General features: G+C 67.0%; 60 protein-coding genes and 1 pseudogene (2 of these 61 running past the window's edge). 13 read left to right on the top strand and 48 right to left on the bottom strand.

Annotation, left to right across the window (positions count from 1 at the left end; genetic code table 11):
• A protein-coding gene (gene menE / locus WFK36_RS01180; protein WP_336788980.1) for an o-succinylbenzoate--CoA ligase crosses the window boundary here: on the top strand, positions 1-319 show its 3' end. The gene continues 812 nt to the left of window position 1, outside the view; 319 of the gene's 1,131 nt are visible here — the last part of the coding sequence; its start codon lies beyond the left edge, outside the window; its stop codon occupies positions 317-319.
• 13 nt (positions 320-332) lie between these two features.
• Here menE and WFK36_RS01175 read toward each other — a convergent pair whose 3' ends face one another.
• A complete protein-coding gene (locus tag WFK36_RS01175) occupies positions 333-1,637 on the bottom strand; it encodes an alpha/beta hydrolase family protein (RefSeq protein ID WP_336788978.1) in 1,305 nt (434 codons plus the stop codon).
• Between the two features lie 201 nt (positions 1,638-1,838).
• Between WFK36_RS01175 and WFK36_RS01170 the strand changes: the two genes are divergently transcribed.
• Positions 1,839-2,708, top strand: a complete 870-nt coding sequence (locus WFK36_RS01170) for a 1,4-dihydroxy-2-naphthoate polyprenyltransferase (RefSeq protein WP_336790914.1) — start codon at positions 1,839-1,841, stop codon at positions 2,706-2,708.
• A 74-nt stretch (positions 2,709-2,782) separates the two neighbouring features.
• Here WFK36_RS01170 and WFK36_RS01165 read toward each other — a convergent pair whose 3' ends face one another.
• The 6 genes from WFK36_RS01165 to WFK36_RS01140 form a co-directional block, all read right to left on the bottom strand.
• Complete coding sequence (locus tag WFK36_RS01165; protein WP_336788976.1) at positions 2,783-3,541, bottom strand: Clp protease N-terminal domain-containing protein; 759 nt, start codon at positions 3,539-3,541, stop codon at positions 2,783-2,785.
• Entirely contained in the window at positions 3,534-3,800 is a 267-nt protein-coding gene (locus WFK36_RS01160) for a helix-turn-helix domain-containing protein (protein WP_008377501.1), read from the bottom strand. The genes WFK36_RS01165 and WFK36_RS01160 overlap by 8 nt, the downstream gene beginning before the upstream one ends.
• Positions 3,801-3,863: 63 nt before the next feature.
• Positions 3,864-6,386: an FtsX-like permease family protein gene (locus tag WFK36_RS01155; RefSeq protein WP_336788974.1), complete on the bottom strand. Its 2,523-nt coding sequence runs from the start codon at positions 6,384-6,386 to the stop codon at positions 3,864-3,866.
• Positions 6,386-7,069: an ABC transporter ATP-binding protein gene (locus WFK36_RS01150; protein ID WP_336788972.1), complete on the bottom strand. Its 684-nt coding sequence runs from the start codon at positions 7,067-7,069 to the stop codon at positions 6,386-6,388. The genes WFK36_RS01155 and WFK36_RS01150 overlap by 1 nt, the downstream gene beginning before the upstream one ends.
• Before the next feature lie 10 nt (positions 7,070-7,079).
• Positions 7,080-8,189, bottom strand: coding sequence for an L-cysteine desulfhydrase Cds1 (cds1, locus tag WFK36_RS01145; protein ID WP_008377498.1), 1,110 nt, complete (start codon positions 8,187-8,189; stop codon positions 7,080-7,082).
• Complete coding sequence (locus WFK36_RS01140) at positions 8,186-8,545, bottom strand: DUF4229 domain-containing protein (protein WP_008377497.1); 360 nt, start codon at positions 8,543-8,545, stop codon at positions 8,186-8,188. The genes cds1 and WFK36_RS01140 overlap by 4 nt, the downstream gene beginning before the upstream one ends.
• Before the next feature lie 189 nt (positions 8,546-8,734).
• On the opposite strand from WFK36_RS01140, the gene WFK36_RS01135 reads away from it, so the two are divergent.
• On the top strand, positions 8,735-8,959 hold the full coding sequence (locus WFK36_RS01135; RefSeq protein ID WP_008377496.1) for a BldC family transcriptional regulator: 225 nt from the start codon (positions 8,735-8,737) through the stop codon (positions 8,957-8,959).
• A gap of 118 nt (positions 8,960-9,077) precedes the next feature.
• Here WFK36_RS01135 and ccsB read toward each other — a convergent pair whose 3' ends face one another.
• The 15 genes from ccsB to WFK36_RS01060 all read right to left on the bottom strand — a co-directional run bounded on the left by ccsB (position 9,078) and on the right by WFK36_RS01060 (position 23,254).
• Complete coding sequence (gene ccsB / locus WFK36_RS01130) at positions 9,078-10,076, bottom strand: c-type cytochrome biogenesis protein CcsB (protein WP_336788969.1); 999 nt, start codon at positions 10,074-10,076, stop codon at positions 9,078-9,080.
• A gap of 31 nt (positions 10,077-10,107) precedes the next feature.
• Positions 10,108-11,718 (bottom strand): cytochrome c biogenesis protein ResB, encoded by a 1,611-nt coding sequence (resB, locus tag WFK36_RS01125; RefSeq protein ID WP_336788967.1) that lies wholly within the window; start codon positions 11,716-11,718, stop codon positions 10,108-10,110.
• A complete protein-coding gene (locus WFK36_RS01120) occupies positions 11,715-12,524 on the bottom strand; it encodes a cytochrome c biogenesis CcdA family protein (RefSeq protein WP_336788965.1) in 810 nt (269 codons plus the stop codon). Before WFK36_RS01120 ends, resB begins: the two co-directional genes overlap by 4 nt.
• Positions 12,521-13,111: a TlpA family protein disulfide reductase gene (locus WFK36_RS01115; RefSeq protein ID WP_336790911.1), complete on the bottom strand. Its 591-nt coding sequence runs from the start codon at positions 13,109-13,111 to the stop codon at positions 12,521-12,523. Before WFK36_RS01115 ends, WFK36_RS01120 begins: the two co-directional genes overlap by 4 nt.
• A 5-nt stretch (positions 13,112-13,116) precedes the next feature.
• A complete protein-coding gene (locus WFK36_RS01110; protein ID WP_008377491.1) occupies positions 13,117-13,743 on the bottom strand; it encodes a histidine phosphatase family protein in 627 nt (208 codons plus the stop codon).
• Complete coding sequence (hemL, locus tag WFK36_RS01105; protein WP_336788963.1) at positions 13,743-15,086, bottom strand: glutamate-1-semialdehyde 2,1-aminomutase; 1,344 nt, start codon at positions 15,084-15,086, stop codon at positions 13,743-13,745. Before hemL ends, WFK36_RS01110 begins: the two co-directional genes overlap by 1 nt.
• A gap of 70 nt (positions 15,087-15,156) precedes the next feature.
• Complete coding sequence (locus tag WFK36_RS01100; RefSeq protein WP_336788961.1) at positions 15,157-16,059, bottom strand: SGNH/GDSL hydrolase family protein; 903 nt, start codon at positions 16,057-16,059, stop codon at positions 15,157-15,159.
• Positions 16,052-16,672 (bottom strand): hypothetical protein, encoded by a 621-nt coding sequence (locus WFK36_RS01095; protein WP_008377486.1) that lies wholly within the window; start codon positions 16,670-16,672, stop codon positions 16,052-16,054. Before WFK36_RS01095 ends, WFK36_RS01100 begins: the two co-directional genes overlap by 8 nt.
• Positions 16,669-17,139 carry a hypothetical protein gene (locus WFK36_RS01090; RefSeq protein WP_336788958.1) on the bottom strand — a complete coding sequence of 157 codons (471 nt, stop codon included), beginning with the start codon at positions 17,137-17,139 and terminating at the stop codon, positions 16,669-16,671. The genes WFK36_RS01095 and WFK36_RS01090 overlap by 4 nt, the downstream gene beginning before the upstream one ends.
• A complete protein-coding gene (locus WFK36_RS01085; protein WP_336788956.1) occupies positions 17,136-17,684 on the bottom strand; it encodes a hypothetical protein in 549 nt (182 codons plus the stop codon). Before WFK36_RS01085 ends, WFK36_RS01090 begins: the two co-directional genes overlap by 4 nt.
• A gap of 47 nt (positions 17,685-17,731) precedes the next feature.
• The gene (gene hemB / locus WFK36_RS01080) at positions 17,732-18,709 is read right to left on the bottom strand and encodes a porphobilinogen synthase (protein ID WP_336788954.1); all 978 of its coding nucleotides are present in this window, start codon (positions 18,707-18,709) and stop codon (positions 17,732-17,734) included.
• Positions 18,710-18,723: 14 nt separating this feature from the next.
• Positions 18,724-20,346 (bottom strand): bifunctional uroporphyrinogen-III C-methyltransferase/uroporphyrinogen-III synthase, encoded by a 1,623-nt coding sequence (locus WFK36_RS01075; protein WP_008377482.1) that lies wholly within the window; start codon positions 20,344-20,346, stop codon positions 18,724-18,726.
• A 117-nt stretch (positions 20,347-20,463) separates the two neighbouring features.
• The gene (gene hemC, locus WFK36_RS01070) at positions 20,464-21,387 is read right to left on the bottom strand and encodes a hydroxymethylbilane synthase (protein ID WP_336788951.1); all 924 of its coding nucleotides are present in this window, start codon (positions 21,385-21,387) and stop codon (positions 20,464-20,466) included.
• A gap of 98 nt (positions 21,388-21,485) precedes the next feature.
• Positions 21,486-22,844, bottom strand: a complete 1,359-nt coding sequence (locus WFK36_RS01065) for a glutamyl-tRNA reductase (RefSeq protein ID WP_336788949.1) — start codon at positions 22,842-22,844, stop codon at positions 21,486-21,488.
• 149 nt (positions 22,845-22,993) lie between these two features.
• The gene (locus WFK36_RS01060; protein WP_336788947.1) at positions 22,994-23,254 is read right to left on the bottom strand and encodes a glutaredoxin family protein; all 261 of its coding nucleotides are present in this window, start codon (positions 23,252-23,254) and stop codon (positions 22,994-22,996) included.
• A gap of 131 nt (positions 23,255-23,385) precedes the next feature.
• Between WFK36_RS01060 and WFK36_RS01055 the strand changes: the two genes are divergently transcribed.
• Both WFK36_RS01055 and WFK36_RS01050 read left to right on the top strand, forming a co-directional pair.
• The gene (locus tag WFK36_RS01055; RefSeq protein WP_336788945.1) at positions 23,386-24,528 is read left to right on the top strand and encodes an HAD family hydrolase; all 1,143 of its coding nucleotides are present in this window, start codon (positions 23,386-23,388) and stop codon (positions 24,526-24,528) included.
• Between the two features lie 301 nt (positions 24,529-24,829).
• Positions 24,830-25,648 carry a hypothetical protein gene (locus WFK36_RS01050; protein WP_336788943.1) on the top strand — a complete coding sequence of 273 codons (819 nt, stop codon included), beginning with the start codon at positions 24,830-24,832 and terminating at the stop codon, positions 25,646-25,648.
• Positions 25,649-25,696: 48 nt separating this feature from the next.
• Here WFK36_RS01050 and WFK36_RS01045 read toward each other — a convergent pair whose 3' ends face one another.
• From WFK36_RS01045 to WFK36_RS01005, 9 genes are all read right to left on the bottom strand, one after another.
• Positions 25,697-26,767, bottom strand: coding sequence for a lysophospholipid acyltransferase family protein (locus WFK36_RS01045; RefSeq protein ID WP_008377476.1), 1,071 nt, complete (start codon positions 26,765-26,767; stop codon positions 25,697-25,699).
• Positions 26,768-26,850: 83 nt separating this feature from the next.
• A complete protein-coding gene (locus WFK36_RS01040) occupies positions 26,851-27,906 on the bottom strand; it encodes an NAD-dependent epimerase/dehydratase family protein (protein ID WP_008377475.1) in 1,056 nt (351 codons plus the stop codon).
• Positions 27,907-27,961: 55 nt separating this feature from the next.
• Positions 27,962-28,063: a 30S ribosomal protein bS22 gene (locus WFK36_RS01035; RefSeq protein WP_003402602.1), complete on the bottom strand. Its 102-nt coding sequence runs from the start codon at positions 28,061-28,063 to the stop codon at positions 27,962-27,964.
• A gap of 244 nt (positions 28,064-28,307) precedes the next feature.
• A complete protein-coding gene (locus tag WFK36_RS01030; RefSeq protein WP_008377474.1) occupies positions 28,308-28,550 on the bottom strand; it encodes a helix-turn-helix domain-containing protein in 243 nt (80 codons plus the stop codon).
• Between the two features lie 230 nt (positions 28,551-28,780).
• The gene (gene proC, locus WFK36_RS01025; protein ID WP_008377473.1) at positions 28,781-29,611 is read right to left on the bottom strand and encodes a pyrroline-5-carboxylate reductase; all 831 of its coding nucleotides are present in this window, start codon (positions 29,609-29,611) and stop codon (positions 28,781-28,783) included.
• Positions 29,612-29,658: 47 nt separating this feature from the next.
• Complete coding sequence (locus WFK36_RS01020) at positions 29,659-30,528, bottom strand: thioesterase family protein (RefSeq protein ID WP_336788937.1); 870 nt, start codon at positions 30,526-30,528, stop codon at positions 29,659-29,661.
• A gap of 6 nt (positions 30,529-30,534) precedes the next feature.
• Entirely contained in the window at positions 30,535-31,395 is an 861-nt protein-coding gene (locus tag WFK36_RS01015; protein ID WP_008377471.1) for a sugar phosphate isomerase/epimerase family protein, read from the bottom strand.
• 8 nt (positions 31,396-31,403) lie between these two features.
• On the bottom strand, positions 31,404-32,333 hold the full coding sequence (locus WFK36_RS01010) for a hypothetical protein (protein WP_336788935.1): 930 nt from the start codon (positions 32,331-32,333) through the stop codon (positions 31,404-31,406).
• A gap of 25 nt (positions 32,334-32,358) precedes the next feature.
• The gene (locus WFK36_RS01005) at positions 32,359-33,306 is read right to left on the bottom strand and encodes a Ppx/GppA family phosphatase (RefSeq protein ID WP_008377469.1); all 948 of its coding nucleotides are present in this window, start codon (positions 33,304-33,306) and stop codon (positions 32,359-32,361) included.
• A 92-nt stretch (positions 33,307-33,398) separates the two neighbouring features.
• Between WFK36_RS01005 and WFK36_RS01000 the strand changes: the two genes are divergently transcribed.
• Positions 33,399-34,244 (top strand): DUF3109 family protein, encoded by an 846-nt coding sequence (locus tag WFK36_RS01000; protein WP_336788932.1) that lies wholly within the window; start codon positions 33,399-33,401, stop codon positions 34,242-34,244.
• A gap of 24 nt (positions 34,245-34,268) precedes the next feature.
• Here the strand turns inward: WFK36_RS01000 and WFK36_RS00995 are convergent, their stop codons facing one another.
• From WFK36_RS00995 to mshA, 7 genes are all read right to left on the bottom strand, one after another.
• Complete coding sequence (locus tag WFK36_RS00995) at positions 34,269-34,958, bottom strand: response regulator transcription factor (RefSeq protein WP_205329580.1); 690 nt, start codon at positions 34,956-34,958, stop codon at positions 34,269-34,271.
• Positions 34,955-36,124, bottom strand: coding sequence for a sensor histidine kinase (locus WFK36_RS00990; RefSeq protein WP_336788927.1), 1,170 nt, complete (start codon positions 36,122-36,124; stop codon positions 34,955-34,957). Before WFK36_RS00990 ends, WFK36_RS00995 begins: the two co-directional genes overlap by 4 nt.
• Positions 36,125-36,242: 118 nt before the next feature.
• The gene (locus WFK36_RS00985; protein WP_040519620.1) at positions 36,243-36,548 is read right to left on the bottom strand and encodes a GNAT family N-acetyltransferase; all 306 of its coding nucleotides are present in this window, start codon (positions 36,546-36,548) and stop codon (positions 36,243-36,245) included.
• Positions 36,549-36,706: 158 nt separating this feature from the next.
• On the bottom strand, positions 36,707-37,453 hold the full coding sequence (locus WFK36_RS00980) for a phosphoglyceromutase (protein WP_008377464.1): 747 nt from the start codon (positions 37,451-37,453) through the stop codon (positions 36,707-36,709).
• A gap of 174 nt (positions 37,454-37,627) precedes the next feature.
• Positions 37,628-39,232: an AMP-binding protein gene (locus WFK36_RS00975; protein WP_336788923.1), complete on the bottom strand. Its 1,605-nt coding sequence runs from the start codon at positions 39,230-39,232 to the stop codon at positions 37,628-37,630.
• A gap of 83 nt (positions 39,233-39,315) precedes the next feature.
• Entirely contained in the window at positions 39,316-39,861 is a 546-nt protein-coding gene (locus WFK36_RS00970) for a type III secretion system chaperone family protein (RefSeq protein ID WP_008377462.1), read from the bottom strand.
• A 30-nt stretch (positions 39,862-39,891) separates the two neighbouring features.
• Positions 39,892-41,211: a D-inositol-3-phosphate glycosyltransferase gene (gene mshA, locus WFK36_RS00965; RefSeq protein ID WP_040519618.1), complete on the bottom strand. Its 1,320-nt coding sequence runs from the start codon at positions 41,209-41,211 to the stop codon at positions 39,892-39,894.
• A 217-nt stretch (positions 41,212-41,428) separates the two neighbouring features.
• Between mshA and WFK36_RS00960 the strand changes: the two genes are divergently transcribed.
• Genes WFK36_RS00960 through WFK36_RS00950 form a run of 3 tightly spaced genes read left to right on the top strand, consistent with a single transcriptional unit; the run spans position 41,429 to position 43,988 of the window.
• Positions 41,429-42,346, top strand: a complete 918-nt coding sequence (locus tag WFK36_RS00960; RefSeq protein ID WP_008377460.1) for a metal ABC transporter solute-binding protein, Zn/Mn family — start codon at positions 41,429-41,431, stop codon at positions 42,344-42,346.
• Complete coding sequence (locus WFK36_RS00955) at positions 42,343-43,137, top strand: metal ABC transporter ATP-binding protein (RefSeq protein ID WP_008377459.1); 795 nt, start codon at positions 42,343-42,345, stop codon at positions 43,135-43,137. The genes WFK36_RS00960 and WFK36_RS00955 overlap by 4 nt, the downstream gene beginning before the upstream one ends.
• The gene (locus WFK36_RS00950; protein ID WP_336788918.1) at positions 43,134-43,988 is read left to right on the top strand and encodes a metal ABC transporter permease; all 855 of its coding nucleotides are present in this window, start codon (positions 43,134-43,136) and stop codon (positions 43,986-43,988) included. Before WFK36_RS00955 ends, WFK36_RS00950 begins: the two co-directional genes overlap by 4 nt.
• A gap of 164 nt (positions 43,989-44,152) precedes the next feature.
• Here the strand turns inward: WFK36_RS00950 and WFK36_RS00945 are convergent, their stop codons facing one another.
• Positions 44,153-44,650, bottom strand: coding sequence for a DUF2599 domain-containing protein (locus tag WFK36_RS00945; RefSeq protein WP_336788916.1), 498 nt, complete (start codon positions 44,648-44,650; stop codon positions 44,153-44,155).
• The gene (locus WFK36_RS00940; protein ID WP_336788914.1) at positions 44,647-46,218 is read right to left on the bottom strand and encodes a carboxylesterase/lipase family protein; all 1,572 of its coding nucleotides are present in this window, start codon (positions 46,216-46,218) and stop codon (positions 44,647-44,649) included. The genes WFK36_RS00945 and WFK36_RS00940 overlap by 4 nt, the downstream gene beginning before the upstream one ends.
• Positions 46,219-46,271: 53 nt before the next feature.
• Here WFK36_RS00940 and WFK36_RS00935 point away from each other — a divergent pair, with 53 nt between their 5' ends.
• Together WFK36_RS00935 and rarD are read left to right on the top strand one after the other, a co-directional pair.
• The gene (locus WFK36_RS00935; protein WP_336788912.1) at positions 46,272-47,012 is read left to right on the top strand and encodes a LamB/YcsF family protein; all 741 of its coding nucleotides are present in this window, start codon (positions 46,272-46,274) and stop codon (positions 47,010-47,012) included.
• Entirely contained in the window at positions 47,009-47,914 is a 906-nt protein-coding gene (gene rarD, locus WFK36_RS00930; RefSeq protein ID WP_336788910.1) for an EamA family transporter RarD, read from the top strand. Before WFK36_RS00935 ends, rarD begins: the two co-directional genes overlap by 4 nt.
• Here the strand turns inward: rarD and WFK36_RS00925 are convergent.
• From WFK36_RS00925 to WFK36_RS00895, 7 genes and pseudogenes are all read right to left on the bottom strand, one after another.
• The gene (locus WFK36_RS00925) at positions 47,905-48,828 is read right to left on the bottom strand and encodes a phosphatase PAP2 family protein (RefSeq protein WP_336788908.1); all 924 of its coding nucleotides are present in this window, start codon (positions 48,826-48,828) and stop codon (positions 47,905-47,907) included. The genes rarD and WFK36_RS00925 overlap by 10 nt on opposite strands.
• Positions 48,829-48,916: 88 nt before the next feature.
• Positions 48,917-49,144 (bottom strand): annotated as a pseudogene (locus tag WFK36_RS00920) (phosphatase PAP2 family protein); the annotation flags it as partial.
• Positions 49,145-49,375: 231 nt separating this feature from the next.
• Positions 49,376-50,335: a 23S rRNA (guanosine(2251)-2'-O)-methyltransferase RlmB gene (gene rlmB / locus WFK36_RS00915; protein ID WP_008377451.1), complete on the bottom strand. Its 960-nt coding sequence runs from the start codon at positions 50,333-50,335 to the stop codon at positions 49,376-49,378.
• A 4-nt stretch (positions 50,336-50,339) separates the two neighbouring features.
• On the bottom strand, positions 50,340-51,734 hold the full coding sequence (gene cysS, locus WFK36_RS00910; protein WP_336788906.1) for a cysteine--tRNA ligase: 1,395 nt from the start codon (positions 51,732-51,734) through the stop codon (positions 50,340-50,342).
• 11 nt (positions 51,735-51,745) lie between these two features.
• Positions 51,746-52,210, bottom strand: a complete 465-nt coding sequence (gene ispF, locus WFK36_RS00905) for a 2-C-methyl-D-erythritol 2,4-cyclodiphosphate synthase (RefSeq protein WP_336790907.1) — start codon at positions 52,208-52,210, stop codon at positions 51,746-51,748.
• 35 nt (positions 52,211-52,245) lie between these two features.
• Complete coding sequence (gene ispD, locus WFK36_RS00900) at positions 52,246-52,881, bottom strand: 2-C-methyl-D-erythritol 4-phosphate cytidylyltransferase (protein WP_336788904.1); 636 nt, start codon at positions 52,879-52,881, stop codon at positions 52,246-52,248.
• Between the two features lie 23 nt (positions 52,882-52,904).
• The gene (locus WFK36_RS00895; RefSeq protein WP_008377447.1) at positions 52,905-53,393 is read right to left on the bottom strand and encodes a CarD family transcriptional regulator; all 489 of its coding nucleotides are present in this window, start codon (positions 53,391-53,393) and stop codon (positions 52,905-52,907) included.
• Positions 53,394-53,604: 211 nt separating this feature from the next.
• On the opposite strand from WFK36_RS00895, the gene WFK36_RS00890 reads away from it, so the two are divergent.
• Both WFK36_RS00890 and radA read left to right on the top strand, forming a co-directional pair.
• A complete protein-coding gene (locus tag WFK36_RS00890; RefSeq protein ID WP_336788901.1) occupies positions 53,605-54,321 on the top strand; it encodes a copper-binding protein in 717 nt (238 codons plus the stop codon).
• 78 nt (positions 54,322-54,399) lie between these two features.
• Positions 54,400-55,779 (top strand): DNA repair protein RadA, encoded by a 1,380-nt coding sequence (gene radA, locus WFK36_RS00885; protein ID WP_336788899.1) that lies wholly within the window; start codon positions 54,400-54,402, stop codon positions 55,777-55,779.
• 178 nt (positions 55,780-55,957) lie between these two features.
• On the opposite strand, the gene WFK36_RS00880 is transcribed toward radA, so the two are convergent.
• Positions 55,958-56,033 carry the 3' end of a PaaI family thioesterase gene (locus tag WFK36_RS00880; protein WP_336788897.1) on the bottom strand. 443 nt of this gene lie beyond the right edge of the window, so the window shows 76 of its 519 coding nt (coding positions 444-519); the start codon falls outside the window, past its right edge; the stop codon is at positions 55,958-55,960.

The following is a 56,033-nucleotide window of genomic DNA, read 5'->3' as shown; positions in this document are numbered from 1 at the left end:
CGAGGCCATCTCGACGGGCGGACTCACCGTGGTCCCGCAGGTCGTCGAGGCGGTGATCGTCGAACTCGACGCTGTCGCCGACTGCGCCGTCGTCGGGGTGCCCGATGAGCGGCTCGGCGAACGCATCGTCGCTGTCGTCGTACCCGCGGCCGGACACGACGCTCCGAGTGCCGACGAGATCAAGGGGATCGTCGTCGAACGCCTCGACCGCTACGCCGCGCCACGCGAGGTGATCGTGGTCGATGCGCTGCCTCTTCGCGGTCCGGGGAAAGTCGACCGTGCGACTCTACGCGATCGGTTCGGACCGAGAACCAACTGATCTCGCGGCACTGTCACTGATCGACCGGAGCCGAGCCCTCGTCGTCCTGGGGAACGTCTGCCGGAGCATCGACCGGTGCCTGATCAGCGACGTCAGCCGAATCCTCGGGAACTGCTTCGTCCACCGGAGCAGTGTCCACCGGGGCGACGTCACTGGAGCCGGCGTCGGTCTCACCTTCACCGGAATCGTCGCCGCTGACGACTGTGCTCACCTCGACGGAGTCGTCCGGTGCCGCATGCGCGGGCGCACGATGTCGGGCGTTTCCGGCGTCCGGAGCAGCCCATTGCCCGCTGTCGTCGAGGAGCCGATGCCGCCCCTGCGGAATGTCTCGAACCATCGGGGCATTCGGGTCCGCGGTCTCGGGAGTGAGGTCCTGCGTCGGGTAGAAGCGCTCCGCCTGCCGGTCCCATTCGCGCATGGTGGCGTCGCTGACCTCGATACCCATGGCGTCGGCGATCGTGTACTGGAGCAGTGCGAACGGGTGGTAGGTGTCGTACACCTCGTACGTGGTGTTGCCGTTCTTGCTGTAGTAGGTCGCCTCGTGGTCGAGGTTCTCCAGGTGCACGTACGAGTACTTGCCCGTTCCCGCATGGATCACGAGAGAGCCTGCACCGTTCACCAGCAACGACGACACCGGGCGAACGGAGTCCCACTGCCAGCCCGCGACCGGATCGCCCTTGACGACGACCTGCACGACCTTCGTGTCTCCGGTCCGCCCCGGATCACGTGCGCCGTTGCTCTCAGCCCCCAGGGAAGCCATCACCGGCGCACTGAACGGGAGGTCCTGCAGTCCTGACTTGATGCCCCAGGGCGATCGCGGGTCGGACATCAACAGAACCAGGGTGTTCTCACCGGGCAGCCCCCGATCTGCCGCGATCTCCGCCGCGTTGCCCAACGCTTCGGCGCCCTGTGAGAAGCCGGTGAACACGACCACCCGGTCGGCGTTCTGGAAGGCCTCCATGATCTGCAGGTTCCGGTCGACAGCGATGTCGCGCGACTCGTCGTAGCTCGGCGCGAAGAACGGCACCAGGTGGCCGGACCTACCGCCGATGAACGGCCCAAACGACTGCGGGTACTGAACGATCTTGCTCTGCCGGTCGCCGACCAGGCCGTTGTTCCGGGGGAACACTCCGTCATCGTCTGTTCCCGGCGTGACGACGACGAAGGCGTCGCCGAGCAGGTCCGACGGCACCCACGTGCCGAGCACGTCGTGGTGGTCCCCGATCGTCGGTCCGTCGACGGCGACGCCTGAGTCGATCGACGGCATGGTCGCAGCCAGTGCCTGCGCGGGCACACCGGCGGCGACGATTCCGGCCATGGTCGTGATGGCGACCTTCCCCCTGAGTCTCACCAAGCGATCAGGCCACTTCGTCGGCACGAATGCGTCCACCAAACGGTGGAAGTGTGCCGGATTAAGCCGATCGGGCTACCTTCCAGCGCATTCACGGGGCGGGCGCCGATGGAACGAGGAAAAGGCCGGGCTCCGGCCTGATGAGGCGCCCGTGACATGCTTGATCACGTGGCAACGGTCAACGAATGGATCCAGGGCGCACGACCGCGGACGCTCCCGAATGCGATCGCTCCGGTGGTGGCGGGCGTCGGCGCGGCAGCGCGGATCGGCGACGTCGTGTGGTGGAAGGCCGGCCTCGCCCTCGTCGTGTCGTTGGCGTTGATCATCGGCGTCAATTTCGCCAACGACTACTCGGACGGCATCCGCGGCACCGATGACGATCGGGTCGGCCCGATGCGCCTGGTCGGGTCGAAGGCGGCGTCGCCGTCAGCGGTGAAAGCCGCCGCCTTCACGTGTTTCGGGATCGGCGCGGTGTGCGGTCTGGTCCTCGCGGCGACCACCGCGTGGTGGTTGATCGCCATCGGCGTCGTGTGCATCGCTGGCGCCTGGTTCTACACCGGAGGAAAGAAGCCGTACGGCTACCTCGGCTTCGGCGAGATCGCGGTGTTCGTGTTCTTCGGGCTCGTCGCAGTCTTGGGAACTCAGTTCGTCACAATCGGTCGGATCGACTGGGTCGGCGGAGTCGCCGCTGTTGCCGTCGGATCGTTCTCCAGCGCAGTCCTCGTCGCGAACAACCTCCGCGACATCCCGACCGACACCGAGTCGGGGAAGGTCACCCTCGCCGTCCGGCTCGGCGACCGCGGCACCCGCGGCCTCTTCGTCTTTCTGATCGCCGTGCCGTTCGTCGCGACGATCGTTCTGCTTCCGGTGACGACGGCCGCACTCGCCGGCCTGATCGCCGCACCGCTGGCCGCGGTCGCGTTGCGTCCAGTGGCATCGGGAGCCAAAGGCCGCGACCTGATCCCGTCACTCGCGACGACGGGCCTGGCGATGCTCGCGTGGTCGGTCGCAACCGGATTGGCCCTCGCCTTCTCCTGAGATCGGTACGACCATCGAGGTCCGCAGACACAGTGTCCGCGGACCTCGATGGTCGGACGAATCCTGGGAACGCGTCAGACAGCGGCGCGACTGTCGAGGAGTTCCGTCACCGCACCGCGCAGGCTGTCGACGTCGGTCGCCGATTCGATCACCGCACGCGATGCGGGATCACCTGCGTCGAGGATCCCGAGGAGCAGATGCTCGGCGCCGATGCTGCGGTCGCCACGAGCCCTCGCCAGAGTGACAGCGGAGTGCATGGCGTCCCGGACCGGGCCGTTCATGCGTGCACGACCTCTCCCACGGGGACCACGACGGCCGCGACCGCCCTCCCACGGACCTTCGCCGTCCCAGCCCGGCCCACGGGGTCCACCCGGTCCGCCGAACGGTCCACCGAATCCCGGCCCACGGCCGTGCGGACGGTGGTGACCGCGACGGTCGTCGCATCCGTCGCCACGACGGGCACCGCGACCACGGCCGCGGCGTTCGCCCCAACCGTCCGCGAGATCGTCGCCGAACTTGTCCCGGACCGCGGCGCGCACGCGGTCCAGATCGATGCCGATGCTGGCGAGGGCGTCTCGGTCCTCGTCGTATCGGTTCTTCTCGTCCGACTCTGCGGTCGGCTCGTCGGACTGGTGGAACTCACGTACGACGCCGCGCGCAGCGTCGAGGGTGAGACCCCGCTCCCCGAGCAGGGTGAAAATGGGGCTCCGCGCGTTGCAGAGCATCCCGAGGATCAGATGGTCGTTGCCGAACGACGGGTGGCCCAGGTCGCGGGCCTCCTGCGTGGCGAACATGAACAGTGTGCGGTCTTCCCGCGAGAAACGGTCAAACATCGTTGCCGTCCTTTCCAGCTGCTGGTGCAGCCTCTCGATACGAGTGCTTCTGGTGCACGGCCTGCCGGCTGACCTGTAGGACGTCCGCGATCGCCTGCCAGCTCCAGCCCGCGGCTCGGGCGGAGGCGACGTGAACGTCTTCGAGGCGGTCCGCGAGAGTCCTCAGCGCCCGGACTGTTCCCAGTCCGACTGCAGGGTCGGAGCTCGCTGCGGTTCCCGTCATCGAGTCGGTGTCGGTCGGCATCTCTTCGTCGTGCATGGTGTCAGGTTATGTTGACAACGAAGCCGTTGTCAACATTTATTGACGACCAAGTTGATGGAACTACTCGGAAGCGATCGATTCGCTGATGTTCTGACGCGACGCCCGGACCGCGGGGACGACGGCGCCGAGAAGGCAGAGGGCAGCCGACACGGCGACGTACCAGCTCGACGACCAGAGTGGGCTGTAGACGATGTCGATGGACGTCGTCTCGGTGAGGATCGCATCCGCGAGGACGTGCAGTCCGGTACCCATGACCACACCGGTCACCGCTCCGATCACTGCGATGGCGCCCGCTTCGGCGAGCACCATGCGGAAGACGAATCGGCGAGAGGCGCCCATCGACCGCAGCACGCCGATCTCTCGGCGTCGTTCCAGCACCGACAACAGGAGCGTGTTGAGAAGGGCGATCGCCGCGGCCCCTGACACGATCCACTGGATCGCGACAGTGAACCCACCCGACTGCTCCGCGGTGCGCTGCGCGGCGGCCAACCCCTCAGCCCCGGTGTAGACGTTCACCGGCGAGCCGCCGACTCCGGGATGCGCATCGGCGATCTCAGTGACCGCGCGACGCACCGCGTCATGATCGGCGTCGTCGTCGAGCGTCACCTGGAGATAGGTGTCGCCCGGGCGGTTGAACCACGTGTGCAACAGGTTGATGGACACGGCAGCCACCCCGGAGTCCATCGACACGTAGTTCACCGTCTCGAGGACTCGCAGCCGCCGGGGTCCGGTGGGCGTGGCCACCGTGAGCTCGTCGCCGACTTCGGCGTCGAGTGTGCGGGCCAACGTGCGCGACAACAGGATTCCCCGACCGTTCAGGACCTCGTCCGCCGCCTCCGGCGACGCCTTCCGCAGGAACGGAGCCGCCGCTCCCCGCTCGAGTCCCTGCAGGACGATCCGAGCGTCTCCGAGGTTCACATTCGCCCATTGTCCGCCGACCACCTGCTTCACGCCCGGTGTCGCCGCGACTTCACGCCGGACGGCCGGGTCGAGTATCGGCCCGGTCGGAATCGACTCTGCGTCCTGCGACGACACGTAGAGGTCTGGTTCACTCAACCCGTCCAGCGACGACGACAACGACCCGACGAGGTTGTTCAGGGCACCCGATATCCCGATGCCGACCGACACTGCGACCGCGACGGTCATCACCGTCGCCCACACTCGCCGCGGCGCACGTTCGGAGTTCACCGCGGCGAGCCTTCCCGGCCCGGCGAATCGGGCGGCCACCGCTCGCACTCCGGCCACCAGCAGTGGGCTGAGGGCGAAGCACAGGATCAGCCCGCCGACGGCGTAGACCGCTCCCGCGAGAATCGCGGCACGCCCGTCGACGATCTCGACGATGAGCCACGCCCCCGCGATGCCGATCACGCCGACGACGCCCGACGCCCACAGAAGCCGTCGCGAGATGCCCGCAGCCTCGGTCACCTGCCCCGGAGCCATCGCTTCCACCGGTGTCACCGAGAAGACTGCCTTCGCTGCGAGCGCCGTCGCCCCGACACAGGCGAGAACTGCAGCGCCGATCCCCGCCACGGGAACCAACGCAGGCAGCGTGTAACTGACGTCCATCCCGACCGAGGACGATCCACCCGGCACCCGGCCCAGTGCCCAACGGCCGGCGACGATTCCGATCGGGATGCCCGCAACGCCTCCGACGACACCGAAGAGCGCGGATTCGCCGAGTAGATCGCCTGCCAGATGCCGGCGTCGTCCGCCGAGAGCGCGGATCATCGCGAGACTGCGTCGACGGGACGCGACCGCCATGTTCATCGTGTTGAACACCAGGAATGCTGCGATGACCAACGACACCATCGACACGAGGAGCGTCGAGTCACGGACGACGGAGCTCGCGACCTCCGCCTGACGAACACGGAAGTCGGGATCGACGACGCTCGCCCGATCCCCAACCACCTCTTCGACCGACTCGCGCAATGCACCGGTGTCGGCACCTTGTGCGGGGACGATCAACAGAGAGTCGACGGCGTCGACCAGTCCGGAGAGGCGTTGTGCCAACGGCAGATACGCGAAGACGAATCGGCCTCCGTTGAGCGACGACGCCTCATCGCCGAGCACTCTGCGGACTGTGAGACTCTCGCCGCCCACCTCCAGGGTCTGCCCCACGGACAGTCCGACCGCCGGCCCGACCACGATGCCGTCGGAGAGGTCGTCGATGCTCAACCCGGAATCGTCCGACTCGGCAGCGGCCCCGAGCTCCGGCGACAGCATCGAGGCTCGATAGTCCGACCCGAGGAGCACAGTCGGTCGGTCGTCGATGACGACCGACCCGCGGACGATCGGCACCACATCTTCCGCCAGCGGAACGCGTGCGCGGAGTTCGCCCGCGATCGACGCGGGCACACCCGAATCGGTGATGCCCGCGACCTCGACGGTCGCGACGCCGGCGATCGCTGCGTTGAAGTCACGTACCGACGCGGTCAACGAGCCGTACACCGACAGCACAGCGACGAGCAGTACCGACGACACCGTGACGACGAGCAGCGACGTGACCACCCGGAGTCTGTGCGACGTCAGCTCACGCAGGCCCAGCACCCTGATCCGCGTCAAACCGGCTCCGAGGCCCGGCATCAGAGCGACCCGTTGATCACTCGTCCGTCCCGGACTGTCACCACCTGGTCACACGCTCGAGCGGCGGCGGCGTCGTGCGTCACCATCAGCACCAGCCTGTTCACGTCTTCGTGTGCGACGTCGGACAACAGCTGCAGAACGTCGGCACCGGTGTGGGAGTCGAGGTTGCCCGTCGGTTCGTCGGCGAGGACGATCGTCGGCTCCATGATCAACGACCGGGCGATGGCGACGCGTTGCATCTGGCCGCCGGACAGTTCAGACGGCCGGTGATCGATCCGATGCCCGAGACCGACCCGTTCCATGAGTTCGACCGCACGCGGCTTGGCCTTCGCCAGCGAGCGCGAGTCGAGCAGCATCGGCAGCGCGACGTTCTCCCACGCCGACAGCGTCGGTACGAGATTGAAGAACTGGAAGATGAATCCGACTCGATGCCTGCGGAACTCCGACGCCGCATGGTCGGACAGCGAGGTCAGGTCGACTCCGTCGACCTCGATCGACCCGGACGTCGGACTGTCGAGTGCACCGATGATGTGCAGCAACGTCGACTTGCCCGCCCCGGACGGTCCGACGACCGACACGAACTGACCGCCGTCCAGGCTCAGCGACGCACCGTCGAGCGCGCGGACCGTCTCCGTTCCCATTCGGTATTCACGGACCAGGTCGACGGCGTCGACGACGGGCATGGCGTCTCCTTCAGGAGTTCCAGACTCCCGTGGCGAAGTATTCGGTGAGCACGGCGGTGGGCGGCGCGAGGTCGAGCTCCTGTTCGGCGACCCACTCGTCGTTGTAGTAGGTGTGATCGTAACGGTCGCCACTGTCGCACAGGAGCGAGACCACACTGCCCGCACGGCCTGCGTCCGCCATCTCCGCCATGATCGTGCACGCCCCCCAGAAATTGGTTCCGGTGGACCCGCCGACCCGGCGTCCGAGGCGTGAGCTGAGGAACCGCGCCGCGGCCACCGACGACGCGTCGGGCACACCTATCATCCGATCGATCACCTGCGAGACGAACGACGGTTCCACCCGGGGGCGGCCGATCCCCTCGATCCGGGATCCACCCGTCGACGTGATCGTTCCGTCGCCTGCCTCGTAGGCGGGGAGGAACACCGAGTTCTCGACGTCGACGACGGCCAGGCGTGTGTCGTGCTGCTGGTAGCGGACGTACCTCCCGAAGGTCGCCGAGGTGCCGCCGGTGCCTGCGCCGACAACGATCCACTCCGGCACCGGATGCGGCTCACCGGCCATCTGCGCGAACACCGATTCGGCGATGTTGTTGTTGCCCCGCCAATCCGTCGCCCGCTCGGCCATCGTGAACTGATCGATGAAGTGACCGTCCAACTCGGCTTCGAGGCGCTGTGCGACGGCGTAGATCTCCGACGGCGAGTCGACGAAATGACAACGGCCGCCCTGCGCTTCGATGAGTTCGGTCTTGCGGGGCGAGGTGCCCTTCATCATCACCGCGACGAACGGCACGCCGATGAGCTTGGCGAAGTACGCCTCCGACACTGCAGTCGATCCCGAGGACGCCTCGATCACGGTAGTGCCTGGACGAATCCATCCGTTGCACAACGCGTACAGGAACAGCGATCGTGCGAGACGGTGCTTGAGGGACCCCGTCGGGTGCGTCGACTCGTCTTTCAAGTACAGGTCGATCCCACCTGCCTCGGTCCGCGACCACGACGGCAGGTCGACCTTCAGCAGGTGAGTGTCGGCACTGCGCAGACCGTCCGCCCCGATCCGGCGGACCGCTTCCGCCGTCCACGCACGATCGGAGGTGTGCTCGACGATCCGCGTGTCAGTCATTCGCTGTCGCCCCGCAGACGCGACTGGAGTTCGTCATGACGAGCACTGCGCGCGGCGTCGATGCGGGTGATCTGGTCGTTGACCCGGAGACGAAGGGTCTTGAACGCGACCATGCCGACCGGCAGTGCGATCAGGACACCGAACACCGCAGCGACGACGAGCGGAACGTCGACGCCTGCAGCCTTGCCGACGAAGAAGATGACGGCCGCGATCGCCACGACCAACGCGAGACGAGCCGCGGTGTACAGAACGATCGCGGTGATCAACGTTCCGGTCGTCGCGGGCTTCTCGCCCGTCCCGGCGTTCTCGGCGCCGGCGTTCTTCATGTCCGCTTCCACGGGGAGGTCTTCACTCATACTTCCTAGGATACGGCCCGTGACGTGGGACGGATGCCGCGCCAAAGGTCCCTCAACGGACATTACGGCCTCTTTACCTACACCTGACTGTTCGAGCAACCACCCCAAGTGCGTGTACTAGTGGAGCCAGGACGGGGAATGAACCGACACGACGCAGACCGCGTCGTCCCACGACTCCAGGAGGGTCCGATGACCACAACCGCAGAGCACGACGAGCAGGCCTCAGAGTTGATCACTCCGGCACTCGCCGCACAGCACAACCTGACACCCGGCCAGGTCGCCGCCATGTTCAACGTGAACCCGAAGACCGTCGCCCGCTGGGCGTCGTCCGGCGTCCTCAAGTCGATCCGCACCCCGGGCGGCCACCGTCGCTTCCGCGAGGCCGACGTCGTCGACCTCCTCAACCGCGGCTGACGCTTCCCGCACACCTCAGCAGCAAACCGCTCCCCTCAGCGACATCTGCTCACTTCTACAAGTGAGCGGACGCCGGCGAGGGGAGCGGTTTGTCGTTGAGAGGCTCAGATCGCGCGGCTCACAGGCCCGCGTACGAGTGGAGGCCGGAGACGATGAGATTGATGGCGAAGAGGTTGAACAGCAGCGCGATGAAACCGGCCACATTCACCCAGGCCGCCGCCTTGCGCCAGCCCGCGGTGGCGCGGGCGTGGAGATAGGCCGCGTAGATGACCCACGCGATGAACGAGACGCTCTCCTTGGGGTCCCAGCCCCAGAAGCGGCCCCAGGCGGCTTCGGCCCAGATGGCGCCCAGGATGATGCCGAGTCCGAACAGCGGGAATCCGACGACCACGCACTTGTACGCGACCCGGTCGAGTGCATCACTCGACGGGAGAACACGATTGAGGAATCCGGTTACACCGTCTGAATCAGACTCGAGATCAGTCGCCCACCGCTGTCGGACGAGGTAGAGGACACTCGCGACTCCCGAGACCAGGAGGATGCCCGACGCGATGGAGATGATCGAGACGTGGATGATCAGCCAGTACGACTTCAGCGCGGGCACCACCGGCGCAGGCTGCGTGTACAGGTAGCGACCACCGATGAACATGAGAAGCACCACGGGCAGCAGCACGAAGCTGAGGAGCGGCCGGTAGGTCGGCTTACGCAGTGAGACGACTCCGGCGACGACGCAGGCGAGCATCGTCAATGAGATGAACTCGTACATGTTGCCCCACGGCGCACGGTCGGTGGCGACGCCGCGAAGGATGATCGACACGAGGTGCGCGATGATGCCGACGAACGCGACTGCCCAACCCATGCCGGACAGCACGTCGCCGAGCTGGCGGCGCGGCGTCGAATCGACGACACGACCGGGAACTCGATCGCCGGGAACTCCGGCGGCGGGGACGAGTTCCTTCTGCTCCGCACGCTGAGCGGCGGCCACCTTCGTGTAGAACATCGGCGCGAGGGACAGCAGGAACATCACCATCGCGAGCACATACACCACCATCGAGGTGCCGTACAGCCAGTCCGAGAGCCGGGCCAGATCCATGTCGACGTATCCGTTGTCGCCCATCAATGTTCCTTCGTGTTGTGCTCGCGTCGGGTCACAGTCGACCGCGTCCGCGCTTGTCGGCGTCGGTCAACAGACCGTGCGCCTGGTCTTCGAAGCCTTCGCCCCAGCCCGCCTGATCGGTCCGGGCCAGTCCGGCCACTTCTACTACAGTACGTCGGACTTCCGTGTCTGGCACCAGCCGAGCCCAGATACGGCGACGGCGGATCAGCAGCGACACGAGCAGTCCGAGGACCATGACGACGGCCGAGACGAGTACTCCGCCCTGCGCCGGGTCGTGCGACACCTGCACGGACACCCACCGCTTGTAGCCGTCGAACGAGACGCGTGTCCCGTCGTCGAGCACGGTGTCCTGGCCCACTTCGAGGTTGACTGACGCCTTCTGTGTCAGTCGTCCCTGATCGATGAGCTTCTGGTCGAGCGTGTACACGTTCTGCGGTTGACCGGTGTCGATGCCGGTGTCGCCGCGGTACACGCGGATCGCCACTGCGGGCGAGTTCACGACGGGCGACTGCGAGTCGAGCAGGTTGTGCATGAACACCGGGTCGGGCGCGAACAGACCTTCGATCGCGATCTGGTTCTTCCGGCGGACGTCGGCGTCCGGGAACATGCCCGCGGGTGTGTCGAAACGGACTGCGCCCTCGGACAGCATCGTCTGAGTGGATTGGGGGATGAACGGCGCGGTCTGCGTTCGCTTCTGACCATTGGGGAACGTGACCGTGAAGGTCGGCGCGAAACCGTTGCCGAGCACGTAGACGCGGTCGCCCGAGACGCGCAGCGGCTTGTTCACCTGCACGGAGGTCTTGTCCCACGTCGCGGGGTCGGACGCCGGATCGTCGGTGTACGCCACCTTCGCGTCGTACATGTCCGGCTGACCCGACTCGAGGAACGTCGCGGAGAAGTCGTCGACGCGGAAACAGAACGGCGCCAGCTCGGTGCCGTCGACCATCGCCCCCGAACGGAACGAGTCGTAGACGGCCGTCGACGTGTTGCAGAGGACCTGCTCGCCGTCAGCGACCAGTGTGCGAGTGCCCTCGTAGCCGAACATCTTGCCCACCGCGATCGTGACGAGCAGCGACAAGAGCGCGAAGTGGAAGACGAGGTTGCCGAACTCGCGGAGGTAGCCCTTCTCCGCCGACACCTCGACGGCGCCGTCGGGATACCGCTTCGACGGTTCGACGACGACGGTCCGCGTGCGCCACCCGCGAAGGTTCCCGGTGATCCGTTCGGCGATCTCGGCAGGCTCGCCGTCGACGGTCTCGGTGACGTGACGCGGCAGGCGCTTGAGGTTGCGCGGCGCGGCGACGGGCGGAGTCCGCATCGCCTTGTAGTGCTCCCAGATGCGCGGCGTCAGACACCCGACGAGTGAGACGAACAGCAGCACGTAGATCGCGGTGAACCAACTCGACGAGTACACGTCGAACAACTGCACCCGGTCCATCCACACACCGAGTTCACCGCGCTTGGCGATGTAGTCGAGTGTCTTCTGCTCGTTGAGGTCACGCTGCGGCAGGAGTGCGCCGGGGATGGCGGCCAACGCCAGCAGGAACAGCAGGGCGAGTGCTGTCCGCATCGACGTCAGACCGCGCCAGGTCTTGCGGAGCGGCGCGATCACAAAGCGCTGCACCGGATTCGGCGTACTCATATGCCCACTTCCCAGTCGCTGATCAGATGGAGGCGGATCCAGTTGACGAAGTCCATCCATGCTCCGGTCACCATCAGTGCTCCGAGGATGATCAGTGAGACACCGCCGATGATCTGGATGACGCGAGTGTGCCTGCGCAGGAAGCCAAGGCTCCGCACCGCCCAAGCCGACGAAGCCGCCATGATCAGGAACGGCAGACCGAGGCCGAGGCAGTAGGCGGTCACCAGCAGCGCCCCGCGCCAGGCCGACGACCCTTCGGTCGACATTCCGGCGACGACGACCGCTCCGAGTGTGGCGCCGGTGCAGGGGACCCAACCGATGGCGAAGACGCCGCCGAGGATCGGCGCGCCGATCACGCCGGAGTAGCGGCGCGGGGCCATTCGGCGGTCACGCTGCAGAAACGGGATCATGCCCAGGAACACCAGGCCCATGAGGATCGTGATGACACCGCCGATGCGCTGCCACAGCTCGAGTCGCTCTGCGTCGAGGAACGTCGCCGTGAGGCCGAACACCGCCGCCGTCGCAAGAACGTAGACGACGGTGAAGCCGAGGACGAACAGGCCTGCCGCGCCGACTACTCGGTACCGCCCCTTCTTCCGTCCCTCGGTCGCCGTCACCGCGGGCGCGTCCGCGCCGACGAGGCCTGCGAGGTACGACAGGTATCCGGGGACCAGCGGAACCACGCAGGGTGACGCGAACGAGACGAGACCTGCGATCATGGCCGCGCCCATGCCGAGCAGGAGCGGGCCGGAGGTGACGGTCGTGGCGAACGTCTCGCCGACCGACGCCAGGGGCGTCACAGTCATTTCGATTCGCTCGCGACGCGAAGCACGGCTGCCTTGAGCTCGTCTGCGGTGATCGACCGCAGGTACACCACGGCGGGTCGGTGCTGACGATCCAGGATCACCGTCGTCGGGACTGCGCCGACCGGAACTCCGAGGGAGGCGAGTGACGCTCCGCCGTAGTCGAAGATGGATCGGTACGCGACCTTGTTGTCGCTGACGAAGTCCTGCGCGCTCGATTTGCTGTCCCGGAAGTCGATTCCGAGGAACGCCACACCCTTGTCCCGGGTCGCGAGGTACGCCGCGTCGAGTTCGGTGAACTCCTTGCGGCACGGCGCGCACCACGACGCCCACACGTTCAGCACGACGACGTCGCCCTGGAACTTCGAGATCGAGATCGTCTCACCGGTCAACAGATCCGGGCCCTTGACGTCACCGACGGTGCGCCGCTGGTCGATCGGGTACTCGATCACGATCTTGCCGTCCGGCGACACGAACTGGTTTCCCTGTGCCGGGACGACGGCGTCGTCGCCGGTGCTGCAGCCCGCGATGACGGCGACAGCGGTGAACAGCGCGACGGCGGCAGCCGTGACGCGGCGAAGTCGAGCCATCGTCGTCACGCGCCCGTGATGCGGGGGTCCGACGCTCCGGCCGGCTCCGAGTACACGATGTCGATGAGCGCGTCACCGTCGTAGACCAGGCTGGTCAGCGAGGCCAGCGAGCACTGGCGCACCCGCGGGTCGTGCCAGAGCCGCTGACCTTCGAGGAATCGACGGAGAGTGTAGACCGGGAGCTGATGGCTGACGCACACGGCTTCGTGGCCGCGAGCGGCGTCACGTGCCTCGCTCGCCGCGGCGAGCATGCGGTGAGCGATCTGGATGTAGGGCTCGCCCCACGACGGGGTGAACGGGTCGCGCAGCTTCGCCCAGTGACGCGGCTGGCGCAAGGCGCCGTCGCCCACTGCCACCCGCAGACCCTCGAACTGGTTTCCGGCCTCGATGAGGTCCGGAATCGTGATGATCTCCTTGCCGTGCGCGGCGGCGATCGGAGTGGCGGTCTCCTGCGCGCGTTGCAGCGGCGATGCGAACACGTGGGAGATGTCGTGATCGGCGAGTGCGTCCGCAACACGTTGCGCCTGGTCGCGCCCGTTCTCCGCCAGGCGGAAGCCGGGCAGGCGGCCGTACAGGATGCCCTCGGGATTGTGGACTTCGCCGTGGCGCATCATGTGGACGATCGTCTTCATCAGTTTCCCTCTCCGGGGGCGAGCGCTGCGGCCGCGGCGGCGGCAGCTGCGGGCAGTGCGTCGGCGATGCGCGAGAACGCGTCGTCGTCCAGCGCTGCGGACACGAACCACGCTTCGAAGGCGCTCGGCGGCGCGTACACGCCGCCCGCCAGCAGTGCGTGGAAGAACGGCGCGAAGCGCCAGGTCTGCGTCTTCTTGACTCCCGCATAGTCGACGATCGGCTCGTCGCTGTCGGTGAAGAAGAAGCTGAACAGGTTTCCGGAGAACTGCACCCGGTGGGCCACGCCCGCGGCGGTCAACGCGTCGCCGACCATTCCCGCGATGCGATTCGCGTTGGCGTCGAGGGTCGCGTACACGTCGGCGGTGGCGTTTCGGAGCGTGGCGAGGCCGGACGCGACGGCAACGGGATTGCCGGACAGGGTTCCGGCCTGGTAGACGGGCCCGAGGGGGGCGAGGTGCTCCATGATGTCGGTCCGCCCGCCGAACGCGGCGGCAGGCAGTCCACCGCTCATCACCTTGCCGAAGGTGTAGAGGTCACCAGCCACACCGTCGAGGCCGTAGTAGCCGGCCGGGCTCACCCGGAAGCCCGTCATCACTTCGTCCATGATCAGCAGCGCGCCGTGCTGTGCGGTGATCGCTCGCAGACCCGCATTGAATCCGGCGATGGGCGCGATCGCGCCCATGTTTCCCGCGGCGGCTTCGGTGATGACCGCGGCGATGTCTGCACCGTGCTCGGCGAACGCGGCCTCGACCGCGGCCAGATCGTTGTACGGAAGCACGATCGTGTCGTGCGCGGACGCTCCGGTCACACCGGGCGAGGTCGGCAGCCCGAGCGTCGCCAGGCCTGAGCCCGCGTCCGCGAGCAGTGCGTCGACGTGACCGTGATAACAGCCGGAGAACTTCACGATCTTGCTTCGACCGGTGAATCCGCGAGCGAGTCGGACCGCCGACATCGTCGCCTCGGTGCCCGAGTTGACGAGTCGGACGCGGGAGACCGGGTCGACGCGGTCGATGATCTCTTCGGCGAGTTCGATCTCTCCGACGGTCGGAGCACCGAATGAGAGACCGCCGGCGGCGGCTGTGCGGACTGCGTCCACGACTGCCGGATGGGCGTGCCCAAGGATCATCGGACCCCAAGAACACACCAGGTCGACGTAGGTATTGCCGTCGACGTCGGTCAGCGTGGACCCGGAGGCCGAGGTGATGAACCTAGGGGTGCCTCCGACGGCCGAGAACGCACGGACCGGGGAGTTCACACCGCCCGGCGTCGCATGTGCGGCACGGGCGAAGTACTCCTCGCTGCGAGCGGTGGACGGTGCGGTGTTCTCGGCTGGTGCGGCCATGACTTCCAGTGTCCCAAAACCTCAGCGATGCACCCAATCCGCTGAGGTTGTTCTCAGGTTCGACAGCGGTTCATCCGAGCGCGGACTCGACAGCGTCGGCGATCGCTCGCTGCCCCGCCGCATTGGGGTGCATCACGATCGGCGACGACCCGCCGACCATCGGTTCGATCCAGCGGATGCCCTTCGCCGCGCAGGCGTCGTGGCCGCGGGAGCGGACCGACATGTCGACGAACGTCGCCCCAGCCGCAGACGCGGCTCGTGCGATCGCCGCGTTGAGCCGCGACTGCACTCGTCGGACGTACGCGATGTCTCCGTCGGCGATCCGGACGGCGGGCCTGCACGACGTCGACGGCGGTACCAGCCACGGGTATCCGACGATCACGACCTTCGCGTGTGGAGCGCGGGCCGCGATGTCGCGGAGTCCCTTCTCGACGGCCGGAGCGATCTCCTCCCGGATCGAGTCCGCGGGACCGGAACCCAGTTCGGTTCTGCACGGCGCGCCGGACGGGTCGGTGTCGGCCACGTCTGCGCAGTCCCTGATCAACGATGAGTAGAGCGACGCGTCGTTACCACCGATCATCAGTGTGACGAGATCCGTGTTCGGAGTGACTGCGTCGAGCTGAGGTCCTGCGCCCTCGTACTGGGCCCGGTACAGGTGTTCGGTCCGCGCGCCCGCGCAGGCGACGTCCACGAGGTGGTGACCACGGCGGGCGGCGAGCACGGTCGCGAAGTCGGACGACGACCGTTGGCAGGTGAACTGGGAGTCTGGCTGAAGCGGCAGGATGCCGGTTCCCGCAGCGAAGCTGTCGCCGAGATTGACGTGCTGGATCACCCGTGCAGGAGGTTCAGCGGCCCGGGAGGTGTCGTCGGGCCCGCCGCGCGAGTTCATCCACACCACGCCTCCGACGATCACCGCGAGTGTTGTCAGAACCGCGGCCGCCGCGACGCCGGGGCCGAATCTCCGGTCACTCACCTGGCGACTTCGTCCCCTTCGGCGGAAGACCGAGTTTCACGGCCAGATGTGCATCGGTCAGTTCCGAGCGGAAGCGGTCGACGTCGCGTGCCCACGCCTGCGCCAATTTGCCGTTCTTCAGTTTGACGCCGACGCCCTTCCGACGACGCGGCACCGCGTGCAGCTCGCCGAGTGCGGGAGCGCTCTCCCAGTCCTGGAAGTCGCCGCCGCGGTTCTCCGGGTACACCGTCACGATGTCGGATAGAGCGATGGTTCGAGTGCCCTGCTGCAGCGTCTGCTCGGTGAGGCGCACCGAGACATGGCGTCGAGCGGCCTTGACCTGCAGTATCGAGAAGCCGATGAGCACCACGCCGAAGATCGTGAGGACCTCCCAGTGGATGCGGCCCTTGCCAGCGATCTCGAGCCACAACGTCAGCGCCAACAACGCCGGCCCAATGACGACCACCCACCAACTGCCACCGGGTTCGTAGAAGAGCGTCTCCCCCACGTCCTCCGGAAGCGGATCGAGCGCAACAGCGGGTTCGGTCTCCGCGTCGGCGGGCCGGGTGTCCTCAGCCTCGACTGTGTCGACCTCGGGTTCGTCCGTCTGGCGCTCGTCCGAACTGTCGGTCACGAGACGGAGCCTGACGTCGAATCGGGTTCGCAGTCGCCGCTGAGCTTGCAGTTGAACCACTTGTCGGCGCGCGGCCGATACGCGAGCAACGAACCGGCGAGGCCGATCACCGCGCACGCCAGGACAACAGCGAGGCCGCCGCTCTGGAAGCCGATCGTCAGCGGCAGCAGCATGGCTACGACAACGCATGTCAGCGCCGACAGCGACGACCGCCACTGCAGCTCTCCGCGATACGTCTTCGCGCCGAGCAGCAGATATGCGACGCCGAGCAGAATGATGAGCACGCCGATCGCGAGCGGACCGAACTCGAGTCCGACGTTCACCGACTGGTCGACGACGGTGAGGACGCCCAGTGCGATCAGCAGCGCACCGGAGATCATCCACAGCCGCATCGCCCACACGACGAGCGTCGGACGGTCCTTCGGATCAGGCTTCGGGCCTCTGGTTCGGGCTTTGATCTCGATCACCGCACACCGCCGTTCTGTCGATTTCCGGACCGCCACGCCGCGACGTCACGACAGAAGACGGTGGTGTCTCGATGCATCAACGCGACAAGCGCGCCGATCGCCGCGACACCGCCGATGATCACGAAGATCGTCGCCCATGCTGGAACGGTAGCCCCGTCGTTGCCGTCGGTGGTGATGAACAGGGAGATCACCCCGAAGACGAGCTGAACCGCGAGGAATGCGCTGAACACACCAAGTGTCTGACGGGCCCAGTTGCGCCCGTCCCAGGTGAACTTGAGGACCACTGCGGTGATGGCCGTGATCACGGCGATCGACAGAACTGTCACAACCACCGCGAGCGCGGTCGCGCTGAACGGAACGTCCTCGCCTGCCTTCTTCATGTCGTCGAGGTAGTCCTCGGACACCTCGAACGCGATCGGATAGCGGGCGATCATCACGATCGCCATGGCGACGATCACCACGGCCCAGAGTTCAACGGCCAGCCTCACACTCTCCGGGCGGTTGGGAGCGCCCGTTGTGTCAGGTACGGGTGGGGGGACGGTCATGCACTCCAGAGTAATTGGTCTAGCTGAGACCGGTTCACAGCGAAGCCTCAGAGCCGACGTGCGAGGTCCACGGCGGCGTAGGTCAGGATGATCGAGGCGCCCGCGCGGGCGATCGACAGGACGGACTCGTAGAACGCGGCGTCCGCGTCGATCCAGCCCTGTGCGCCTGCTGCGGCGATCATCGCGTACTCACCGCTCACCTGGTACGCGGCGACGGGAGCGTCGGACCGGTCGGCGACGTCGCGCAGGATGTCGAGGTAGCTCATGGCCGGTTTGACCATCACCATGTCCGCACCCTCGTCGAGGTCGGCGAGGAGCTCGCGCTGCGACTCCAGTCTGTTCGCAGGATCCTGCTGGTAGGTCCGACGGTCGCCCTCCAGCGACGATCCGACGGCCTCGCGGAACGGGCCGTAGAACGCGGACGCGTACTTGGCCGTGTAGGCGAGGATCGAGACGTCTGCGAAGCCCGCCTCGTCGAGGGCGGACCGAATCGCAGCGACCTGGCCGTCCATCATGCCGCTCGGTGCGACGACGTGTGCGCCCGCTCGAGCCTGCGCGACGGCCATCGACTCGTAGCGAGGCAGGGTCGCGTCGTTGTCGACACGACCGTCGGCGTCGAGGACGCCGCAGTGCCCGTGGTCGGTGAACTCGTCGAGACACGTGTCGGCCATCAGAACCGTGGTGTCGCCCAGGTCGTCACGAAGTACTCGAAGCGCACGGTTGAGCACACCGTCCAGATCGTCCGCGCCGGAACCGACGGCGTCCTTGTCGTCCTCCTTCGGGACTCCGAACAGCATCAGCCCACCGACGCCTGCCGTGACGGCCTCGGCGGCAGCCATGCGGAGGGACTCCATCGTGTGCTGGTAGACGCCGGGCATCGACGTGATCTCGCGGGGCGCGTCGATGCCGTCGGCGACGAACATCGGCAGTACCAGCTGCGCAGGATCCAGGCGGGTCTCCGCGACGAGCCTGCGCATCGCCGGGGTGGTCCGCAGACGACGCAGACGGGTGAAACCGGTGCTCATGCCGACCTCCTGTGTCACGAACGCGAGCGGCGGGACTTCTTACGCGGGGGCGGCAGCGCACCTTCTGCACGCAGTTGCGCCGCGTGGGCGGCGAGTGCGTCGACCAGGTCCGGAATCGACGCCGACTCGGGCTGCACGTCCACGCGCAGACCGAACTCGACTGCGGTCTCGGCCGTCTTCGGGCCGATGCAGGCGACGATCGTGCGCGCGTGAGGCTTGCCCGCGATTCCGACGAGATTGCGGACGGTGCTGCTCGAGGTGAAGCAGACGGCGTCGAATCCGCCGGTCTTGATCATCTCGCGCGTCTCGACTGGCGGCGGAGCTGCCCGGACCGTGCGGTACGCGGTCACGTCGTCGATCTCCCAGCCGCGCTCACGCAGGCCCTCGGAGAGCGTCTCGGTCGCGATGTCGGCGCGCGGAAGCAGAATGCGGTCCACCGGGTCGAACACCTCGTCGTACGGCGGGAACTCGTCGAGCAGGCCGAGCGACGACTGCTCGCCGCTCGGGAGCAGCTCGGGGTTGACGCCGAACGAGCGGACCTTGGCCGCGGTCGCTTCGCCGACGCAGGCGATCTTCACACCCGAGAACGCTCGGGCGTCGAGCCCGAACTCCTCGAACTTCTCCCAGACTGCGCGAACGGCGTTCGTGGAGGTGAAGACGACCCACTGGTAACGACCGTCGACGAGGCCCTTGACGGCGCGTTCCATCTGCGCCGGGCTGCGCGGCGGTTCGACGGCGATGGTCGGAACCTCACGCGGGATGGCGCCATGCGATTCGAGGCGCTCGCTCATGTCGGCGGCCTGGTCCTTGGTGCGGGGCACCAGCACGGTCCAGCCGTACAAGGCGCGCGACTCCCACCACGAGAACTTGGCGCGCTGGGTGACGACCTTGCCGACAGTCAGGACGAGGGGTCCGGTCAGGGCGTTCCCGAGGTCGTTGACGGTGGCGAGAGTGGCTTCGATGGTGCGCTGCGCGCACGTGGTGCCGTTGACGGTGATCGCGACCGGCGTCTGCGGCGCCACACCGTGCTCGGTCAGCGCGCTGGCCAACTCGGCGAGGTGACCGGAGGTCGCATGGAGGACGAGCGGTCCGGGTGCTGCGGCCAGAGCCGCCCAGTCGACGTCGCCACGGACGTCGGCCACGGTGTGTCCGGAACCGATCGGCATACCCGCGAAGCTGGGGACGACTGCGTCGGACGGGATGCCTGGGAGCACCTCGAACGAGACGGATGTGCGCGCGACGGCACTGATCTCGGCGAGGACGGAGTCGGCGCTCATCGGGTCGCCTGCGACCACGCGGACGACGTTGACGCCGGTCTTCGCTTCAGCGACGAGGGTCTTCGCGACCTGGGTGGGATCGCCGAGTGCGGGGCGGACGACGTCGACGGCGTCCTGCTCCGCGGCTTCAGCGGCTGCGGCTTCGGCGGCTTTGCGACCCGCGCGTGTCGGCACGGGCTCGACTTGTGCATGGGCTGAACCGATCAGTTCGACGACAGCGGCGGGAACGTCCGGGTCGACGAATGCCGACGTCGCGTTCACCAGCACGTTCTGTGCCTTGACGGTCAGGAGGTCCGGGTTACCGGGACCCGACCCCACGAACAGGATTCGGCCGGGTTTAGCATTCTTCGTACGGCTCATGCGTTCGCACTCTCCTGCCCCCGCCCAGGGGGCTGCAGTTCGTTCGACGGCCCGGTCCGCCCGGCCCGTCGACTTCCTCCTGCTGGCGCGTGGACGGCCCGTGTCCGGGCCCAGGCGTCACTTCCTGGGCACGTAGTCGGCCGCGCCGAGCTCCAGCAGTTCGGCGGCGAGACTCTCTCCGAGTTCAACGGCACGATCCACCGGGCCCACCACCGAAGCGCGGATCACATCGGATCCGTCCTCGGCCGCGACTCCCGCGCGAAGCGAGAGTTCGTCGAAGATGCGCCCACCGGAATCGATCGACTCGACCACCTCGGCGATCGCTCCGACCGGGGCGGTGCATCCGGCCTCGAGGGCCGCGAGCACTGCGCGTTCGGCGTCGACCGCTGCACGTGTGGACGGGTCGTCCAACTCGGCGAGTATTCTCACCAGTTCGGCATCGTCGGCGAGACACTCGACGGCCAGGGCCCCCTGTGCCGGAGCAGGCAGCATGACCACGGGATCAAGCGCCTCGGTGACTGCATCGGCTCGGCCGATGCGCACCAGTCCGGCTCGGGCGACCACTACCGCGTCCAGTTCCCCGTTCGCGACTCTGCCCAACCGAGAATCAAGGTTGCCTCGTAGGGGGCGAATTTCCAAACCGAGACCCAGTGCTTTAAGCTGCGCGGCGCGTCGCGGGGACGAAGTGCCGATCGTCGACCCTGCAGGCAACTCGCCGAGGACCATTCCACCCCGGCTGACCAGCGCATCTCGCGGATCGACGCGCTCGGGGACAGCGGCCATCGCAAGGTCCGGCTCGGGTGCCGTCGGGAGGTCCTTGTAGGAGTGGATCGCTACGTCGCATTCACCGTTTCGCAACGCGAGGCGGATGGCGGTGGTGAACACGCCGATGCCGATCTGTGCGACCGGAGCGGTCGACGTGTCGCCCGCGGTGCTGATGATGACCAGTTCTGCGGGGTGCCCGTTGGCGGTCAGCCGATCCGCGATCCCCTGCGCCTGCGTGGTCGCCAGGAGTGAACCTCGCGTCCCGATGCGGATCACGCCCCGCTCCCCGAGCGAGTTCTCAGTCGGGGGGATATGCGCAGAATTAGACACGTTGAAGCCGTCCTGTCGTTCGTGATCGTCGAGTCGAGCCCAGGTCAGTGGGAGTCGGAGTCGCCGTGTGCTGCGATCCCCGCTTCGGAGGCCGAGACCGACTCGGCTGCACCGGGTTTGAGTTCGAAGAGTTCGCGGAGCGCTTCGGCGTAGTGGTCGCCTCGACCAGTGGACGCGAGTTGTTTCACGCGCACCGTCGGCGCGTGAAGGAGTTTGTCCGCAACGCGTCGCACCGTCTTGGCGACCTCGTCGCGTTGCGCAGTGTCGAGGTCGGGCAGTCGCGACTGCAGGCGCAGGATCTCCGCTTCGACGAGGTCCGCTGCCCGTTGCCGCAGCGCGGCCACCGTCGGCGTCACTTCGGCTTGACGCTGGGCGGCGAGGTAGTCGGACAGTTCGGCCGCGACGATGCCGCGCGCAGCGACGGCGTCGTCCTGCGCAGCCTTGGTCTCCTCGTCGTCGCGGAGTCCCTCGATGTTGATGACGTGAACGCCGGGCAGCGCAGCCACCACGGGATCGACGTCCCGGGGGATCCCGAGATCGCAGAACATGAGCGGGGCGGGGTTGGTGCGTTGTTTGAGCGCCGAGTGCACGTCGGCCACACCGATCACGGAGCTGACCGATCCGGTACATGTGACGACGACGTCGGCGTCGGCCATGACCTCGGCCATCGAGTCGAACGACGTGCCGTGCGCGGTCACCCCGTACCGCTCGGCGACACCCTCGGCGAGTTCAGTCGCACGAGCCGCAGTCCGATTGACGATGGTGATCTCGTGGACACCGTCGCGAGCGAGTTGGCTGGTGGCGAGCGATCCCATCGCACCGGCACCGAACACCACCGCCGACCGCATCGGCGGCTGGTCCGCGCCCGCGTTCCGCGTGGCCTGCGCTCGATGCAGCGCGACCGAGACGACTGAGGCGCCTGCTCGGTCGATGCCGGTCTCGTGGTGAACCCGCTTCCCGACCCGCAGAGCCTGTTGGGCGAGTTCGTGAAGCGTGCGGCCTGCGGATTTGTGCTGGTCCGCCTCGGTGTACGCGGTACGGATCTGCCCCAGGATCTGCTGTTCGCCGACGACCATGGAGTCGAGCCCGGCAGCGACTGTGAACAGGTGCTCCACTGCCGCCTCGGAGTACCGCACGTACGCGTGGCCGGTGAGCTCGGAGACGCTCATCCCGGTGTGCTGACCGAATACGTCGCCGACCGCTTCCAACGCCGGGTGGAACGCCTCGACGACCGCGTAGACCTCAACGCGGTTGCACGTCGACACGAGCATCGCCTCGGAGACCGCAGGCGATCTGACGAGCGCTTCGACGATCTTCGGTCGGTCGGTGTCGGAGACGGTGAGTCGTTCGAGAACCGACACCGGAGCGCTCCGATGGGACACCCCGAACAACAAGACACTCACTGCATCGCCCGTTTCCAGCCAACCGGTTTCCCGGCACCCCTGTGATGCCGATCCGATGGGCACATGTCTTCTCAGGCTAGTTCACACGTTGGTACAAATGCACCTCTGTCGTCTCGATGTGGGGAGTCAGACATTCGATCGACAGCCCGTCAACGGAGCCTGTCCAGGTCAGCGCGCAGTCGCGGCTCATCGACCTCCCAGTATCCGTGCTCCTCGCCGTCGACGACGACGACCGGCACGCGGTCCCCGTATTCAGCACGCAACGCCGGGTTCCCCGCATCTGCGGCGGCGTCCACGTCGACGATCCGGGCGGTGAGCCCGTAGTCGGCGAGGATGCGGTGCAGGTCCTTCTCTGCGGCGGCGCACGCATGGCAGCCGGCCCGCGACATCAGTTCCACAGTGACGTCCATGACGTCCAGTCTGCCAGTCCTGCGAGTTCTCTCACGGCGACCGCTTGTCACGGCATCCCCGTCGGCGCCCCGCGATAGGCTGGCAGCATTCCACTGTGGAGTGAGCACTCGTGACGAACGGGAGGTGGCCGATGAGCCGCGATTCGATGGAACCTGATCATGAGCACACGCCGGAGGAGGCCTCCGATCACGAGGCCGACCTGCACGAAGCCCGCGAGCTCGAGTCTGAGCAGTTCGACGTCGATCACACCGCAGACGTGGACGGGGACGACGTCTTGCACGACCGCGACGGCGCCCGCCTGTCGGACGACGCTGACCTCGCCGAGTGGGACGGCCCCACGGAGGACGACGAGTTCCACCGGATGAGCGCGTGGCTGAACCGTCGCGCAGGGCGATTCCTGCAGACGGCTGAAGAGCTTCGGCAGACTCTCGCGGGTGAGGCGTCCGCCCGCGCCGCGATCGAATCGCTCGGCAACCGGATCCCCGTCGACGAGACGCAGAGCCGCGACCTCACCGCCGCCGCCTTCTTCGACGTCGACAACACGTTGGTCCACGGCGCATCGATCGTTCTGTTCGCGCGCGGCCTCGCGTCGCGCAAATACTTCTCGTACGGCGACATCGCGAACTTCGCGTGGCAGCAGGCCAAGTTCCGCGTGACCGGCAAGGAGAACGCCGAGGACGTCGCACAGGGCAAGGACAAGGCGCTGTCGTTCATCGCGGGACGCGAGACGTCGGAGCTGGTCGAGCTCGGCGAGGAGATCTACGACGAGTTCATCGCCGATAAGATCTGGCCCGGCACCGCCGCTCTCGCCCAGCGACATCTCGACGCAGGCCAGCAGGTGTGGCTGGTCACCGCGACGCCCGTGGAACTCGCACAGACGATCGCCAAACGGCTCGGCCTGACGGGCGCGCTCGGCACGGTCGCCGAGAGCGTCGACGGGAAGTTCACCGGACGACTCGTCGGCGACATCCTGCACGGGCCGGGCAAGGCCCACGCGGTTCGATCGATCGCCGTTCGCGAAGGGCTCGATCTGAAGCGCTGCACCGCCTACTCCGATTCGCACAACGACGTCCCGATGCTGTCGCTGGTCGGCACGGCGGTCGCGATCAACCCGGACACCGATCTCAAGGAGATCGCACGGGTGCGCGGGTGGGAGGCCTACGACTTCCGCACGGCCCGCAAGGCCGCCAAGTACGGCGTCCGTTCCGCCGTCGTTCTGGGCGTTGCGGGCGGCACCGCAGCCGCAGCTTCCCGCCTCCTCCGCCGCAAGTAGCGCCACGTACATAGCCAACAGGACGACTTTCCGCCGGTTGTGACGACATGTTCGTCACAACTGGCGGAAACTACCGGCGGCTTTGTCCACAGATCGCGAGATGGCCGGGATATCCATGATTTCCGGCCCATCCTGTGGGCATGGGGACAGCAACGAAGTCGCTCGTCGCGTCGAGCGGCTGGCACGCGAACAATCCGGGGTCATCAGCAGGCGGCAGGCGCTCGACTGTGGAGCCGACTCTGCGTTCGTTCGGCGCCGCGTGTATCGGCGCGAGTGGGTCGCGGTGCACCGCGGCGTGTACGTGACGCACACTGGGCCACTGACCTGGGAACAGCGAGCGTGGTGCGCAATCCTGTACGCCGCACCTGCGGTGCTCGGCTATCAGTCGGCGATACACGCGACACTCCGGTCCGGCGATCCGAACGGTCCCGTGCACATCGTCGTCGACAGCCGACGCAGCGTGGAATCACGGCCGGGGCTGATCATCCACTACCGCTCCGGGTTGGACGACGTCGCGATGTGGAACGCGAACCCACCCCGGATGCGGGTCGAGCACGCAGTGCTCGACTGCGCCGCGCACGCTCGGAACGTCGTCGATGTGATCGCCGCCCTCACTGATCCGGTGCAGTCGCGGATCACCACAGCGGACCGTCTGCTCGGGGCGCTGGCGAACCGTCCGTGCATCAAACGGGCCACGTTCCTCGCGAAAGTGCTTCTCGATGTCCGCTCCGGAGTCTGCTCGACCCTTGAGCATCGGTATCTCACCCATGTCGAGCGTGCTCACGGCCTACCTCAGCCGATCCGACAGTCTCCGACCGCAGTCGGTCGACCGGGCTTTCGCGATCTCGAGTATCGCGACTACGGGCTCATCGTCGAACTCGACGGCCGACTCGGCCACGACGACGCGCACTCGCGTGACGCTGATTTGGAACGTGATCTCGACGCGGCTGTTGGGGAGGGCAAGCGCACCGTGCGTGTCGGGTTCGGGCAGGCGTTCGACCGACCATGTGAGACGGCCGCGAAGATCGCGCGGCTCCTTCGTCGACTCGGCTGGACGGGCCGTCCTCGCCCGTGCCGACAGCCGGACTGCCCACTTCGCGTGGACTTCCGCCGGTTGTGACGAAATACTCGTCACAACCGGCGGAAACCCAGCCGTTCCGAAGGCAGATCAGCCGAGGTAGACGCTGCCGCGGCGGGAGAGCATCCGGAACAGCGTCTGCTGGATCTCCTCGCGGACGTGATCGGTGAGGTCGAAGACGACAAGCGGATCGTCCGCGGCCTGCTCGTCGTAGACGTCGGTCGCGATCGGCTTGCCGAAGTGGATGTGCCACTTGGACGGGAGCGGAATCATTCCGAGCGGACCGAGCCACGGGAACAGCGGCGTCACCGGGAAGTACGGCAGGCCGAGAGTTCGCGCGAGCGGTTTCAGGTCGGCGACCATCGGGTAGATCTCTTCTGACCCGACGATCGACACCGGAATGATCGGCGCCTTGGTGCGGATCGCGGTCGTCACGAAACCGCCGCGGCCGAAACGCTGCAGCTTGTAGCGGTCCTTGTACAGCTTGCCGATGCCCTTGAAACCCTCCGGCCACACCGCGGTCAGCTCACCGCGACGCAGAAGCGCTTCGGCGTCCGCGTTGCATGCCAGGGTCGCGCCGATGCGCCGGGCGAGATCGCTGATGACGGGCGTCTCGAACGCCATGTCGGCCGCGAGAACACGCAGGTAGCGCTCGTTCGGGTGATTGTCACGGACGGCGAGCGACGTGATCAGCGCGTCCACCGGGATCGTGCCGGCGTGGTTGGCGACCAGCAGAGCGCCGCCGCTCGCCGGGAGGTTCTCGATTCCGGTCACTTCGACGCGGAACCATTTCTGGTATACCTGGCGCACCGCCGGGAACCACACGGATTCCGCGAAGTGCGGGTCGAAACCGAAGTCGTCGACGGCGAAGTCGCCGGTCATGCGCTCGCGAATGAACCCGGACGTCGCGATCAGGGTGTCGGCGACGGCGCCGCGCAGACCGCCGAGGCTGAACAGCGGCGAGTTGCGGTTCGGTGCGATGGGCAGCGGCTCGTCGTGCAAGTCGATGCCGTCGTGGATCGGCGTGACGGGCGCTGCGGGACGGCCGAAGCCGTCGGTGTTCGGGTGCCCGACGTCGGTGCGTCGGCCCAGTCGGGGATCGGTGTAGAGGGCGATCACCTTGGCGGTACGCGAATCGGTCGGCTTCTCTGCCGCGGCCATGGGTTTCTCCTCTCACTCGTCGACGGCGGCGGCCGTCGAACTCGACAAATGTCTCGCTCACATACTACGGGCGGACGGGCCCGTCATTGCAGTGCCGTGGCGGTCGCCACAGCCCTGGCCTCGAAGCCGCGCCACGCGTCGGCGGACAGCACCGGTTCGGTCTTTCCGCGGGTGATGAAGTCGTCGAGGGTCTCCAGCGTGGTGAACTTCGGTTCAAAGCCGAACTCGGTGCGCATGCGGGTGTTGTCCAGGACACGCCCGTAGGTGAGGTAGGCGGTGTGCTCCGACCGGATCATCGGGACTCCGCCGTCCTGCAGAACGCCGATCAACGGGGGAATCAGACTCGGCGCCACCGGCAACTGGATGTGGCCGGCACGATGAACCGCCTGGCCGAGGCTCACCACGCCGTCACCCGCGACGTTGAACGTTCCCGGTGTCCGGTTGAGCGTCGCGTGCTCCATCGCGGCCAGCGCGTCCTCTTCGTGCAGGAACTGCAGGCGCGGTGAGAACCCGAACGCGGTCGGGACCAGCGGCATCGACAGGTATCCACCCATGCGCGTCTTGATCCGCGGCCCCAGCATCGACTGGTAGCGGAGAATCGTGACGTCGATGTCCTGGCGACGACGCGACAGGCCGCGCACGTACCCTTCGACGTCGATCAGATCGCGGCCGTAGCCGTTGCGCGGCTCCTTGCGGGCGCGGGTGCCCTCGGTGAACGACGCCGGGTCTTTGGACGTCGCGCCGTACACCATCGAACTCGACCGCAGGATGAGCCGCTTGACCGATGGGCTGCGCTGACACGCGGCGCACACCTGCATCGAGCCGACGACGTTGAGTTCCTTGATCGCCGCCGAGTGCTCGACGTTGTCCATGATCGACGGCGCCGCGTGCACGACCGTGTCGACGTCGTACGTGGCGATCGCCTTCGCGATGGCGGGTCGTCGGATGTCCAGGCGCAGGAACTCTGCGCGACCCATGCGCCGCAGAAGGTCTTTGCGCGGCACCCGCGAGTCGACGGCCACCACCCGGTCGATCTCCGGGTTCGCCGCCAGCCTCGCGACGAGGTAGCCGCCGAGGAACGTCGACGCGCCGGTGACGAGCACAGATCGCGGCACGTGCTTCTCGGTGTCTTCGCTCATGGGCTAAGGATAGTGCCGAAACGAAAGAACCCGCCCTCGCGGGCGGGTCCATCGATCACTTGCCGAGTTTACGACGCTGCACACGTGTGCGGCGGAGCAGCTTGCGGTGCTTCTTCTTCGACATGCGCTTGCGGCGCTTCTTGATAACGGAACCCATGGGGCTCTCCCTCACGATCGATGGTGTGTCTCCCGCCCCACAGGGGGCCGGCATTGTTGTCCGGGGCCGTCGCCGACTCTTCAAGCTCATACGAGCCCAGGGGCGACAGCGACCTGATCGCCAATCCTACCGCCCGAATGAACACGAGGCGAAATCGGGCGGTGAAGCGTCCTTGCTCAGACACGATCACACCGCCCGGCGTTGATGCACGACGGGCGGTGTGATCAGTGAAGAGCAGGAAAAACTATCCGGCGTCGAAGTACGACGTCTCGAGGTATTCGTGAACTGCCTTGGCGTGCACGCGGAACGAACGTCCCACGCGGACGGCAGGGAGTTCGCCGTTGTGCACCAGGCGGTACACGGTCATCTTGGACACGCGCATGAGCGACGCGACTTCTGCGACGGTGAGGAACTGCGAGGCGGACGATGCATTCGCAACTCCACGATCGGCGAAATCGTTCCGTTCACCCGGCTTTTCTGCAGCCATGTATTCATAACCTCCGGTGCACGCATCGCGGCCACCGGCTTCCCCTCCGGCGGACATCAGACACGTACGTGCTGGTTGTACCTTAGCGTGGCGGATGTGAATAGTGCGACGTGAGAGAAAGAATGAGTTCCGTCTCTTTGCCATTCACCGCGTGTTCACCACCATTGCCGCTGGCAGCGGCGCTACCACGAGTACTGGGCGAATCCACGGCAACGACACGCGGTGGCGGATCAACCCTCAACTTCGGGTCGACGTGCCATGCGCGCGCTGGTCTTCGCGCAGGCCGCAGTGGCCTCGTTCACCGCGTGCCGGAGGCCGTACCGTTCGAACTCACGAAGCGCAGCGGCCGTCGTTCCACCTGGTGAGGTGACCGCCGCGCGCAGATCGACGGCGGTCAGGCCCGACTCGGCCAGCAGCACACCGGATCCCTTGACCGTCTGCACCGCCAGTTCCGCCGACTGCTGACGCGTCAGGCCGAGAGCAACACCCGAGTCGATCATCGCCTCGACCATCAAGAAGAAGTACGCGGGTCCCGACCCGGAGATCGCAGTGACCGCATCCAGCGACTTCTCCGGGACCACCATCACCTTGCCGACAGACTCCAGCAGACGTACCGCGACGGCCACCTGATCGTCGTTCGCATAACGGCCGGGACTGACCGCGCACATGGCCTCGTTCACCAGCATCGGCGTGTTCGGCATGACGCGGATCACCGGCGAGCCTGCGGGCAGCGACGCCTCGTAACGCTCAGCGGGAATGCCTGCGACCAGAGTGATCGTGATCCGTTCGTCGTCGCCGGAGTCGTCCGCCTTCGCCAGCGGCGGGAGCACCGAGTCGACGGCATCCGGCTTCACCGCGATGAACACGACCTGCGCTCCGCTCGCGGCATCGACGATGTCGGTGGTGACGCGGACCCCGTAGTCCTCGATCAGTTCCGCGGACCGGGCCTTGGAACGCTCGACGACGACGAGATCCTTCACCGGCTTCCCCGCGTTGATCAGGCCGGCGAGCAGCGCCTCACCGATCTTGCCGCCGCCGATGATCGCTACCCGCTCGCTCATGTCAGTTCACTGTCCTTCATTGTCGTTTCGTCTTGTCAGGGCGGCCGTCATCGACGAGCCGGAATCAGCGCGAGCTGTCGCGACTGAGCGACCACCGCACCGGTCGAGTCCACCACGAGGTGGTCTTCGGAGAACATGCCGCGTCCCACTTCGACGGTCGACGCCTCGTACCGCAGCCATCCCGGCGCCGGGAGCCGTCGGACGTAGGTGGTCAGCTGGACGGTCGGCGCCCAGCCGAACAGGCCGAGATTCATCACCACCGGCGGTGAGATGTCGCAGACCAGCACCGGAAGGTCCAGGCCGAGGTCGGTGGGCTGCTGATCGACGTCCTTGGCCCGGACCCACCCGCGGATCACCGGATCGCCCTTCTCTCCGCGCGCGACGGGGAACGATGCCGCGTCGAGCACGAAGTCTGCGGCGACGCCGAGGTGCATCACCTCGCCGACCGGGCTGTTCGCGACTCCCAGACCGTCGGATGTCGGCTCCACCGGCATTCCTGCAAGCAGGCCGTCGGCGCGATACGTCGACTCACCCTCGTCGAGCCGCCCGAGAGTGACAGTCGAGGTGACCATGGTCCGCTGGTTCTGCGTCACTTCGACGCGGGCGAGGGACACCGTCCGTCCGCGCTTGATGATCGAGACGTCGACCGAGACCGCTGCCGGATCGGGCGCAGCGAGGAAATCGCTCGCGACCGCGATGGCGGTGACGCCCTCGACGAGCGCGGGATCGGCGTCGGGCGCGGCGAGGTCGACGAGCGCGGCGCGGGCCGCTCGCGTGATGACCATCTGCAGACTGCCGCCGTGCACCTTCGGACCGATCGTGAACGCCTCGTCGATGACGGCCCCGTAGGTGACGGACGAGCCGTCCGCACCACGGGCGAGCGTCTCCAGACGCAGGAGGTCGGCGAGCTTGGTCATGGATTCCTACCTGTCGCGGTTGAGGTGGGTGCGCGCGAATTCCAGAGACCTGGCGAGCATCGCGGCCCTGTCGTTCTTCGTCTTGGCGCCCGACGTGTGCACTTCGAGGACCACGGCGCCGTCGAAGTCGCTCTCGGCGAGCCTTCGGCACACTTCGATGCACGGCTGGGTGCCGTCGCCGGGGATCAGATGTTCGTCGTGGGCGGCGCCTGTGCCGTCCGTCAGATGCAGATGTTTGAGGCCCCGGCCCATACGGTCGGCCATCGCGAGAGCGTCATCACCCGCCGTCGCGACGTGCGACAGGTCGAGTGTGTAGTTGTCGTACCCGACCGCAGTCGGGTCGATCGGCTTGCCGAACGCCGAGGCGCTGACGCCGGGGCCGCCACCGCGTTGTGCCATCCGCTGCGCAGGCCGCGTCCCGCCGCCGAACAAGCGATCCGCGCGCATCGGGAACATGTTCTCCACTGCCACGGACACGTCGGACGTCGACTCCAGTTCGGCGACGAGATCGTCGAACGCGGCGACGTAGTCCCGCTGCCACCGGAACGGCGGATGCACGACGACCGTCGAGGCGCCTAGTTCCTCCGCCGCGCGCACCGATCGGGCGAGCTTCGCCTTCGGGTCCCGGCCCCACACTCGCTGCGAAATCAGCAGGCATGGTGCATGCACCGACAGCACGGGCACCTGGTACTTCTGCGACAGCCGAGCGACCTGCGGAATGTCCTGACTGACGGCCTCGCCCCACACCATCAGCTCCACACCGTCGTAGCCGAGTTCATTGGCGTAGGCGAAGGCCGCCTCGGTGTTCTGCGGGTACACGGACGCCGTCGACAGGCCGATCGGAATCGGGAAACGCAGTTGGCTCACCGGATCCTCTAGGGTTGCGCCGCGAGGAAGACGAGGGGCCCGATGGTCACGAGCATGCCGACGGCCAAGGCGAGCAGTGTTGTCGGCAGGTCCCGCTTGCGCAGCACGTGTGCGAAGGTGACGATCGCGAAGATCACCACGATGGCCAGCACCAACGCCAGATAGACGTACTTCTTCCAGAGCTCGGTGAAGCCCCAGAACAGCCCGGCGCCCACGCCGAGGCCGAGGACGATCTCACCCGCGAACGCTGCCCACCCTGCTGCGGCGGACGGTTCGGAGTCTTCACGTTCAGCGGCCCGCGCCGCCTTCGCTTCGGCTTTCGCCGCCTTCTTGGCGGCCTTCTCGTCCGCCTTCGCCGCCTTGGCGGCCGCCTTGGCTTCGGCCGCCTCATCCGAGTCGTCGAGGATCTGATCGGCGACGTCATGCGCGTCGTCGTCGAGGTTCGACTCGTCCGACGCGTCGGCCGGTTCGTCGGCGTCCGCGTCGACGAAATCGTCGACGAGCGGGATCGACGTGGTGTCCTCGACTGCGTCTGCGGTTCCGTAGGAGTCGACGGCCGACGTGTGGATCACCGCGGGCGGCAGGTCGTAGTCGAAGACGTCGTCGGCCTCGACCTTGCGGAGCGATCCGGTGTCGGCATCGTCGAACACCACCGGGATGACGCCGGTGACGTCGTTCGATTCGGGTTCGGAGGGGGTCGACGGAGGCGTGTAGCCCGGCATCCCGCTCGCGCCGACGCTTCGCGGGGCATCGACCGCCGACCGCTTCGTCGGCGCCGTGTACGACGGCATACCCGACGACGTGGTCCCGGAGGTGTCACTCCCGGGGCGCCGGACCGACACCGACTCCGATCTGGGGAAGGCGTCGTCGCCCCCGGATCGTGCGATCAGTTCCGATACGGTGATCGGCTTCGACTCCGGCTCGGCCTCGTCCGCCATACGGTCGCACCGTCCCTTCGTGCAGTCAGTTGGTGGTCATCGCGCCTGCGGGCTCGGAATCGAGACGGCGCAAAATGACACCTTCCCGCAGAGCCCACGGGCAGATGTCCAGTGTATCGACTCCGAGCGCCCGCATTGCGGCCTCCGCCACCAGCGCGCCTGCGACGATCTGCGGTGCACGGTCGGCACTGACACCTTCGAGTTCGGCGCGGTCGGCCGTGGTCATCCGGGAGATGAAGGCCGTGAGCTGCCGCAGTCCGCTGACGGTCAGGGTCCGCTTGACGCGTGGACCTGCACCGGAAGGCGCGGCACCGGTCAGGCGAGCGAGGGACCGGAACGTCTTGGACGATCCGACAGCCAGGTCGGCCTTGCCTGCCGCACGCAGTTCCTTCGCAGGTTCCTTCAGCTCGGCGTCGAGCCAGTCACGCAGAACTGAGACGCGCCGCTTGCTCGGCGGGTCGCCCTGCAGCCATTCGCGGGTGAGTCGACCTGCGCCGAGCGGCAGCGACAGCGCCACATCCGGTTCTTCGTCGACGCCGTTCGACATCTCGAGGCTTCCCCCGCCGATGTCGAAGGCGAGGATGCGTCCCGCGCTCCACCCGTACCAGCGGCGGACCGCAAGCGACGTCAGACGCGACTCGTCGATGCCCTCGAGGACCTGCAGATCGAGGCCTGACGCGTCCTTGACTTTGCGGAGCACTTCATCGCAGTTGGTGGCGTCCCGGACCGCCGAGGTGGCGAACGCCATCACCTGTTCACAGCCGGACGAAGTGGCGATGCGGGTGAAGTCCTCGATCGTGGAGACCAGTGCGCGGGAACCGGAATCGCGCATGCGGCCGTTCTCGTCGATCTCCTCCGCGAGCCGCAGCACCGCTTTGGTCGAACTCATCGGGTTCGGATGTCCACCCCGATGAGCGTCGACCACCAGCAGGTGCACGGTATTGCTGCCAACGTCGAGCACTCCAAGTCTCACCGGTCAAAAGTACTCGGCGAGTCCGATCCGCGCGACTCGGTCGGCGAGCGGGCAGCTACCGTTGAGCCGCACGTCCAACAGGAAGGGCCCTTGTGTCCGACGATGAGCGGAAGTCCTCCCCCGCCCCCGAAGTGAGCCTCGACTTCCCGCGCGAGTGGTACGAGTTCTTCGACCCGGCCGATCCCGAGCACCTGATCAGTGTGGACCTGACCTGGATGCTGTCGCGCTGGACCTGCGTGTTCGGCACTCCCGCCTGTCAGGGGATCATCAGCGACCGACAGCCCGACGGATGCTGCACGCACGGTGCGTATCTGACCGACGACGATGACCACGAACGGCTCGCCGCCGGCGTGGCGATGCTGACGCCGGACGATTGGGAGTTCTTCGCCGAGGGTTCGGCGGACGACCCGCTCGGACCCGGCGGCTATCTCGAGGAGAACGAAGACCTCGAGGGCGAACCGGCGTTGAAGACCAGACTCCACGACGGTGCGTGCATCTTCCTGAATCGGCCCGGATTCCCTGCCGGACAAGGCTGTTCGCTGCATGGGATGGCGCTGCGCAAAGGCATCGAGCCGCTGACTGTGAAACCAGACGTGTGCTGGCAACTGCCGATGCGGCGAGAGCAGGACTGGGTGACGCGCCCCGACGGCACCGAGATCCTCAAGACCACGCTGACCGAGTTCGACCGACGCGGCTGGGGCGAGGGCGGCCACGACCTGGACTGGTACTGCTCGGGTTCACCGGACACCCACATCGGTGCGACGCAGGTGTTCGAGTCGTACAAGCCGGAACTCATCGAGCTCGTCGGCGAACCCGCCTACGACGTCATCGCCGCCGCGTGCGGCCGCCGCAACCAGTTGGGGCTCATCGCCGTCCATCCGGCGACTGCGTCCGCCACCTCCCGCCGCGCCACCGACCTCAAGTACGAGCAGTTGTAGCCCGGCCTTTCGACACCGATCAGATCACGGCTCGAACTTGTAGCCGAGACCGCGGACGGTGATGAGGTGACGGGGCTGCGAGGAGTCGGGCTCCACCTTCGAACGCAGCCGCTTGACGTGCACGTCGAGAGTCTTGGTGTCTCCGACGTAGTCGGCGCCCCACACCCGGTCGATGAGCTGACTTCGGGTCAGGACACGACCGGAGTTGCGCAGCAGGTACTCCAGGAGGTCGAACTCCTTCAGCGGCAGGGTCACGTCGGTGCCGCTGACGCTCACGGTGTGGCGCTGCACGTCCATGCGCACGGGGCCGACCTCGATGACGCCGATCGCGGCGTCCTCGTCGTCGGCCACCACTCCCCCGCGACGCAGCACGGCGCGGATGCGGGCGATCAGTTCTCGCGCCGAGTACGGCTTGGTGACGTAATCGTCGGCGCCGAGCTCCAGGCCGACGACCTTGTCGATCTCGCTGTCTCGGGCCGTCACCATGATGACGGGCGTCGCCGACTTCGCGCGGATCAGCTTGCAGATCTCGGTGCCGGACACGCCGGGCAGCATGAGGTCGAGCAGGACGATGTCCGGGTTGATGCGCTCGAACGCGGGCAGCGCCTGCGTCCCGTCGTTGACGATGCTCGCTTCGAAGCCTTCTTTGCGGAGCAGGAAGGCCAGTGGGTCGGCCAGCGATTCTTCATCCTCGACGATCAGTACGTGCGTCAAAGCGAAAGTTCCTCTTCTTTGTCCGGGTCGATGGGGATGTACAGGCTGAACGTGGAGCCGGTGCCCGGCTTGCTCCACAGCCCGATGTGACCGCCATGGCTGGCGGCCACGTGCTTGACGATGGCGAGACCGAGTCCGGTCCCGCCGGTTGCGCGCGACCGGGCCTTGTCGACACGGTAGAAACGCTCGAACACTCGCTGCTGATCGACCGGAGCGATACCGATGCCGCGATCGGTGATCGCGATCGCGATCATGTCGAGATCGTCGATGACGACCCGCTTGCGGCTCACCGACACCACTTCGCCGGTGGGGGAATGGTTGATCGCATTGACGAGGAGATTGCTGAGGGCGGTGAGCAGCAGGGTGCGGTCCGCCTGCACCGACACGTGCGACGGGCTGTCAGTGACGAGATCGATCTCGGCGATCTCCGCGGTGACGCCGGCAGCGGCGACGGCGTCGTCGACGAGGGCGTCGATGTCGACGCGCACGAAGTCGGCGATCGCACCGTCCTGCAGGCGGGACAGGCCGATCAGCTCATTGACGAGCGACCCCATCCGAGTGGCCTCTTTGAGGACGCGTCGACCGAAATGCTCAACGGCCGCCGGGTCGTCGCGGGACTCGAGCATCGCCTCCGCCATCAGACTGATCGCGCCGAGCGGCGTTTTCAGCTCATGCGAGACGTTCGCCGCGAAGTCGCGGCGAGTGGCCTCGACCCGCTGGTTGGTGGAGTCGTCGTCCCCGTACACGAGGACATAGCGCTGGCCGGTGAGGGCCGCGAGGCTCGCGACACATCGCACAGTCTCCACCGGGCGGTGGACCGTTCGACCGGTCGAGACGAACCCCAGCGACGACTGCGGGGGCGAGAAGTCGAAATGTCGGTCCACCCCGGTTGTGAAGACCTCGGAAACGGCTTCGGCGACTCCGTCGGCCAGCACGTCGCGGACCATGCCGAGGTCCGCTGCTCGGTCGTTGTACACGACCACGTTGTGGTACTCGTCGACGACGATGATGCCGGTCTCGGAGTGCGCGACCATCAACGTCAGCAGGTCACCCCGCGAGACGTCCTCGGGTTGGAGGGCGTGCAGGTAGGAGGCGTCGACATTCGCCGGGCCGAAGCGGCCGGCTGCGGCACCATCGATCAAGCGGTCACCGCTGGTCTCGGACACACCCGAATCCTACGTGTCATCGCCTGGAGTTCGCAGCCCGGGAAGCCACTCTTCGTGCAGCATTCACTGCCGGTCCACGTGGGTTGCGACGAGGTGAACCGACAGTGTGCGGAGCGTGTCAGGATGCGACGAGATCCGAGTACTCCGGATGCTTCTCGAGGTAGCGCACCACGTACGAGCAGACGGGCACGACGGTCTGATTGTTGGAGCGCACGTCGTCGAGGACGTGCTTGACGAGGTCTGCAGCGAATCCGCGTCCACCGAAGCGGTCGTAGACCACGGTGTGCGTCAAGGCGAGGCGATCGCCGTCCTGCGTGTAGTCGACGTAGCCGACCTCCTGCGCGTCGCCGTCGTCGTTCTCGAGGTCAGCGCGGTAGCGCTCCCGCTCTGCCAGATGCGTCACCGAAATCGTCCCGTCAGCCATGCTTCCAATGTAGCCCAGGCCACACCCGTCTGCACACAATGTCCGATGTCGCACAATCAGGCCACGGCCCGACATACAGAAATCGCGCCACCTGCAGGTTTACCCTGCAGGCGGCGCGATGTCCGTGGTCGGCGAATCCGACGAATCGACCGTTCGATCTACTTCGACTCGCCCTGAGCAGCCACTGCGGCGGCGCCTGCCGCGGCGGCCTCGGGATCGAGGTAGACGCCGCCCGGCGTGATCGGGCGGAGGTTCTCGTCGAGGTCGTAGCGGAGCGGGTTGCCAGTCGGGATGTTCAGCCCGGCGATGTCGTCGTCGGAGATTCCGTCGAGGTGCTTGACGAGTGCACGCAGCGAGTTGCCGTGTGCTGCGACGAGGACGGTCTTGCCCGCACGGAGATCCGCTTCGATGGTCTCGGTGTAGTACGGGATGAATCGCTTGACGACGTCGAGCAGGCACTCGGTGAGCGGCACGTCGATGCCGTCGTAGCGCGGGTCGCCGGTCTGGCTGAACTCGGCGTCGGCCTCGATGGCGGGCGGCGGGGTGTCGTAGCTGCGGCGCCACAGCATGAACTGCTCGTCCCCGTACTTCGCCTTGGTCTCCGCCTTGTTGAGGCCCTGCAGTGCACCGTAGTGACGCTCGTTCAGGCGCCAGTCGCGGACCACCGGGATCCAGTGCCGGTCGGCGGCGTCGAGCGCGAGCTGCGCGGTGGTGATCGCACGACGCAGCAGCGACGTGTAGAGCACGTCGGGGAGCAGATCATGCTCAACGAGGAGCTCACCCGCGCGGACCGCTTCAGCGCGGCCCTTGTCGGTCAGGGCGACGTCGACCCAACCGGTGAACTGGTTGGACGCGTTCCATTCGCTTTCGCCGTGTCGCATCAGAATCAAAGTGCCGTTGCTCATGGCAGCTAGTTTCTCATACGCCTTCCCAGGTCGTTGAGCGAGCGAAGCGAGTCGAAGCGCCGCGACTTGAGCACCGACCGACCATCGCGCACGCCGCCGACACGCTTCGACTCGCTTCGCTCCCTCAACGAGCAGGAGGGGGACGCCGACGCCCGTGGAGCAAGGGGCGGAGACCTACTTGCGGAGGTCCTTGCGCAGGATCTTGCCCGACGCCGACTTCGGGACCGTCTCGATGAACTCGACCGCACGGACCTTCTTGTACGGTGCGACCCGCTCGGCGGTGAACGCGATGACCTCGTCCTCGGTCAGCTCGGCCCCCGGCTGGGTGACGACGAACGCCTTCGGGATCTCCTCGCCGTCAGCGTCGTTGACTCCGATGACGGCGACGTCGGCGATCTGCGGATGCGTCAGCAGCAGGGCCTCGAGTTCGGCGGGCGGAACCTGGTAGCCCTTGTATTTGATGAGCTCCTTGAGGCGGTCGACGATCGTGATGCAGCCGGACGCGTCGACCGTCGCCATGTCGCCGGTGCGCAGCCATCCGTCGTCGGTGATTGTCTCGGCGGTCGCGGCGTCGTTGTTGAGGTAACCGACCATGACGTTCGGGCCGCGGACCCACAGTTCGCCCGGAGCCGAGACTCCGTCGGCCGGCTGATCGACGTCGGCGCCGGTGGCCGGGTCGACGATCCGGTTCTCCGAATTCGGGACGGCCCAGCCGACCGACGCGAGGGGCGCCTCGACTCCGACGGTTCGGGTTCCGCCGTCGAACGGGATCAGGTGACTCACCGGTGACAGCTCGCTCATGCCGAAGCCCTGCAGCATCCGCAGGTTCAGGCGCTGCGCGACGGCGTTGCCGAGTTCGGAGTCGAGAGGTGCGGCGCCGGACACCATCGTGTGCAGCGACGAAAGGTCGTAGTCGTCGATGATCGGATGCTTGGCGAGCGCAACGGCGATGGGCGGCGCGATGAACGCGTAGGTGACTTTGCGTTCTTGAATGTTCTCTAGGAACTCGACCAGGTCGAAGCGCGGCATGATGACCAGCGACGCCCGCGCTCGAAGTGCGGCGTTGAGCAGCACCGTCATGCCGTAGATGTGGAAGAACGGGAGAACGGCGATGATCACGTCGTCTTCCTTCATGCCCTGCAGCGGCCGGATCTGTGCAACGTTCGACACCAGGTTGGCGTGGCTGAGCTTGACGCCCTTCGGGTTGCCGGTGGTCCCCGAACTGTACGGGAGCGCAGCGATGTGAGTCGACGGATCGAAGGTGACGGCGGGCGCTGAGAGTCCGGCGCCGAGCAGGTCGACGGCGTTCGGATGGCCGCTGGCGGCCTGCCCCTCACCGTCGAGCACCACGACGTCGGCGTCGTCGAAGCCGAGTTCACGCGCGGCTTCGAGCGCCTGCGGCGCCATCAGCGAGATCGTGACGATCATCCGCGCCTTCGAATCGACAAGTTGCTTGCGGATCTCGTTCGCGGTGAACAGCGCGTTGAGCGTGGTCGCGGTCGCGCCGGCGCGGAGCACCCCGTGGAACACCGTCGCGAAAGCCGGAATGTTCGGAGACAGGATCGCGACGACGTCGCCCACCCCGATCCCCCGCGCGGCCAACGCACCTGCGGCGGCGTCGATCTGTGCGACGAGTTGCCCGTACGTCGTCGTGGCGCCCGACTTCGGATCGATGAGCGCGGCACGCTCGCGATCGGCGTCGGTCAGGTCCGAGAACAGGAAGTCGTAGACACCGACTTCCGGGATCTCGACGTTCGGGAACGGGGAAACGATGGTCATGTGGGGCCCTTCGATGTGGGAGGAGTCACCGACGACCTTACCAACATCCGTTGTCAGAATTAGGGCAGCCTCCCTGCGCCGGGTCAGTCGTCGAGAGGAGCGATGTCCGGGAGGTCGTCGGGATCGATGAGGTGAGCGAACGCTTCGAGGTTCTTCATCGGCTCGCCTCGCGCGGTACGCCACGCCCACTCGCGTTTGATCGACGTCAGAAAGCCGATCTCGAGGATCTGATTGAAGTCGCCGTCCGCCGCCTCGAGGACCTGACCGAGGACACGGTCCACTTCGTCCTGTGTCACAGCGTCGGCCGAGATCCGGCCGATCAAGTAGATGTCACCCGCATTGTCCAAGGTGTACGCCACCCCGTACAGGCGACGGTTCCGCTTGAGCAGGTAGCGGTAGACCGCCTCGAATTGCTCGTCGGGTCGGCGGCACACGAACGCCTCGACCCGCACTCCGTTTACAGCCGCGGTGAGTAGGACAGTCGTCTTGAGTTTGCGCTCACCGGGCAGTTCGACGACAAGATGCTCCGATTTGGCGCCGCCGGACGACTTGCGCGCATAGTCGATCCCGGATGCGTCGAGTGCTGCGCGCAGCGGCTCGGAAAGGTCGTTCGCGTCGGATACGGGCATGTGGGATCTCTCCAGTTTCGTTTCGGTGCGTCAGACGGTTGCGCGCGGGCGAGAGCGACGCCTCCGCAGACCGAACATCCCGGGCGGGCGGCCCGCAGCACGCCGGTAGGCGGTGGTCGCACGTTCGTAGCTGGCGAGAAGCGCGTCCGTGGTGTGGTCCCAGGAGAATCCCTGAGCGTGCACCGCGGCGCGCGAGCCGAGGCTGCGCAGTCGGACCGGGTCAGCGAGGAGTGCGGCCAGCCGTGAAGTCCACTTGTCGATGTCGTGGCCGTCGACGAGTTCGCCGGTGACCCCGTCGTCGACCGCGACTCCGAGTCCACCGACATTCGCCGCGATGACCGGGACGCCGCATGCCTGCGCTTCCAGCGCCACCAGACCGAAGCTCTCCGAGTAACTCGGCACCGCCACCAGGTCGGACGCGCGGTACACGTCGGCAAGGTCGGTCGGAGACTGAGGCGGAAGGAAGGTGACGCCCGCGGTGATCCCGAGGCTCGCCGCGAGCTCGATGAGCGCTTCGGGCAGTCCGAGGCCGTTGCCGGACGGCCCACCGACCACGAGCAACCGGAGCCGCCCCGTCGAGTCGGCCCGGATCAGGGGCGCCATCGCGCGCATCAGCACGTCAGGCGCCTTGAGCGGCTGAATCCGGCCGACGAATGTGACGATCACATCGTCGGAGGCCAGACCGAAGCGCGCCCGAGCGGCGATCTTGTCCCCCGGCGCATAGCGATCCAGGTCGGCTCCCGGGACGACGACATCCACCCGCTTCGGATCGGCCCCGTACAACTCGACGAGCTCGGAGGCCTCGGTCGGAGTGTTGACCACCAGCAGATCGGCCTCGTCGACGACTTGCTGCTCGCCGATCACCCGCAGTTTGGGTTCGGCGGTGTCTCCGTCGGCGAGCGAGGCGTTCTTCACGGCGGCGAGCGTGTGTGCGGTGTGGACGAGCGGAACACCCCAGCGGTCGCGGGCCAACCAGCCGACCTGACCCGACAACCAGTAGTGCGAATGAATCAAGTCGTAGTAGCCGGGCTCCTGCGCGGCCTCGGCACGCAGCACGTTCGCCGAAAAGGCACACAGCTGACCAGGCAGGTCACGCTTGTCGAGGCCGTCGAACGGACCGGCGGGCACATGCCGGACGGTGACGCCGGGTGCGGCTTCCACGCTCGGCTCGTCGGACGACGACGTCGCTCGGGTGAAGATCTCGACCTCCACCCCCCGCTTCGCGAGTCGAGTGGCCGTCTGCCATGCATAGACATTGAGGCCGCCCGCATCACCGGTGCCCGGTTGGGCGAGCGGCGACGTGTGCACGGAGATGAGTGCCAAGCGTCGCGGAAGATGTCGACCGGTCATGCCACCAGGGTAGTGAATCCGCGGCGCGAGCTCCCCCGCGCCCGCGATCGCATGGCGACAGATGCAGGTTCGCGCATCGCTTCGACAAACGCTCGGGGAGCGCTCTACGATTTGTCGGTAACGATTTTCATTACCTTCTGATCGTTCAGTCCTCACCATCAAGAGAGCCACGGACTTTTGATCCGCAGCTCGTAGAATCGAAAGTCTTTCTGTCGACATGTCTTCCGTCCGTTCGTTCCGCGCCGTCGCGGCGCTCATCGCGGCCACCGCTCTGGTCGTCTCATTGGTCGCCTGCTCCGAGGAGTCCGGCCCGAAGGACACCGACCATCCCGTCGTCGTCGCGTCGACCGACGTGTGGGCCTCCGTCGCCGCCGCGGTCGGCGGAGAGAACGCCGATGTCAGCGCCCTGTTCTCGGTTCCCGGCGGCGATCCGCATGAGTTCGAGCCGACAAACGCCGACACCGCCCGTGTGCTCGATGCGAATGTGATCGTCATGAACGGCGGCCACTACGACGAGTACATGGAACGCGCCGCCGCCGACGCCAAGGGTGTCAAGGTGAGCGCACTGGACGGCGAATCCGACTCAGGCGACCACGAAGGGCACTCCCACTCGCAGGAGCATGCGTTCTACGACCTCGCCGTCGTCGCCGACACCGCCGACCGCATCGCGGACGCGTTGGCCACGGTGGCCCCCGCTCACGCCGACGCCTACCGCGCGAACGCCAAGTCGTTCCGCGCCGACATCGACGCACTTCGGGCGCGGATGGCCGTGATCGGCCGCACCCACCCGAACACACGCGTCGCGGCGACCGAACCACTCGCGACGGCTCTTCTCGAGTCCGCAGGCATCTCCGATGTGGCGCCCGCCGGGTTCACCGCAGCCGTCGAAGAAGGCCAGTCACCGTCGGCCGCCGACCGCGCCGCCTTCGACGACCTGCTCACCGGCCGCAAGGTGTCCGCGCTGATCTACAACGTGCAGGCCGTCGATCCCGCAACCGAAGCCGTGCTCGCCACTGCGAACAAGGCCGGAGTGCCCGTCGTCCAGTTCACCGAGACTCTTCCCGACGGCGTCACGGATTACATCGCGTGGCAGTCGGCTCAGATCGCCGCGCTCGAGAAGGCGCTGATCAAGTGACCGAACCCGTACTGCGGTTCACCGGATCGGAACTCTCATTCGGGTCTCGAACTCTCTGGCGCGATCTCGACCTCGACGTCGAGCCCGGTGAGTTCATCGCGGTGCTCGGCCCGAACGGGTCCGGTAAGACGACTCTCCTGCGCACCGTCCTCGGTCAGACGTCGACGACGGCAGGAACGATGACCGTCAACGGCAGGCTCGGATACATCCCCCAGCAGCATGCGGACGACTCCGACACGATGATGCTCCGCGGCCGCGACCTCGTCGGGTTCGGCGCGGACGGCAGTTCGTGGGGCCTGGGTCTCCGAGGGTTGCGCTCACGGCGGGCCCGGGTCGACGCGGCACTCGCCGAGGTCGACGCCACGCGCTACGCCTCGAGCCCGGTCGGTCTGCTGTCCGGCGGCGAGCAGCAGCGGCTGCGCATCGCGCAGGCCCTCACTCGCGATCCAGCGATCCTGCTCTGCGACGAACCGCTCGCCAGCCTCGACCTGAAGAGCCAACAGCTCGTCGTCGACCTGCTCGACGCACGGCGACGCCGCGCGAACACCGCGATCCTCTTCGTGACGCACGAACTGAACCCGGTGCTCCCGTTCGTCGACCGCGTCGTCTATCTCGCAGGCGGACAGTTCCGCGTCGGAACCGTCGACGAGGTGATGAACTCGGAGACCCTCTCCGAGCTGTACGGCAGCCCGATCGACGTGCTTCGCGTCGGCGGTCGCCTTGTCGTCATCGGCGGCGAGGACTCCCACCACTGCATCGAGCACGGGTACGCCGACGAGGCCGCCTCGTGACGACAACCGTCCTCGCCGCGGACATGGGCAACTTCTGGAACTTCACACAGACCGGCGATCTGCTCTCGCGTGCGTTCGTGCAGCAGTCGCTCGTCGCCGTCGCGCTGCTCGGCTTGATCGGCGGTGTGCTCGGTCCGATGATCGTCGCCCGTCAGATGAGCTTCGCAGTACACGGAGCAGCGGAGTTGTCGTTCACCGGCGCCGCGGCCGCGTTGCTCGCCGGGATCGGGGTGAACATCGGTGGTGTGATCGGCGCCGTCGTCGCCGCCGCCGTGTTCGGTCTGCTCGGACGACGCGCACGCGAACGGGACTCGGTGATCGGCGTCGTGATGGCGTTCGGGCTCGGCCTCGGTGTTCTCTTCCTGAGCCTCTACGGCCGAGTCGGAACCGGATTCGCACTGCTGACCGGGCAGGTCGTCAGCGTCGGACGTGACGGACTGATCGCTGTCGGCATCACCGCCGTGGTCGTCCTCACCGTGTTCGCGATCATCTATCGACCACTGCTGTTCGCCAGTCTCGACCCGCGCGTCGCAGAGACCGCAGGCGTCCCCACTCGCCTGCTGTCGGTGGTCTTCGCCGTCCTCGTCGGCCTGGCCGCCGCTCAAGGCGTGCAGATCATCGGAGCGCTGCTGGTGATGAGCCTGCTCATCACACCTGCTGCGGCGGCGTCGCGACTGTCGGCGAATCCGACAGTTGTGCTGATGTTGTCCGTGGTGTTCGCCGAGACCGCCGCAATCGGCGGCCTGGTGCTTTCACTCGCCCCGGAGCTTCCCGTCTCGGTGATGGTCACGTCGATCTCATTCGCGATCTATGCGGCCTGCCGAGTCCTCGGGATGCGCCGACGCGACTGACCAGACGATTGATTCCCGGCGGGACCCCGCCGAATGGCCTCGCGCGTGGGCCGCCGCTTCCCGCTCAGAGTCTGATTATGAGCGGGAACCGACTCCTATAGCGGGAGTCCAAAACGGTTCGCGGACCTGATCTCAGTCGAAGAACTCCGCTGACGCCCGCAGGGTCAGTTCGCCTCTTCCTTCGCACCCGGATTGCAGCGCGACGAGATCATCTCGGTCTCGGAGACGACCGGCCGTGAGGGTTCCAGATTCCAGCTCGGCTTGTCCGGTTGAACGATTCTGGCGAACGTCCAGTGGCAGTCGAACTGCGCCTTCATGCCCGGTGTGTCGCCGTCGGGCGCGATCGCGAGGACTTCACGCCACGCCTCCTCGCCCGCGGTCACACCGACGACCCGACGGCCGTTGGCCGTCGGACGGATCTGAAGGCTCGCACCGACATCGGTCTGCACCCAGTCGGCGCCCGCGATGTACGGCGCCGGCAGGGTGTTCGGGATCGAGGAACTGCCACTGCTCGACATGTCCGAACTCGACGAGACCGGCGTCGAGGACGCCGTCAGCGTGGGTGACACCGGAGTGACCGGGTCCGTCCCGCACGCGGCGAGGACGACGGCGCCTGCCGCCGCTGCCGCCACCACCAGGGAGGTCGGGCGCAGACGCCTCATCGCGTGGCCTCCACGAGCACCGCGGCCGGCACATGGACTCGCTCCCACGCCGCGCGACGTGCACCATCCGGGTCCCGGACCACGCGTGACGGGTCGTCGAGGATCATCACGCGACGGTCGTCCTTCCGGTACGCGGGCCATGCGGGTGACGGCACGCCCTTTCGCGCGAACCACGTCCAGTTCGACTGCATGGTCGCGGTGATCCGCTTGGTCGAACCCCAACTGCCCGCGGCCGCGAGACCGACCCCGATCGGATCGCGGTAGATGCCGAACACCGCGAGGAGCTCCGTCGCATGTGTCGCGCCGATGCCTGTCGCGTTGAGGACGGCCGGCGCGTAGTCGTAGCGGTACACGTAGGTCGGCGCCGTCTCGCTGTGGTAGCCGGCGAAACGGATCGTCGGCTCCCAGAACGTCGCGTCAGCGGACATCCGCACCTGGTCGCGCTCCCCCGGATACAAGAGTTCGAGCTCCATCTTGATCTCCGGATCGTCGACGCCGACAAGAGCCTGCGCCGCGTCGGGCATGATGTCCCAGAATCTCGCGAACAGTTCGCCTTCGTCCTTGTTGTTGCCGATGATCGTCGGAATCGGGAGCGTGTTGCCGTCACGGGCCGCGTCGAGCGGCGTCTGCGGCAAGTACTCGCCGTCAACGGTCGGCGCGAACGGCATGGGGTTCGACAGGTTCGCGGCTCGCGCGAATCCGAGCAGTTTGTTTCCGATTCTCAGCAGTTCGTGCGCTGAGGCGCCGTCGACGATGCGCGCGACGTCTGCCGGGTCGAGCGGCTCCTCGGTGCGCTCGGGTCCCCGTCTGCGGGTCGGGTCTGCGACGAGGCGGACGAACTCGTCAGCGAAGATCTGCGCGTTCTCCTTCGACACGATCAGCTCCGGCGCCGGGCTCTGCGAGATGGCCCGCGAGAACAGCCCCTGCGCTGCGGGCGTGGACAGCAGAGTCAGGACGGCCGAGCCGCCCGCGCTCTCGCCGAAGACGGTCACTCGGTCCGGATCGCCTCCGAAGGCGCCGATGTTGCGCTGCACCCACTCCAGTCCGGCGATCATGTCCCTGAGCCCGACGTTCGAGTCGAAACGACGCTCGGGGGTCGAGTAGTCGCTGAGATCGAGGAATCCGAACGGACCGAACCGGTAGTTCACAGTCACGACGATCACGTCGCGGCTCCGCGCCAGGTAAGAGCCGTCGTAGATCGGCGTCGACGTGCCGCCGAGGATGTAAGCACCGCCGTAGTTGAAGACCATCACCGGACGCGGAGTCACCGATTCCGTGGTCGGCGCGAACACGTTGAGTGTCAGGCAGTCCTCGCTGCGCGGCTGGAACCGGCCCGAGGCGCGCGCGGTGAACAGCTTCTCCTGCACCGGTGCCGGTCCGTAGTCGAAGCATTCGAGCGTTCCGGGCCACGGTGTGACCGGTTCCGGTGCATGCCAACGCTTCTCGCCGACCGGCGGGGCCGCGAACGGGATGCCTTTCCAGGAGATCGTGCCGCGACGCGAGCCGCGTCCACGCTTGCCCTGCACCGCGCCCTCGACGAGCGCCACCACCGTGTCCATCACTGCCATGACGCCAAGGGTATCCGGTGGGCGATCGACGCAGGCGACACTAGGCTCGGAGCATGCCACTGCCCCGGATCGATCTCAACGCCGACCTCGGAGAAGGCGTCGGCGACGACACAGCGATGATGCCGCTGATCAGCAGCGCGAACATCGCATGCGGATTCCACGCTGGCACCCCGACCGTGCTTCTGCACTCCTGCCGCGAAGCGGTCCGATACGGCGTGCGAATCGGCGCGCAGGTGTCCTATCCCGACCTCGCGGGGTTCGGACGACGTTTCATCGACGTCGCGCCCGAGGACCTCATCGCCGACGTGCTGTACCAAGTCGGGGCGCTGACGGCTCTCGCGGCTGCGGCAGGCGGTGAGGTCTCGTATGTGAAGCCCCACGGCGCGCTGTACAACACGGTCGTCGACCACGAGATGCAGGCTCGTGCACTCGTCGACGCCGTCGCGCGTACCGGCCTCGCGTTGATGTGCCTGCCGGGATCTGCCGCGCAGCGTTTCGCACGGGAGTCGGGCATCCCGGTGATCACCGAGGCCTTCGCGGACCGCGGCTACACACGGACCGGCACTCTGGTTCCCCGTTCGGAACCGGGGGCCTTGCTGACCGACTCCGACGAGATCGCCGCCCGCGTCGTCGAACTCGCCAGAACCGGGCGGATCAGCGCGGTCGACGGCACGGTGGTGGAAGCCGACGCCGAATCCGTCTGCCTCCACGGCGACACTCCCGGCGCGCTTGCACACGCCCGCGCCGTGCGTGCCGCGCTGGCCGAGGCCGGTGTGGACGTGGCTGCTCGATGAGGTCCGAGTCGTCGAAGGGGCTCGCGGCGGGTCTACTGGCGTACGGGACGTGGGGCCTGTTCCCGCTGTTCTTCGACGCACTGCGTCCGACCGGGGCGTGGGAGATCCTCGCCCATCGCATCGTGTGGACGCTCCTGTTGTGCCTCGTGGTCCTGCTCGTGATGAGAGATTGGCGGTGGGTCGCCGATCTGCGCGGACAGTGGCGTCTGCTGGCGGGCGTGAGCATCGCGGCCGTCCTGATCGCGATCAACTGGGTGGTGTACGTCGCGGCGGTCACGTCGGGCCACACCAGCGACGCCGCGCTGGGTTACTTCCTCAATCCCCTCGTCACGGTGGCTCTCGGGGTGATCGTGCTGCGCGAACGACTCCGGCCGCTGCAGTGGGCCGCGGTCGGGGTCGGGGTGGTGGCCGGCCTGTACCTGTCGATCGCGGGTGGACACTTCCCGGCGACGTCCCTGGCTCTGGCCGGATCGTTCGCGTTGTACGGCTTGGCCAAGAAGAAGGTGGGGGCCCACCTGTCGGCGTTGCGCGGACTCACGCTGGAGACGGCGATTCTGACGCCCGCCGCGGTGGTGATACTCGGAGTGGTCGGAATGTCCGGGGCGGGTCTCGACTTCGGTCGGCACGGTCCGGTGCACACGGCACTGCTATGTCTGGCAGGCGTCGCCACCGCCGTTCCTCTGTTGCTGTTCGCGGCTGCGGCCCGGCGGATCCCCCTGGTGACGATCGGCCTGATCCAGTTCATCACGCCGGTCATCCAGTTGTTGTGCGCCGTCCTGGTGCTCGGCGAACACCTGCCCGCTCACCGGTGGATCGGTTTCGGCATCGTCTGGGCCGCACTGATCCTGCTGTCGATAGACAGTGTGGCGGCCCTGCGGACCGCGCGCACGCCTCAGACTTGAGAACGCTGCGCGAAGATTCTCCGGCGGCGACCCGGAAACGTCGGCCCACCGGGGCGATCCTCGACGGACAGCAGTTCCGGCCGTTCCACGAGAAGGAATCCCGCCGCGGTGATCACGAGAGGGGCCAGCAGGAGCGCCGTCGCGGCGGCTCCTCCGGTCGCGAGTTCCATCGCGGCGTATCGCGTCAAAGCGAGGAGGCCCGCGAACATCGCGGCGCCCATCGCGACAACGCCCATCCGGATCCTGGTCCATCCGGTCTCCGGGCGCGTGAGTGCGGCTTCGAGGGTCAGCGTGAACACCGCACCCGCGAGGACGTCGACCGCGTAGTGGAAGCCGAAGCCGAGGGTCGCGCCCGTGGTGGCGATCAGCCAGAACGTTCCGAAGATCCGTGACGCGGTGGAGCCCCGCCAGCCGTGCAGGAAGATCGCCATCGCCCACGCTGTGTGCAGACTCGGCATGCAGTTCCGAGCGATGAACTGGCTGTAGGGAGCGGCGACCGGCTCGGTGATGTCGGGGCTGACCCACGGCCACACGTCCTGCCAGCCCGCCCCGGCGAGCTCATGTCCGAACGCGTACGTCGGACCCACGACGGGGAAGATGAAGTAGACGATCGGACCGATCATGCCGATGATCAGAAAGGTCCGCACGATGTGGTGTCGCGGGAAACCGTCGCGAGCGACGTTCCGCAGTTGGAAGAACGCGATCACCGCGGCGCCGACCGGCAGGTAGACGTACACCCGGCTGCACACCTCGGTGAGGAACGCGCTGTCGGTGACCACTCGCCCGACCGCCCAGGACGGCGATCCGAGTGCTCGGTCTGCGAGTTCGACGTACTCGTCGAGCACGGTCGCGTTGGCCTTCGTCGACAGGACGAGCCAGGCGTCGCCGACACGGCCCATGACGATGAGCATCATTCCGAGGCCGACGGCTTTGAGCGTGGCGGGCCTTCTCGGCGCCGCGCAGCTTCCAGAACGCGAACACGGCCGTCCCGACCAGACCCCAGAGGATGCCGTTTCCGATGGTTCCAGGGTTGCCGACGATCACCCGCTGCAGATTCCAGACGCCCTCGAGCGCAAGAACTCCGCCGAGGACCCACCAGCGGAGACGTGCAGGCATGCAGACGAGAGCGAGGATCAGGCCTGCCATCTTGATCTCGCCGATTCCGGGGCGTCCGACGAAGTCGTGAGCCAGCAGGTCCACCGGCCCACGGATGTCGAAGTTCAACGACACGATCTGGATCACGACGACAAACGCCGCGAGAACGCCGACCACGAGGGACCATCCGCGCACGCCGAGTTCCACGCGCCGCTTCGTCAGAACGCGGACGCGATCAAGAATCCCGAGCCGCGACTGGTACAACACGGGTTACAGGCTAACGAACAATCAGGAAAATCCGAGAATCCTGTTGCCCGAATGTCATTCAGATGACACCTTGTGCGCGCCCTCTGCGCGGAAAGTCCTCTATGCCAGGCGACGTTGACGCGCGAACTCGGCCAGAACAACACCCGCCGCGACCGATGCGTTCAGGCTCTCCACATCACCGGCCATCGGCACCGACAGGATCGAGTCGCACGTCTCGCGGACGAGGCGGGACAGTCCCTTCCCTTCCGATCCGACCACGACGACGACCGGGCCGGTGCCGTCGTACTCGTCGAGCGTCACATCTCCGCCTGCGTCCAACCCGACGATCTGTGCACCCGACTTGGCCCACTCGACAAGGGTGCGAGTCAGGTTCGGGGCCTGCGCGACGGGCAGTCGTGCCGCGGCGCCCGCGCTGGTGCGCCAGGTGACTGCGGTGACCCCGGCGCTGCGACGCTGCGGAATCAGCACACCGTGGCCGCCGAACGCGGCGACCGAACGGATGACGGCCCCGAGGTTGCGGGGATCGGTGATGTTGTCGAGCGCCACGATCAGCGGCCGTTGCGACGACGCCTGCGCCGCGGCCATCAGGTCGTCGGGGTGCGCATAGCGGTACTCCGGGACCTGAAGAGCCAGACCCTGGTGCAGACCGTTCGGCGACATGCGGTCGAGTTCGGGCTTGCCGACTTCGAGGATCGAGATGCCGCGATCTCCCGCGGTCTGCACGGCTTCGCGGACTCGCTCGTCGGCCTCGATCGACGTCATCACGTACAGCGCCGTGGCGGGAACCTTCGCCCGCAGGCATTCGACGACCGGGTTGCGACCGAGGACGTACTCGGGGCCGCCGTCCTCGGACTTCCGCTGGTTACGCGGCCGACCGGCCGCCGCTTTCGCGGTGGCTTTCGCCTTCTTGTGCGCCACGTGATAGACGCGGTCCTCGGCTTTCGGGGTCGCGCCGCGCCCTTCGAGACCACGACGTCGCTGACCTCCGGAGCCGACGCTCTGGCCCTTCTTGCTGCCTTCCTTGCGGACGGCGCCCTTACGCTGCGAATTGCCGGCCATGCTTTCAGTCCTTCGTCTTCAGCGCCCACTGGGCGCCGTCGGGTGTGTCGGTGACGTCGACGCCTGCTGCGGCGAGGCGGTCACGAACCTCGTCGGCGGCGGCCCAGTCCTTGGCGGCGCGCGCGGCTGCGCGCCGATCTAGTTCGGCGCGGATCAGCACGTCTAGTGCTTCCGTCGCCGCGTCGTCGGAGTCGGCCGACGACGCCCAGTGCTCGTCGAGCGGATCGGTGCCGAGGATCGAAGTCATCGCCCGCACCGACGCTGCGACCGCAAGCGCCTTCTGAGCGTCTCCGGCTTCTAGCGCGGTGTTTCCCTCACGCACAGCGTTGTGGACGGCGGCCATCGCCGCGGGGACACCGAGATCGTCGTCGAGAGCCGCGGCGAAATCGTCGTTGACGTCGCCGACCGGCACATCCGCGACACGTTCTGCGACACGCTTCACGAACGACTCGATGCGACGGAAACCCGCCGCGGCCTCATGCAGGGCGCCCTCGGAGTACTCGAGCATCGATCGGTAGTGCGCACTGCCGAGGTAATAGCGAAGTTCTACGGGCCGCACCTTGGTCAGCATCGCCGGGATGGAGACGACGTTGCCGAGCGACTTGCTCATCTTCTCGCCGCTCATCGTCACCCAGCCGTTGTGCAGCCAGTACCGCGCGAAGCCGTCGCCTGCGGCGTGACTCTGCGCGATCTCGTTCTCGTGGTGAGGAAACACCAGATCCATGCCGCCGCAGTGGATGTCGAACTCCGGCCCGAGCAGCGACGTCGCCATCGCGGAGCACTCGAGATGCCATCCCGGGCGGCCGTGTCCCCACGGGGTGGGCCACGACGGCTCGCCGGGCTTAGCCGCCTTCCACAACGTGAAGTCACGCGGATCGCGCTTGCCCGTTCCCGCGCTCTCACCCTGGTGGACGTCGTCGAGCTTGTGCCCGGACAGGCTGCCGTAGTCGGGTTGGCTCATCACGTCGAAGTAGACGTTGCCGTCGGCCACATACGCGTGGCCTCGGTCGATGAGTCGTTCCATGTACTCGACCATCTGCGTCACGTAGCCGGTGGCACGCGGCTCCGCCGACGGCGGCAGCACGTTCAGTGCGTCGTACGCCGACGTGAACGCGCGCTCGTGGGTGGTCGCCCACTCCCACCACGGTCGTCCGGCCTCATCGGCTTTGCGGAGGATCTTGTCGTCGATGTCGGTGATGTTGCGGATGAACAGGACGTCGTACCCACGGTGGGTGAGCCACCGGCGGAGGACGTCGAACGCGATCCCACTGCGCACGTGCCCGATGTGGGGCACACCCTGGACCGTCGCGCCACACAGGTACACGCCGACCGTCCCCGGTCGAAGGGGAACGAAGTCGCGGACCTCGCGGGAAGCGGTGTCGTACAGGCTAAGCGTCACGGCCTGCGATTCTACTTGAGCGCGAGCAGCGCGGTGGCCACTGCGGCGACACCCTCGCCGCGTCCCGTCAGACCGAGGCCGTCGGTGGTGGTCGCAGACACCGACACCGGTGCGCCGAGGAGCTTCGACAGGACCCCTTGGGCCTCGGCCCGACGCGGGCCGATCTTCGGCCGGTTGCCGATGACCTGCACTGCGGCGTTCACCGGTGTGAACCCTTCGTCGTCGAGCAGTCCGGCCACATGCCGCAGCATCGCCTCACCGGTCACGTTGCGCCATTCCGGGCGGTCGACGCCGAACACCAGACCCAGATCGCCGAGTCCGGCGGCCGAAAGCAGCGCGTCGCAGAGCGCATGGACGCCGACGTCGCCGTCCGAGTGACCGGAGCAGCCGTCGGCGTCGGCGAAGAGGAGTCCGACCATCCAGCAGTCACGGCCGGGTTCGATCGGGTGGACGTCGGTTCCGATGCCGACTCGCATGGTGATGGCCTCCTGAGCCGTACTCGCGGTGTGGGTCACGCCAGCAGTCGTGCCAGGCGCAGATCGAACGGGGTTGTCACTTTGAACGCCATCGCGTCGCCGTCGATCACGTGGACTCCCACACCGAGAGCCTCCACGAGGCCGGCGTCGTCGGTGGCGTCCTGCGCGCCCGCATGGGCTCGTCGCAGCAACTCGGCGGCGAAGCCCTGGGGCGTCTGCACTGCCCGAAGTATCGACCGGTCGACGGTGTCCGTCACGAACTGGGCGTCGTCGACTCGTTTGAGAGTGTCCGCGACGGGAAGTCCCGGCACGACTGCCGCGTCACCGCAACGCAATGCGTCGACGACGGCGACGAACAGCGCCGGCGGCGTGAGTGGGCGGGCCGCATCGTGCACGAGGACCAGTTCGGCATCGGTCACGGCGAGCGCCGCCCGGACCGAATCGCTTCGTTCGGCGCCGCCTACGACTACGCGCGCAGCAGGAACGAGCTGCTGCGCGCGGTCGAGAAGTTCTTCCGGGACGGCGACGACGATGTCGTCGATCACCCCGGATTCGCTGGCGGCGGCGACGCTGCGCTCAAGCAGCGTCGACCCGCCTACCTCTACGAACGCCTTGGGCTTGGACTCACCCAGACGGGTGCCCATGCCTGCGGCGGGGATCAGTGCGGCCACGCGGCGGTGGCCACTGTGTGCGATCAGGACGCTGCAGCCAGGATCTCGTCGAGGATGCTGTCGGCCTTCTCGTCGTCGGTGTTGCGAGCGAGCGAGAGCTCGTCGACCAGCACCCGACGCGCACGAGTCAGCATGCGCTTCTCGCCCGCAGAGAGTCCGCGGTCCTGCTCACGACGCCACAGATCACGCACGATCTCGGCGACCTTGATGATGTCGCCGGAGTTCAGCTTCTCCTGGTTCGCCTTGAAGCGGCGAGCCCAGTTGGTGGGCTCCTCCACGTTCGGCGCACGCAGTACCTGGAAGACTTCGTCGAGCCCCTCTTCGCCGACCACGTCACGGACGCCGACGTACTCGAGCTTGCTCGAGGGAATCTGCACCGTCATGTCGCCGTCTGCGACTTTCAGGACCAGGTATTCGACTTCTTCACCCTTGATGGTCCGAACAACGATGTTCTCGATCCGAGCAGCACCGTGATGGGGGTACACAACGGTGTCGCCAACTTTGAAATTCAATGTTTCCCTACCCTTCCGAGTGTTACCAGTGTAACACCCGCCCTCTGACACCTTTTCCAACGGTGCAGGTCAACACTGGTCCGACCCGATCAGCGACACATTTATCGGCCGATATGCCTACCCGAGGGAACTTTTTCCCGCCGCGCCCACTACGCTGCGTAGTGAAGGTTCGCCGGCTGGCGGACAGTGCGACGACCACCCGGAGGAAAAGGTGTCAGTGCTCAATCGGACCACCGGCCGACTGGCCAAGGCTGCAGCCGTCGGCGCCCTGGGCGCAGCAGTCGTCCTCGGCGCTTCGGCCTGCGGTGCAGGCAAGATCTCGCAGACCAACAACCAGCTCGCCGCCGTCAACGGTGCGGGCGGTTCGGTCACGCTGAGCCCGGATGCGGGAACCGACCTGGCCAACGGCGCGGTCGCCCTGCGCAACGTCCAGATCGTGTACCCGACGGACAAGGCCGAAAAGACGTTCAAGGACGGCGGACCGTTCGACGTCTCGTTCGCGATCTCGAACGACAGCAACACCCGCTCGGTGAAGCTCGTCGACGTCGTCGGACCCGAGGGTTCGAACATCGTGCTGACGCCGCCGTCGACCTCGAAGAAGGACGGCGAGAAGACCGCTGATCCGAGCATGATCGGCCCGAACGGCGTTCTGCTTGCAGGGACCCCCGCGAATGTGAACACGTCGGTCGCCGAGGAAGCCGACATCTACCGGTTCACCGCGACGATGACCAACGCGGGCACCTCGGTCGCGTCGGGCGTGACCGTGCCCCTGACCTTCAAGTTCGAGGTGTACGACCTCAGCGGCAAGAAGGTCGAGGACAAGCAGGTCGTCATCGACACGCCCGTCGACAACGGCACCCTCGCGCATCGCCTCGACGTGGTCCGCGACCCGCAGGCCCACAGTGAGGGCTCCGAAGAGGGACACTGACCTCTGATCGACTTCGAATCGACCCCCGACCGACAGGTCGGGGGTCGATTTGTCGGACGAGACGTTTAAGGTCGGGGCGTGGCGAAGACAAAGGCGATCTACAGATGCACGGCCTGCGGACATCAGGTCGCGAAGTGGGTCGGTCGTTGCCCCGACTGCGGTGAATGGGGTTCGGTCGAGGAAGGTGCACCCGTCGTCGCTGCGGGAGCCGCGTCCGTCGCTCCTCGCAGCCCGGCTCGACGCATCACCGAGGTCGACGCGGGGACCGCTTCCGCGACGCCCATCGGGATCGCCGAGTTCGACAGGGTGCTCGGCCGCGGCATCGTGCCCGGATCCGTCGTCCTCCTCGCAGGTGAGCCCGGCGTCGGGAAGTCCACGCTGCTGCTCGAGACGGTCAAACACTGGGCGGCGGGAGGCCGCGTCGCGCTCTACGTCACGGGCGAGGAGTCGGCAGGCCAGGTGCGGCTACGCGCGGAGCGGACCGACGCCGTCCACGAGAACGTCTTCCTGGCGTCCGAGACCGACCTCGGAACCGTTCTCGGTCACGTCGACGAGGTGCGGCCGACGCTGCTCATCGTCGACTCGGTGCAGACACTCGTCGCGTCCGGCGTCGACGGCGTGACCGGCGGCGTGACCCAGATCCGTGCCGTCACCACCGCGCTGGTGTCACTCGCGAAGACGAGCGGCGTCTCGGTGATCCTCGTCGGCCATGTGACGAAGGACGGCAACGTCGCCGGTCCCCGTTCGCTGGAGCATCTGGTGGACGTGGTGCTGTCGTTCGAGGGCGACCGACACTCGTCGCTGCGCATGGTCCGCGGCATCAAGAACAGGTTCGGGCCGTCCGACGAAGTCGGCTGCTTCGAGCAGCGATCGGACGGGATCCACCAGGTCAGCGATCCGTCGGGGATCTTCGTGCACGAGCACCCGTCAGACGTTCCGGGCAGCGTCGCACTCGTCGCGATGGACGGTCGACGCGCTATGGTCGGCCAGATCCAGGCGCTGCTGAACAACTCCGAGATGACCTCGCCACGGCGCGCGGTGTCCGGCCTCGACCCGGCGCGCGTCGCGATGATGCTCGCCGTCACTGAGAAGCATCTCGAGGTCAAGACAGGCAAGCAAGAGGTGTACGCCTCGACAGTCGGCGGTATGAAGGTCACCGAGCCGGCCGCCGACCTCGCGATCTTCCTCGCGATCATGTCGTCGGCGAAGAACAAGCCGGTTCCGTCGACGACAGTCGCCATCGGTGAGGTCGGGCTCGCAGGCGAGATCCGGCGAGTGTCGTCCACCGCGCGGCGGGTGGCCGAGGCCAAACGCCTCGGCTTCCGCCACGCGATCATTCCGGCGGGCACGGACGAGGAGCTTCCGAAAGGAATCCGGATCACCAAGGTGTCGCAGCTCGACGAGGCGTTCGCCGCCATCGGTCCACGGCGCCTCGAGGCGGTCGACGCGCCGTTCTGAGGCGGTTCTCCTGCTTGGCTCCGACCCAGCGAAGGTCATGGCATTTCGACAAGCCCTCCGCTGGCGCTCCGGGCTGCTCAATGAGCAGTGGGGATCGCTCCGGGCCGCTCAATGAGCAGTGGGGATCGCTCCGGGCTGCTCAATGAGCAGTTGATGTCACTCGATGAGCTGTGGGGAGTCAGAGAATGACGCGCTTGTCGTAGTGCTCGGCGAAATGCTTCTGGACGTCGATCGTCACGAAGAGCGCGTGTGCG

This window comes from Gordonia malaquae, assembly GCF_037148075.1.
Lineage (GTDB): Bacteria > Actinomycetota > Actinomycetes > Mycobacteriales > Mycobacteriaceae > Gordonia > Gordonia malaquae.
Note: the sequence above shows the minus strand (reverse complement) of the source record. Positions and strands in the feature narration are given on the sequence as shown.

Excerpts from the sequence above, each read along its gene's own strand:
- WFK36_RS01175 (WP_336788978.1), bottom strand. The coding sequence starts at position 1,637 with ATGGCCGGAATCGTCGCCGCCGGTGTGCCCGCGCAGGCACTGGCTGCG.
- WFK36_RS01165 (WP_336788976.1), bottom strand. The coding sequence starts at position 3,541 with ATGTTTGACCGTTTCTCGCGGGAAGACCGCACACTGTTCATGTTCGCC.
- WFK36_RS01160 (WP_008377501.1), bottom strand. The coding sequence starts at position 3,800 with ATGCACGACGAAGAGATGCCGACCGACACCGACTCGATGACGGGAACC.
- WFK36_RS01155 (WP_336788974.1), bottom strand. The coding sequence starts at position 6,386 with ATGCCGGGCCTCGGAGCCGGTTTGACGCGGATCAGGGTGCTGGGCCTG.
- WFK36_RS01150 (WP_336788972.1), bottom strand. The coding sequence starts at position 7,069 with ATGCCCGTCGTCGACGCCGTCGACCTGGTCCGTGAATACCGAATGGGA.
- cds1 (WP_008377498.1), bottom strand. The coding sequence starts at position 8,189 with ATGACTGACACGCGGATCGTCGAGCACACCTCCGATCGTGCGTGGACG.
- WFK36_RS01140 (WP_008377497.1), bottom strand. The coding sequence starts at position 8,545 with ATGAGTGAAGACCTCCCCGTGGAAGCGGACATGAAGAACGCCGGCGCC.
- WFK36_RS01135 (WP_008377496.1), top strand. The coding sequence starts at position 8,735 with ATGACCACAACCGCAGAGCACGACGAGCAGGCCTCAGAGTTGATCACT.
- ccsB (WP_336788969.1), bottom strand. The coding sequence starts at position 10,076 with ATGGGCGACAACGGATACGTCGACATGGATCTGGCCCGGCTCTCGGAC.
- resB (WP_336788967.1), bottom strand. The coding sequence starts at position 11,718 with ATGAGTACGCCGAATCCGGTGCAGCGCTTTGTGATCGCGCCGCTCCGC.
- WFK36_RS01120 (WP_336788965.1), bottom strand. The coding sequence starts at position 12,524 with ATGACTGTGACGCCCCTGGCGTCGGTCGGCGAGACGTTCGCCACGACC.
- WFK36_RS01115 (WP_336790911.1), bottom strand. The coding sequence starts at position 13,111 with ATGGCTCGACTTCGCCGCGTCACGGCTGCCGCCGTCGCGCTGTTCACC.
- WFK36_RS01110 (WP_008377491.1), bottom strand. The coding sequence starts at position 13,743 with ATGAAGACGATCGTCCACATGATGCGCCACGGCGAAGTCCACAATCCC.
- hemL (WP_336788963.1), bottom strand. The coding sequence starts at position 15,086 with ATGGCCGCACCAGCCGAGAACACCGCACCGTCCACCGCTCGCAGCGAG.
- WFK36_RS01085 (WP_336788956.1), bottom strand. The coding sequence starts at position 17,684 with ATGACCGTCCCCCCACCCGTACCTGACACAACGGGCGCTCCCAACCGC.
- hemB (WP_336788954.1), bottom strand. The coding sequence starts at position 18,709 with ATGAGCACCGGTTTCACCCGTCTGCGTCGTCTGCGGACCACCCCGGCG.
- WFK36_RS01075 (WP_008377482.1), bottom strand. The coding sequence starts at position 20,346 with ATGAGCCGTACGAAGAATGCTAAACCCGGCCGAATCCTGTTCGTGGGG.
- WFK36_RS01060 (WP_336788947.1), bottom strand. The coding sequence starts at position 23,254 with ATGGACGTCACTGTGGAACTGATGTCGCGGGCCGGCTGCCATGCGTGC.
- WFK36_RS01055 (WP_336788945.1), top strand. The coding sequence starts at position 23,386 with ATGAGCCGCGATTCGATGGAACCTGATCATGAGCACACGCCGGAGGAG.
- WFK36_RS01045 (WP_008377476.1), bottom strand. The coding sequence starts at position 26,767 with ATGGCCGCGGCAGAGAAGCCGACCGATTCGCGTACCGCCAAGGTGATC.
- WFK36_RS01040 (WP_008377475.1), bottom strand. The coding sequence starts at position 27,906 with ATGAGCGAAGACACCGAGAAGCACGTGCCGCGATCTGTGCTCGTCACC.
- WFK36_RS01035 (WP_003402602.1), bottom strand. The coding sequence starts at position 28,063 with ATGGGTTCCGTTATCAAGAAGCGCCGCAAGCGCATGTCGAAGAAGAAG.
- WFK36_RS01030 (WP_008377474.1), bottom strand. The coding sequence starts at position 28,550 with ATGGCTGCAGAAAAGCCGGGTGAACGGAACGATTTCGCCGATCGTGGA.
- proC (WP_008377473.1), bottom strand. The coding sequence starts at position 29,611 with ATGAGCGAGCGGGTAGCGATCATCGGCGGCGGCAAGATCGGTGAGGCG.
- WFK36_RS01020 (WP_336788937.1), bottom strand. The coding sequence starts at position 30,528 with ATGACCAAGCTCGCCGACCTCCTGCGTCTGGAGACGCTCGCCCGTGGT.
- WFK36_RS01010 (WP_336788935.1), bottom strand. The coding sequence starts at position 32,333 with ATGGCGGACGAGGCCGAGCCGGAGTCGAAGCCGATCACCGTATCGGAA.
- WFK36_RS00985 (WP_040519620.1), bottom strand. The coding sequence starts at position 36,548 with ATGGCTGACGGGACGATTTCGGTGACGCATCTGGCAGAGCGGGAGCGC.
- WFK36_RS00980 (WP_008377464.1), bottom strand. The coding sequence starts at position 37,453 with ATGAGCAACGGCACTTTGATTCTGATGCGACACGGCGAAAGCGAATGG.
- WFK36_RS00975 (WP_336788923.1), bottom strand. The coding sequence starts at position 39,232 with ATGACCATCGTTTCCCCGTTCCCGAACGTCGAGATCCCGGAAGTCGGT.
- WFK36_RS00970 (WP_008377462.1), bottom strand. The coding sequence starts at position 39,861 with ATGCCCGTATCCGACGCGAACGACCTTTCCGAGCCGCTGCGCGCAGCA.
- mshA (WP_040519618.1), bottom strand. The coding sequence starts at position 41,211 with ATGACCGGTCGACATCTTCCGCGACGCTTGGCACTCATCTCCGTGCAC.
- WFK36_RS00960 (WP_008377460.1), top strand. The coding sequence starts at position 41,429 with ATGTCTTCCGTCCGTTCGTTCCGCGCCGTCGCGGCGCTCATCGCGGCC.
- WFK36_RS00945 (WP_336788916.1), bottom strand. The coding sequence starts at position 44,650 with ATGAGGCGTCTGCGCCCGACCTCCCTGGTGGTGGCGGCAGCGGCGGCA.
- WFK36_RS00940 (WP_336788914.1), bottom strand. The coding sequence starts at position 46,218 with ATGGCAGTGATGGACACGGTGGTGGCGCTCGTCGAGGGCGCGGTGCAG.
- WFK36_RS00935 (WP_336788912.1), top strand. The coding sequence starts at position 46,272 with ATGCCACTGCCCCGGATCGATCTCAACGCCGACCTCGGAGAAGGCGTC.
- rarD (WP_336788910.1), top strand. The coding sequence starts at position 47,009 with ATGAGGTCCGAGTCGTCGAAGGGGCTCGCGGCGGGTCTACTGGCGTAC.
- WFK36_RS00925 (WP_336788908.1), bottom strand. The coding sequence starts at position 48,828 with ATGATGCTCATCGTCATGGGCCGTGTCGGCGACGCCTGGCTCGTCCTG.
- rlmB (WP_008377451.1), bottom strand. The coding sequence starts at position 50,335 with ATGGCCGGCAATTCGCAGCGTAAGGGCGCCGTCCGCAAGGAAGGCAGC.
- ispF (WP_336790907.1), bottom strand. The coding sequence starts at position 52,210 with ATGCGAGTCGGCATCGGAACCGACGTCCACCCGATCGAACCCGGCCGT.